Origin of the sequence: Streptomyces sp. NRRL F-5630 (assembly GCF_000719475.1) — a bacterium.
GTDB lineage: Bacteria > Actinomycetota > Actinomycetes > Streptomycetales > Streptomycetaceae > Streptomyces.
The window spans coordinates 1-57,330 of sequence record NZ_JOGO01000035.1 but is presented as its reverse complement, the minus strand read 5'-3'; the positions used below and the strand labels follow the sequence as shown (position 1 = coordinate 57,330).

At 73.0% G+C, this 57,330-nt stretch carries 53 protein-coding genes (1 of these 53 only partly in view); 37 read left to right on the top strand and 16 right to left on the bottom strand.

The genetic code is table 11. The features are described from left to right. From IF99_RS0117605 to IF99_RS0117540, 14 genes are all read left to right on the top strand, one after another. Positions 1-103 carry the end of a FecCD family ABC transporter permease gene (locus IF99_RS0117605; RefSeq protein ID WP_234340730.1) on the top strand. Its footprint begins 956 nt before the window's first position, so only the last 103 of its 1,059 coding nucleotides appear in the window; its start codon lies off the left edge, out of view; it ends in the stop codon at positions 101-103. Positions 104-203: 100 nt separating this feature from the next. Further along, the gene (locus IF99_RS0117600) at positions 204-1,043 is read left to right on the top strand and encodes an ABC transporter ATP-binding protein (protein ID WP_030997474.1); all 840 of its coding nucleotides are present in this window, start codon (positions 204-206) and stop codon (positions 1,041-1,043) included. Between the two features lie 96 nt (positions 1,044-1,139). Beyond that, on the top strand, positions 1,140-2,177 hold the full coding sequence (locus IF99_RS0117595) for an iron-siderophore ABC transporter substrate-binding protein (protein WP_030997473.1): 1,038 nt from the start codon (positions 1,140-1,142) through the stop codon (positions 2,175-2,177). A 429-nt stretch (positions 2,178-2,606) separates the two neighbouring features. Beyond that, on the top strand, positions 2,607-5,612 hold the full coding sequence (locus IF99_RS0117590) for a LysM peptidoglycan-binding domain-containing protein (RefSeq protein ID WP_030997472.1): 3,006 nt from the start codon (positions 2,607-2,609) through the stop codon (positions 5,610-5,612). A 67-nt stretch (positions 5,613-5,679) separates the two neighbouring features. After that, complete coding sequence (locus IF99_RS0117585) at positions 5,680-6,420, top strand: prepilin peptidase (protein ID WP_030997471.1); 741 nt, start codon at positions 5,680-5,682, stop codon at positions 6,418-6,420. 188 nt (positions 6,421-6,608) lie between these two features. Beyond that, positions 6,609-7,589 (top strand): helix-turn-helix domain-containing protein, encoded by a 981-nt coding sequence (locus IF99_RS32435; protein ID WP_078655136.1) that lies wholly within the window; start codon positions 6,609-6,611, stop codon positions 7,587-7,589. Continuing rightward, entirely contained in the window at positions 7,543-7,668 is a 126-nt protein-coding gene (locus IF99_RS34945; protein ID WP_234340729.1) for a DUF397 domain-containing protein, read from the top strand. The genes IF99_RS32435 and IF99_RS34945 overlap by 47 nt, the downstream gene beginning before the upstream one ends. 87 nt (positions 7,669-7,755) lie before the next feature. After that, complete coding sequence (locus IF99_RS0117570) at positions 7,756-7,956, top strand: DUF397 domain-containing protein (protein ID WP_030997469.1); 201 nt, start codon at positions 7,756-7,758, stop codon at positions 7,954-7,956. Positions 7,957-8,096: 140 nt separating this feature from the next. Beyond that, positions 8,097-8,753 (top strand): DUF4232 domain-containing protein, encoded by a 657-nt coding sequence (locus tag IF99_RS0117565; protein WP_030997468.1) that lies wholly within the window; start codon positions 8,097-8,099, stop codon positions 8,751-8,753. 381 nt (positions 8,754-9,134) lie between these two features. Further along, positions 9,135-9,632, top strand: a complete 498-nt coding sequence (locus IF99_RS0117560) for a MarR family winged helix-turn-helix transcriptional regulator (RefSeq protein WP_030997467.1) — start codon at positions 9,135-9,137, stop codon at positions 9,630-9,632. Then, positions 9,625-11,043 carry an MFS transporter gene (locus IF99_RS0117555; protein WP_030997466.1) on the top strand — a complete coding sequence of 473 codons (1,419 nt, stop codon included), beginning with the start codon at positions 9,625-9,627 and terminating at the stop codon, positions 11,041-11,043. The genes IF99_RS0117560 and IF99_RS0117555 overlap by 8 nt, the downstream gene beginning before the upstream one ends. A gap of 40 nt (positions 11,044-11,083) precedes the next feature. After that, positions 11,084-11,629: a cysteine hydrolase family protein gene (locus tag IF99_RS0117550; protein WP_030997465.1), complete on the top strand. Its 546-nt coding sequence runs from the start codon at positions 11,084-11,086 to the stop codon at positions 11,627-11,629. A gap of 123 nt (positions 11,630-11,752) precedes the next feature. Further along, a complete protein-coding gene (gene mqnC / locus IF99_RS0117545) occupies positions 11,753-12,952 on the top strand; it encodes a cyclic dehypoxanthinyl futalosine synthase (RefSeq protein WP_030997464.1) in 1,200 nt (399 codons plus the stop codon). A gap of 13 nt (positions 12,953-12,965) precedes the next feature. Beyond that, the gene (locus tag IF99_RS0117540; protein WP_030997463.1) at positions 12,966-13,409 is read left to right on the top strand and encodes an imidazolonepropionase-like domain-containing protein; all 444 of its coding nucleotides are present in this window, start codon (positions 12,966-12,968) and stop codon (positions 13,407-13,409) included. Between the two features lie 70 nt (positions 13,410-13,479). Here the strand turns inward: IF99_RS0117540 and IF99_RS0117535 are convergent, their stop codons facing one another. After that, the gene (locus IF99_RS0117535; protein WP_030997462.1) at positions 13,480-13,830 is read right to left on the bottom strand and encodes a VOC family protein; all 351 of its coding nucleotides are present in this window, start codon (positions 13,828-13,830) and stop codon (positions 13,480-13,482) included. 245 nt (positions 13,831-14,075) lie between these two features. Here IF99_RS0117535 and IF99_RS0117530 point away from each other — a divergent pair, with 245 nt between their 5' ends. Next, positions 14,076-14,780, top strand: coding sequence for a demethylmenaquinone methyltransferase (locus tag IF99_RS0117530; RefSeq protein WP_030997461.1), 705 nt, complete (start codon positions 14,076-14,078; stop codon positions 14,778-14,780). 59 nt (positions 14,781-14,839) lie between these two features. Here IF99_RS0117530 and IF99_RS0117525 read toward each other — a convergent pair whose 3' ends face one another. Continuing rightward, positions 14,840-15,205, bottom strand: coding sequence for a PASTA domain-containing protein (locus IF99_RS0117525; protein ID WP_030997460.1), 366 nt, complete (start codon positions 15,203-15,205; stop codon positions 14,840-14,842). A 232-nt stretch (positions 15,206-15,437) separates the two neighbouring features. After that, positions 15,438-15,974 (bottom strand): GNAT family N-acetyltransferase, encoded by a 537-nt coding sequence (locus IF99_RS0117520; protein WP_030997459.1) that lies wholly within the window; start codon positions 15,972-15,974, stop codon positions 15,438-15,440. Positions 15,975-16,073: 99 nt separating this feature from the next. On the opposite strand from IF99_RS0117520, the gene IF99_RS0117515 reads away from it, so the two are divergent. Then, entirely contained in the window at positions 16,074-17,357 is a 1,284-nt protein-coding gene (locus IF99_RS0117515; RefSeq protein ID WP_030997458.1) for a geranylgeranyl reductase family protein, read from the top strand. Between the two features lie 209 nt (positions 17,358-17,566). On the opposite strand, the gene IF99_RS0117510 is transcribed toward IF99_RS0117515, so the two are convergent. From IF99_RS0117510 to IF99_RS0117500, 3 genes are all read right to left on the bottom strand, one after another. Next, a complete protein-coding gene (locus IF99_RS0117510) occupies positions 17,567-18,610 on the bottom strand; it encodes a hypothetical protein (protein WP_030997457.1) in 1,044 nt (347 codons plus the stop codon). Positions 18,611-18,684: 74 nt separating this feature from the next. Continuing rightward, positions 18,685-19,329, bottom strand: coding sequence for a DUF6461 domain-containing protein (locus IF99_RS0117505; protein ID WP_030997456.1), 645 nt, complete (start codon positions 19,327-19,329; stop codon positions 18,685-18,687). A gap of 618 nt (positions 19,330-19,947) precedes the next feature. Beyond that, entirely contained in the window at positions 19,948-20,808 is an 861-nt protein-coding gene (locus IF99_RS0117500) for a C40 family peptidase (RefSeq protein WP_051703541.1), read from the bottom strand. 1,548 nt (positions 20,809-22,356) lie between these two features. Between IF99_RS0117500 and IF99_RS0117495 the strand changes: the two genes are divergently transcribed. From IF99_RS0117495 to recQ, 15 genes are all read left to right on the top strand, one after another. Continuing rightward, entirely contained in the window at positions 22,357-22,716 is a 360-nt protein-coding gene (locus IF99_RS0117495; RefSeq protein WP_007383963.1) for an NADH-quinone oxidoreductase subunit A, read from the top strand. Between the two features lie 36 nt (positions 22,717-22,752). Next, positions 22,753-23,307 carry a NuoB/complex I 20 kDa subunit family protein gene (locus tag IF99_RS0117490; RefSeq protein ID WP_007823336.1) on the top strand — a complete coding sequence of 185 codons (555 nt, stop codon included), beginning with the start codon at positions 22,753-22,755 and terminating at the stop codon, positions 23,305-23,307. A 212-nt stretch (positions 23,308-23,519) separates the two neighbouring features. After that, a complete protein-coding gene (locus IF99_RS0117485; RefSeq protein WP_234340731.1) occupies positions 23,520-24,152 on the top strand; it encodes an NADH-quinone oxidoreductase subunit C in 633 nt (210 codons plus the stop codon). Continuing rightward, positions 24,149-25,477 (top strand): NADH-quinone oxidoreductase subunit D, encoded by a 1,329-nt coding sequence (locus tag IF99_RS0117480; protein WP_030997453.1) that lies wholly within the window; start codon positions 24,149-24,151, stop codon positions 25,475-25,477. The genes IF99_RS0117485 and IF99_RS0117480 overlap by 4 nt, the downstream gene beginning before the upstream one ends. A 17-nt stretch (positions 25,478-25,494) precedes the next feature. Further along, on the top strand, positions 25,495-26,334 hold the full coding sequence (gene nuoE, locus IF99_RS0117475; RefSeq protein ID WP_078655137.1) for an NADH-quinone oxidoreductase subunit NuoE: 840 nt from the start codon (positions 25,495-25,497) through the stop codon (positions 26,332-26,334). Further along, positions 26,334-27,734, top strand: a complete 1,401-nt coding sequence (gene nuoF, locus IF99_RS0117470; RefSeq protein WP_030997451.1) for an NADH-quinone oxidoreductase subunit NuoF — start codon at positions 26,334-26,336, stop codon at positions 27,732-27,734. The genes nuoE and nuoF overlap by 1 nt, the downstream gene beginning before the upstream one ends. Continuing rightward, positions 27,731-30,247 carry an NADH-quinone oxidoreductase subunit G gene (locus tag IF99_RS0117465; protein ID WP_030997450.1) on the top strand — a complete coding sequence of 839 codons (2,517 nt, stop codon included), beginning with the start codon at positions 27,731-27,733 and terminating at the stop codon, positions 30,245-30,247. The genes nuoF and IF99_RS0117465 overlap by 4 nt, the downstream gene beginning before the upstream one ends. Before the next feature lie 88 nt (positions 30,248-30,335). Further along, positions 30,336-31,730, top strand: coding sequence for an NADH-quinone oxidoreductase subunit NuoH (gene nuoH / locus IF99_RS0117460; RefSeq protein ID WP_030997449.1), 1,395 nt, complete (start codon positions 30,336-30,338; stop codon positions 31,728-31,730). Then, positions 31,723-32,484 carry an NADH-quinone oxidoreductase subunit NuoI gene (gene nuoI / locus IF99_RS0117455; RefSeq protein WP_078655134.1) on the top strand — a complete coding sequence of 254 codons (762 nt, stop codon included), beginning with the start codon at positions 31,723-31,725 and terminating at the stop codon, positions 32,482-32,484. The genes nuoH and nuoI overlap by 8 nt, the downstream gene beginning before the upstream one ends. Beyond that, positions 32,481-33,404 carry an NADH-quinone oxidoreductase subunit J gene (locus IF99_RS0117450; RefSeq protein WP_051703540.1) on the top strand — a complete coding sequence of 308 codons (924 nt, stop codon included), beginning with the start codon at positions 32,481-32,483 and terminating at the stop codon, positions 33,402-33,404. The genes nuoI and IF99_RS0117450 overlap by 4 nt, the downstream gene beginning before the upstream one ends. Further along, a complete protein-coding gene (nuoK, locus tag IF99_RS0117445) occupies positions 33,401-33,700 on the top strand; it encodes an NADH-quinone oxidoreductase subunit NuoK (RefSeq protein WP_009068017.1) in 300 nt (99 codons plus the stop codon). Before IF99_RS0117450 ends, nuoK begins: the two co-directional genes overlap by 4 nt. 13 nt (positions 33,701-33,713) lie before the next feature. After that, positions 33,714-35,615, top strand: coding sequence for an NADH-quinone oxidoreductase subunit L (gene nuoL / locus IF99_RS0117440; RefSeq protein ID WP_030997446.1), 1,902 nt, complete (start codon positions 33,714-33,716; stop codon positions 35,613-35,615). Between the two features lies 1 nt (position 35,616). Further along, positions 35,617-37,188, top strand: a complete 1,572-nt coding sequence (locus IF99_RS0117435; RefSeq protein ID WP_030997445.1) for an NADH-quinone oxidoreductase subunit M — start codon at positions 35,617-35,619, stop codon at positions 37,186-37,188. Then, the gene (nuoN, locus tag IF99_RS0117430; protein ID WP_030997444.1) at positions 37,185-38,849 is read left to right on the top strand and encodes an NADH-quinone oxidoreductase subunit NuoN; all 1,665 of its coding nucleotides are present in this window, start codon (positions 37,185-37,187) and stop codon (positions 38,847-38,849) included. The genes IF99_RS0117435 and nuoN overlap by 4 nt, the downstream gene beginning before the upstream one ends. 301 nt (positions 38,850-39,150) lie before the next feature. Then, positions 39,151-41,139 (top strand): DNA helicase RecQ, encoded by a 1,989-nt coding sequence (gene recQ, locus IF99_RS0117425; protein WP_030997443.1) that lies wholly within the window; start codon positions 39,151-39,153, stop codon positions 41,137-41,139. 92 nt (positions 41,140-41,231) lie between these two features. Here the strand turns inward: recQ and IF99_RS0117420 are convergent, their stop codons facing one another. Next, positions 41,232-41,921, bottom strand: coding sequence for an alpha/beta fold hydrolase (locus IF99_RS0117420; RefSeq protein ID WP_030997442.1), 690 nt, complete (start codon positions 41,919-41,921; stop codon positions 41,232-41,234). A gap of 871 nt (positions 41,922-42,792) precedes the next feature. Here IF99_RS0117420 and IF99_RS0117410 point away from each other — a divergent pair. The 6 genes from IF99_RS0117410 to IF99_RS30855 all read left to right on the top strand — a co-directional run bounded on the left by IF99_RS0117410 (position 42,793) and on the right by IF99_RS30855 (position 49,794). After that, positions 42,793-43,605: an HAD family hydrolase gene (locus IF99_RS0117410; RefSeq protein WP_030997441.1), complete on the top strand. Its 813-nt coding sequence runs from the start codon at positions 42,793-42,795 to the stop codon at positions 43,603-43,605. A 319-nt stretch (positions 43,606-43,924) separates the two neighbouring features. Continuing rightward, the gene (locus IF99_RS0117405) at positions 43,925-44,935 is read left to right on the top strand and encodes a polyprenyl synthetase family protein (protein WP_030997440.1); all 1,011 of its coding nucleotides are present in this window, start codon (positions 43,925-43,927) and stop codon (positions 44,933-44,935) included. A gap of 148 nt (positions 44,936-45,083) precedes the next feature. Continuing rightward, positions 45,084-46,322: a LolA family protein gene (locus IF99_RS0117400; protein WP_030997439.1), complete on the top strand. Its 1,239-nt coding sequence runs from the start codon at positions 45,084-45,086 to the stop codon at positions 46,320-46,322. Between the two features lie 143 nt (positions 46,323-46,465). Then, positions 46,466-47,437: an ABC transporter ATP-binding protein gene (locus IF99_RS0117395; protein WP_051703543.1), complete on the top strand. Its 972-nt coding sequence runs from the start codon at positions 46,466-46,468 to the stop codon at positions 47,435-47,437. After that, positions 47,424-48,467: an ABC transporter permease gene (locus tag IF99_RS0117390; RefSeq protein WP_030997437.1), complete on the top strand. Its 1,044-nt coding sequence runs from the start codon at positions 47,424-47,426 to the stop codon at positions 48,465-48,467. Before IF99_RS0117395 ends, IF99_RS0117390 begins: the two co-directional genes overlap by 14 nt. A 91-nt stretch (positions 48,468-48,558) precedes the next feature. Then, positions 48,559-49,794, top strand: coding sequence for an acyltransferase family protein (locus tag IF99_RS30855; RefSeq protein WP_234340728.1), 1,236 nt, complete (start codon positions 48,559-48,561; stop codon positions 49,792-49,794). A 258-nt stretch (positions 49,795-50,052) separates the two neighbouring features. Here the strand turns inward: IF99_RS30855 and IF99_RS0117375 are convergent, their stop codons facing one another. From IF99_RS0117375 to IF99_RS0117335, 9 genes are all read right to left on the bottom strand, one after another. Then, positions 50,053-50,811, bottom strand: coding sequence for a hypothetical protein (locus IF99_RS0117375; RefSeq protein WP_030997435.1), 759 nt, complete (start codon positions 50,809-50,811; stop codon positions 50,053-50,055). 120 nt (positions 50,812-50,931) lie between these two features. Beyond that, complete coding sequence (locus IF99_RS0117370) at positions 50,932-51,123, bottom strand: DUF6381 family protein (RefSeq protein WP_030997434.1); 192 nt, start codon at positions 51,121-51,123, stop codon at positions 50,932-50,934. A 300-nt stretch (positions 51,124-51,423) separates the two neighbouring features. After that, positions 51,424-52,524, bottom strand: coding sequence for a Rieske 2Fe-2S domain-containing protein (locus IF99_RS0117365; protein ID WP_030997433.1), 1,101 nt, complete (start codon positions 52,522-52,524; stop codon positions 51,424-51,426). 166 nt (positions 52,525-52,690) lie between these two features. Further along, positions 52,691-53,332 (bottom strand): hypothetical protein, encoded by a 642-nt coding sequence (locus tag IF99_RS0117360; RefSeq protein WP_037827089.1) that lies wholly within the window; start codon positions 53,330-53,332, stop codon positions 52,691-52,693. Next, entirely contained in the window at positions 53,320-53,778 is a 459-nt protein-coding gene (locus IF99_RS0117355; RefSeq protein ID WP_030997431.1) for a GNAT family N-acetyltransferase, read from the bottom strand. Before IF99_RS0117355 ends, IF99_RS0117360 begins: the two co-directional genes overlap by 13 nt. A gap of 174 nt (positions 53,779-53,952) precedes the next feature. Next, positions 53,953-54,798 (bottom strand): SDR family oxidoreductase, encoded by an 846-nt coding sequence (locus tag IF99_RS0117350; protein WP_030997430.1) that lies wholly within the window; start codon positions 54,796-54,798, stop codon positions 53,953-53,955. Between the two features lie 485 nt (positions 54,799-55,283). After that, complete coding sequence (locus IF99_RS0117345; protein WP_030997428.1) at positions 55,284-55,964, bottom strand: HAD family hydrolase; 681 nt, start codon at positions 55,962-55,964, stop codon at positions 55,284-55,286. A 276-nt stretch (positions 55,965-56,240) separates the two neighbouring features. Beyond that, positions 56,241-56,810 (bottom strand): GNAT family N-acetyltransferase, encoded by a 570-nt coding sequence (locus tag IF99_RS0117340; protein WP_030997427.1) that lies wholly within the window; start codon positions 56,808-56,810, stop codon positions 56,241-56,243. Positions 56,811-56,905: 95 nt separating this feature from the next. Then, entirely contained in the window at positions 56,906-57,151 is a 246-nt protein-coding gene (locus IF99_RS0117335) for a DUF397 domain-containing protein (RefSeq protein ID WP_030997426.1), read from the bottom strand. Between the last annotated feature and the right edge of the window lie 179 nt (positions 57,152-57,330).

Sequence of the window (57,330 nt, the reverse complement as noted above, 5' to 3'; positions counted from 1 at the left end):
CCCCGGCATCCAGTTCCCCGTCGGCGTCGTGACGAGCCTCGTGGGCGCGCCGTACCTGCTGTGGCTGCTCGCGCGGGCGAACCGGGTGGGGAGGGGCGGGTGAGCGCGCACCGCCCCCGAGGCCGTACGGGCCGGAGCGCGCCCGTCCCCGTCCCCGTCCCCGTCACCGCACGACCGTCCCTGTCCCCGAAGGAGCCGCGCCCGTGAAGAGCGAAGCCGACGTGCCGGACGGCGAAGCCGCCCGGACCCGTCTCGAAACGCGCGACGTGCGCCTCGGCTACGACGGCCGCGAGATCGTGCCGGGGCTCAGCGTGTCCATACCGACCGGCAGTTTCACGGTCATCGTGGGACCGAACGCGTGCGGCAAGTCGACGCTGCTGCGCGCCATGGCGCGGCTCCTCACGCCGCTCTCCGGGGCGGTGCTGCTCGACGGGAAATCGGTGCAGGAGATGCCGACGCGGGAGGTCGCCTCGGTGCTCGGCATCCTGCCGCAGTCGCCCGTCGCGCCCGAGGGCATCAGCGTCGCCGACCTCGTCGGGCGCGGCCGCTACCCGCACCAGGGCTTCTTCCGGCGCTGGACCGACGAGGACGACACCGCCGTCGCCGAGGCGCTGCTCTCGACCGACGTGCTCGACCTCGCGGACCGGCCCGTCGACGAGCTGTCCGGCGGGCAGCGGCAACGCGTGTGGATCGCGATGGCGCTCGCGCAGCGCACCGAACTGCTGCTCCTCGACGAGCCGACGACATACCTGGACCTGAGCCACCAGCTCGACGTGCTCGACCTGCTCACCGACCTCAACCGCGAGCGCGGCGTGACGATGGTCGCCGTCCTGCACGAGCTGAACCTCGCCTGCCGGTACGCCGATCACCTCATCGCGATGGCGGACGGGCGGGTCGTCGCGGAGGGCGCCCCGGCGGACGTGGTGACGGAGGAACTGGTGACGGAGACGTTCGGGATGCGCTGCTCGGTGATCGCGGACCCGGCCTCGGGGACGCCGATGGTGGTGCCGCTCGGACGGCATCACGTGGGCGGGCGGCCCTGAGCCGGAGGCCCCGGCGCGGTCCGGTGTGACCAAGGCGACGACGGTGAGACCCCCCTCCGTACAGACATCCGGTAAGGGCAGGCTAACCTCATGGGTATGAACGATTCCGCTCCTTCCGCTGCCTCCCGGCGCCGCCGTCGCGCCCGCACGGCCGCGCTGCTCTCCGCCGGTGTCGCGACCCTCCTCGTCACCGCCACCGCGTGCGGCTCCGACGACGGCGACAAGGACTCCGGCGGCGGGGCGAAGGACTCGACGGCGTCGAGCGCCGCGTTCCCCGCGAAGGTCGCGACGAAGTACGGCACGATCACGATCGACAAGAAGCCCGAGCGCGTCGTGGCGCTGGGCTGGGGCGACGCCGAGGCCGCGCTCGCGCTCGGCACGCAGCCCGTCGGCGCGAGCGACTGGCTGCCGTTCGGCGGCGACGGCGTGGGCCCGTGGGCGAAGGGCATGTACGACAAGAAGCCCGAGCTGATCGGCACCATGGAGCCGGAGTACGAGAAGATCGCGGCCCTCAAGCCGGACCTGATCCTCGACACCAAGTCCAGTGGTGACAAGACGCGTTACGAGACGCTGAGCAAGATCGCCCCGACGGTGGACGTGCCCAAGGGCGGCGACGCCTACCTCACGTCGTGGAAGCAGCAGACGCTCATGGTCTCCCAGGCGCTCGGCGTGCCGGAGAAGGGCCGGAAGCTGATCTCCGACACGAACGCCAAGTTCGCCGCCGCCGCGAAGGCGCACCCGGAGTTCAAGGGCAAGACCATCACGGTCGGCGCGCTCTCCTCCGAGGGCTACGGCGCCTACGTCAACGGCGACGGCCGCGTGAACTTCGCGACGAACCTGGGCTTCAAGAACAACCCGAAGGTCGAGGCGAAGAAGACGGACTCGTTCTCCGTCCGCGTCTCGAAGGAGAACCTGGACCTCCTCGACGCCGACCTGACCGTCATGGCGGGCATCGGCGTCCCCGACTCGAAGATCACCGGCGACCCGCTCTACAAGGCCGTTCCCTCGGTCAAGGCGGGCCACTCGCTGATCCTCGACAAGACCTCCAGCAAGGCGTTCGCGACGGGCTCGGTCCTCTCGATCCAGTACGCGATCGACCACGTCGTCCCGGAGTTCGCGAAGGCCGTCAAGTAAGAGCCGCCTCGCACACGGGCAGTTGGGCCCGCCCCCTGGCATCGCGCCCGGGGGCGGGCCCTCGCGCGTACCACGCCCGGGGGGCTTCGCGCGCTCCCGCCGTGAACGGAGGGGTGCCCGGGGGAGGAGTGGCGGCGCAGTCGCGGCGGGGGTGGCGGCGCGCTCGCGGAGGGGTGGCGGCGCGTCCGCGAGTCTCGGCCCCGCGAGCGTCGTCGCGTCGGTGGCGGAGGCGGGCGGCTGAGGCGGGGCGGGCGTCAACGCCGGGCGTCAGCCCCGGGACGTACCGCACTACCCGCCGCAACCCGCCCAAAGCGCCCAGCACTTCGCGGTGTGACCCCTGCGAGGGGCACTTACCGGCCGTTAGGCTCTGCCCGTAAACCCGCTGTGCCCCGTACAGCAGTTCCGCACCGGTCGCCCGGGAAGGCTTTCATGGCACGTAGTTCCGCACGGTCCGCGAGCCCCATGCCCCTGCCGCCGCGCCCGCGGCGGACCCCCGGGGATGTGGTGAAGGCGCTGCTCGCCGTCGTCGCGCTGCTCGCGCTCGTCCTCGGGGTGCCGTTCGGGCTCATCCAGGTGGGGCGCCCGGTCCCGGACGGGCCGCCGGGCGAGTGGCTCGGTTCGGCCATCGACGCCGAGACGCTCATACGCCTCCTCCTGCTCGTCGTGTGGATCGCCTGGGCGCAGTTCACCGCCTGCGTGCTCGTCGAGGTGAAGGCCGCCGTCTCCGGCGTCGGCCTGCCCGCGCGGGTCCCCGGCGCGGGCCCCAGCCAGCTCCTCGCCCGCCAGCTCGTCGCCGCCGTCCTCCTCCTGGGCGCCACCGCCGCGAGCTTCACGCCCGGCCTCTCCGGTTTCGGGCAACAGGCCCCGGACACCCATCGCCCCACCGTCGCTGCCGCCCAGCAGACCCCCGGTGGCCTCGTCGGCGGCCAGCAGCAGGCCGCCGCGGACGCCCTCGCGCGCCAGGCCGAGCAGATCGCGCGGCAGGCCGACACCGGCCAGGCACACCAGCAGGGCACGAAGTTCTACCGCATCCAGCCCCCCGAGGGCCGCCACCACGACTCCCTGTGGGAGATCGCGCAGCGCCACCTCGACGACGGCCGCCGCTACAAGGAGATCTACGCCCTCAACAAGGACCGCGTGCAGCCCGACGGCTCCCGGCTCTCCGAGGCGAGCCTCATCAGGCCCGGCTGGATCATGGAGATGCCCGCCGACGCACACGGCGGCGAACTCGTCGAAACACCCGGCTCGAACCCTGAGTTGAGCAAGGGACAGCAGCGGGAACTCGACGCCTACGCGAAGGACGGGCAGGGCGCGCGGGACGGACGGTCCGGTCAGGGCGGCCACGGCGCCCGCGAGCAGCACCGGCCCGCCGGGCGCGACGGCGACACCGCGACGGGGCACTTCACCGTCCCCGCCCACCACGCGCACGCGGCGGCCGAGGAGACCGCCGCCCCCTCCGGCACCGCGTCCCCGGCACCCGCCTCGCACACCCCGGGCCTCCCCGAAGCCCTCCTCGGCGCCCCGCTCCTCGCCGCCGGCCTCCTCGCCGCCCTCGGGCGCCGCCGCAGGGCCGCGCTGTGGCAGGCCGCGACCGCCGTCGCCGGTCGCCGCAGGGGCATGGAACTGCCCACACCGAGCGGCGACGAGGCCGACGTGCAGGACGCCCTCTTCGCGGGCGCCGACCCCGGCGCCGTCCGCTTCCTCGACCAGGCGCTCCGCTCCCTCGCCCGTTCCCTCGCCGCCGAGGGACGCCCGCTGCCCCTCGTCTACGCGGCCTGGCTCGGCGCCGATGAACTCCACCTCCAGCTCGCCGAACCCGCGGGCCCGCCCCCCGCCCCCTGGACCCAGGGCGAGGACGAGACGTTCTGGCGCCTCGAAGGCCGCGAACTGCCCGCCCCCACCGGCACGACGGACGGTACGGGCGAGCCCTCCGACGAGGAGCCGCAGGCCGCCCCGTACCCGGGACTCGTCAGCCTCGGCGCGCGCGACGACGCGCGCCTCCTCCTCAACCTGGAGGCCGTCCCCGGGCTCGTCTCGCTCTCGGGCGCGCCCGCCGACCGGCAGGCCGTGCTCTCCTCGGTCGCCGCCGAACTCGCCACCAACGGCTGGTCGGACCGCATGACGGTGACCCTCGTCGGCTTCGGCGCCGACCTCGTCCCGCTCGCGCCCTCCCGGCTGCGCCCGCTCGACGACGTCGCGGCGCTCCTGGACGTCATGGAGGCGGAGACCGCGAGCCGCCGCGCGGGACTCGGCGCGGCGGGAGCGGACTCCGTCCTCACCGGCCGCACGGGCCCCGCCCGCACCGCCGGCTGGGCCGCCCACCTGGTCCTCCTCGCCGCCGAACCCGACGCCGGACAGGCCGCCCGTCTCACCGAACTCGCCCGCGACGCGGCGCGCTTGGGCATCGGCTACCTCGTCGGCGTGGGCGGTGACCCACTGCCCGGCGCCGCCTGGGAGATGGAGATCACCTCCGAGGGCCGCCTCCTGGCGCCGCTCCTCGGCCTCGAACTGGAGGCGCAGCTCCTCCCCGCCCCTCAACACGCCGCCGTGGCACGCCTCTTCGCGGCGGCCGACGCCTTCGGCGGTGGCGGCGGGGACGACGACCCGGCGGGCCCGGCCGTGGCACACCGGCCGCCCTTCCTCGTCGACATCAGCGAACAAGGCCGTCCCTCGGTGTACGCGCGCCTCGTCGGCCGCTACGAACTCATGGGCCTCGACGCGCCCGACGACGAGCGCGGCCCGCTCCTGCGCGAAGCCCTGGCCCTCCTCCTCCTGCACCGCGAGGGCGTCCACCCGCGCGTCCTCGCCTCCGCGCTCTGGCCGCGCGGCGTCGGCGACGACGTGCGCGAGGCGACCGTCGCGCGGCTGCGCGACTGGCTCGGCACGGGCGAGGACGGCGCGCCGCGCCTGCGCGAGGACGCCACGGGCCGCCTCGTGCTCGACGCCTCCGTCGTCTCCGACCTCGACGTCCTCCGCTCCCTCTACCACGAGGCCACGAGCGGGCGCGGCGCCGACGACCGCGCGGTACGCGGCCGGCTCCTCACCGACGCCCTCGGCCTCGTGCGCGGCCCGCTCCTCGCCGAGCGGCCCGCAGGCCGTTACGGCTGGCTCGCGCACGAGATCGTCGACGCCCAACTCCCGCTCCTTGTCGCGGACATCGGCCTGGCCCTCGCCGCCTTCCATCTCGAACGCGACCGTGCTCCGAAGGCGGCCGAGGCCCTGGAACGCGCCCTGGTGAGCGCGGGCACCGACGAACGCCTGTGGAACGAACTCCTGCGCGCCGTCCACGCGACGGGCGACGAAGCCCGCCTCCGCGCCCTCGCCGCCGAGTTGGCGCGACGTTCCGGCGCGCGCGGACTCCCGCCCCGCACGGCGGCCTTGCTCGACGAACTGCTGCCGGGCGCGGCTGCCTCCGGCGAGGCGGGAACCGCGTGAGCGGTGCGGTGCGGGGTGGCGGCGGGGCGCGCGGGACGCGCGCGGCGGCCTGCGGGGCGGGCCCGGTATGACCTCCGCCGCACTCGCCTCCTCGCCGCCGTTCCTCGCCCTCTGCGCGGCCGTGTGGGGCGCGCTCGCGGGCGCGTTCCTGCCGCGCGCCGCGCACCGCTTCGCCGTCCCGGCGGGCGAGCCGTGGAGCGCCGCGTGCGCGGAGGGCGATCCGGTACGGGGCTGGGTCGGCGTCCGCGCCTGCCCGGCCGGGCACGGTCCCTCGCCGTACCCGTACGCGCTCGCGACCGCGCTCGTGTGCGCGCTGCTCGCGGCGGCGACGGGCCCGCGCCCCGAACTGCTCGTGTGGCTCCTCCTCGCGCCCGCCGGTGTCCTGCTCTTCCGCACCGACCTGCGCGTCCAGCGCCTCCCCGACCCCCTCACCCTCACGACCGCCCCTCTCGCCGCCGTCCTCCTCGGGCTCGCCGCCCTCCACCCCGAGCACGCGGGAAGCTGGCCGCGCGCCCTGCTCGGCGCGGTGGCGCTGGCGGGCGGCTTCGCGGTGCTGTTCCTCATCAGCCCCTCGGGCCTCGGCTTCGGCGACGTGAAACTCGCCCTTCTCCTGGGCCTCGCCCTCACGTGGTACGGCTGGGGCGCCCTCTTCCTGGGCGTCTTCGCGGGCTTCCTCCTCGCCGCCCTGTACGGCCTCGTCCTCATCGCCCTGCGCAAAGCCACCCGCCGCACCGCCATCCCCTTCGGCCCGTCCCTCCTCGCGGGCGCGTACCTCGGGGTGCTGGCGGGGGCGTTCGGGGCGGGGTGACGAGCCCAAGTACCGCTCGCCGTTCCTCTGTTGAGTGAATCTCCTGCGCGTCCCTTGTGCGGTGATACATCCTGATACGAGAATTCCACCGACTACCAAGAGTGACCGGAGTGTCTCTGCCCGGGAGGCGTCGGAGCAAGGGGACGCGTGTGTCAGACGCGAGTGGCACACGAGGAGAAGGGACCCGTATGACCAAGGCGACCCACGCGGCGAGGGTGAAACGGCTGAGGAATGTCGAGGCGGGGGCTCCCGCGCGCCCGGCACCGGAGGTCTTCGGCAGAATCCTCGCCCACTACAGGGAGAGGGCCGGCAAGAAGCAGGAGGAACTGGCGGCGGCGTTGAACGTCTCCCGCTCCCACATCTCCCGCTTCGAATCCGGGAACCGTGTCCCGGACCGTCGCCACGTGGAGGATGCGGACGGCTTCCTCGCGGCGGACGGGGCGTTGGTGAAGCTCTGGGAGGAGACGGACTGGTACGCGGAGGTCGAGCATCCGGACTGGTTCGAGCGCAGAGCGCGAATGGACGCGGAGGCGGTGGCCATCTACGACTACCACGCTCTGGTCGTCCCTGGTTTGCTCCAGAGCGAGGACTACGTTCGAGCGGTGCATGTGCTGCACGGCGACCAAGGCGAGTTGGAGAAGCGGGTAGCGGCCCGCGTGAGCCGCCAACTTCGTTTCCGGAATCCCGATGGGCCCACTCTCGTGGCGGTGCTGGACGAAAGCTGTCTGCGAACGGCGGTTGGGAACGACGAGATCATGCGTGATCAGTGCGAGCGCCTTCTGGAGCTGGGGGCGCAGCCGAACATCTCGGTCCACATCGCGCCTGCGAGGCAGTACGGGATAGCTCGTCCGTTTCTGCCCATGTCCCTGCTCGCGATGCCGGATGGACACCGCTGGGTCTATTCGGAGACGCTCAAGGGCGCCTATTTCAGCGACGATCCGCAGGTGGTAGCCCGTCACAGCCGTACCTATGATGGGCTCAGGGCCGACGCCATGTCTGCCCGGGACTCCGCAGCCCTGATCAGGGAAGCGATGGAAGGGTACGACCGGGATGACCATGCACGAGGCAAAGACCACCTGCTGGGTGAAGAGCAGCTACAGCAACGGCAACGGCGGCGACTGCGTGGAAATCGGGTTCGGGTTCCCCGGCCACGTCGTCCCCGTGCGTGACAGCAAGGTCGTGGACGGGCCGGTCGTGACCGTGGACGCGGCGCAGTTCTCGGCCTTTCTGGAGAGCGTGACCCGCTGAGGCGACGGCGCTGGTTCGAGGGCCACTTCGGTGCGGTACTCCCGTGCGGAGGCGGCCTTCGGCGTGCGAGGGAGAGGTGTGGCCGGGATGACCCATGACGAAGCGAGCGCCTTCTGCCGGGTGAAGAGCGGCCACAGCAACGGCAACGGCGGAAACTGCGTCGAGGTCGGCTTGGGGTACCCCGGCCACGTCGTGCCCCTCCAGGACAGCAAGCCGGCGGACAGCCCCCTCGTCCTCGGCGGGGCGGCGTTCTGGGCGTTCCCGCGTGGTCTCGTGCCCTCGCGCTGAGCCCGCGCCACCGCACCCCGCCTCGGGTGCCTCTCGCGGCCCCCGGTCGCGCTCGGCTCGTGCGGTGTGAACTTTTTCGTCCCGCCCGTCATCACAGTGAGGGTCAGCATGTTCCCCCCACGAGAGGCAATGAGGCGACCATGACGAACGCACGCACACGAACCGGAATGCTCGCCGCCGTGGCCCTTGCCGGGGCCCTCGGCCTAGCCGGATGCGGGGTCGGCGGCGACGACGAGGCCGCGGCCCCCGCCGCCAAGACCTCGGCGGCCCCCACGGAGCGCTCCGGCGACCCCCAGCCGTCGGCCTCCGAGGACCGCGCCGGTGACTCGCCGGGCTCCGGGGACACCAGCCCGGCCACCGAGGCGGACTCCGGTGCCCCGAGGTCCGACTGCACCGCCCCCGGGCTGGAGGTCAGGCTCGTCGCCAAGGGCTCGGAGATGAACAGCCGGTACTACGACCTCCAGGTCACCAACACCGGCGGGCGGTGCGCCATACGCGGCTACGCGGGCCTGTCGCTCCTCGACGACGGCGGCAAGCAGATCGGCAAGCCCGCGACCCGCTCCAAGGACGGCGACGCGGTCGGCGGCATCGTCCTCGACAAGGGCGACAGCGCCCACGCCGTGGTCAAGACGCCGGGCAAGGGCGTCACCGGCGGCGACTGCGCGGCCGAGCCCGCGAAGATCAAGGTCTACGCCCCGGGCAACACCAAGGCCGTCACCTCCCCCGACACGGCCGGCATCCGCGTCTGCGGCGGCACCCTCACGATCGGCCCCCTCGGCGCGTCCTTCCCCGGGTGACGACATGCGCGGGCGGCGGTACCGGCCGGGGCGGACGCGGGCCGCGTCCCCCGGCCGCGAGCCGCCCGTACGGGGCCACCCGCCCCGGTGCCCGCGATGCCGCCCGCCGCGGCTGCCCGCCTCCCCGCGCGGACGGCCGACCCGCCTGCCCACGCCGCTGCCCACCCGGGCCCGGCACGCCTGAACGCCGCTCCTCCCCCTGACCGAAACCCCGCGCCCCAGGGGTACGGAGCCAGGCCCCTTCGCCCCCCGGCCAGGAGGCTCACCGCCTCCGGCAACGACCCGCCTCCAGCGGCCACCCGCCCACGGCAGTGACCGGCGTCCGCCCCTATCTACAGGTAAGGCTGTACAGCTCACCCTGTACGAGTTACGGTAGGTGCTATGCGCACCGATCCCGTCGCGAGCGGTACCCCCGGCTCGCCGCCCCGCCCCTCGCCCGCCGCCGTCCAGGCGTCCCGCGAGGTCAGGGCCGTCATCAGCCGTCTGCGCCGCCGCATCCTCGGGGCCTCCGAGGACGAGGACCTCACGCTCGGGCAGTCCACCGCGCTCGCCCGCCTCGCCCGCGAGACCGAGACGCCCACGACGGCGGCCGGGGTCACGACCAGCGTGCTCGCCGCCGCCGAAGGCGTCCGGCACCAGTCGATGGCCGCGACCGTCGCCGCGCTCGCCGCGCGCGGCCTCGTCGTGCGCACCCCGGACCCCGAGGACGGCCGCCGGTTGCTGATCACCCTCACGCCCGAGGGCCGGCGCCGTGTCCACGAGGGCCGCCAGGCCCGCACCGAATGGCTCGCGACCCGGCTCCAGGAGGAGTGCACGCAGGAGGAGCTTCAGGCGGTCATCGCCGCCATGTCCGTACTGGAGCGGCTGACGCATGACTGAGCCCGCCACGGGAGCCGGGACGAGCGACAAGGATTTCCAGGCCGAACAGCCCCGTTTCAACCGCCGGTTGCTGCCGCCGATGATGCTCGGCTCGGTCCTCAACCCGGTCAACTCGACGATCATCTCGGTCGCGCTCATCCCCATCGGCAACGCGCTCGGCGCCCCTCCGTCGAAGACCGCGTGGCTCGTCTCGGCGCTCTACCTCGCGACCTCGCTGGGCCAGCCCGTCGTCGGACGGCTCATCGACATCTTCGGGCCGCGCAGGCTCTTCCTCATCAGCACGGCCCTCGTCGGCGTCGCCGGGGTCCTCGGCACCCTGGCGCCCAACCTCGGCGCCCTCATCGCGGCCCGTGTCCTCCTCGGCTTCGGCACGTGCGGCGGCTATCCGGCCGCGATGGCGCTCGTACGGAGCGAGGCGAAGCGGACCGGGCGCGACAGCCCCGGCGGCGTGCTCACCGCGCTCGCCGTCGCCAACCAGACCATCGCCGTCATCGGCCCGCTCCTCGGCGGCCTCCTTATCGCGGTCGGCGGCTGGCGCGCGACGTTCGCGCTGAACATCCCGCTCGCCGTCGCGGCGCTGCTGCTCGGCTGGTGGCGACTGCCCAAGTCGGCCGGTACGGGGGAGCGTCCGCGGCGCGGCCGCATCGCCGCCCAACTGGACCTGCCCGGCATGGCGCTCTTCGCGGTCACCCTCACCTCGCTGCTGCTGTTCCTCATGAACCCGCACCTGCGGAACTGGTACCTGCTCGTGCTCACGCTGCTGGCCGGAAGCGCCTTCGCGCTCCGGGAGTTGCGCGCCGCCACGCCGTTCATCGACCTCCGCGTGCTCGGCGGCAACAGGCCGCTGCTCGCGACGTACGGGCGCGCCCTCGTCGCGTACGTCGTCGCGTACTCCTTCCTCTACGGCTTCAGCCAGTGGACCGAGGAGGGGTACGGGCTCTCGCCGTTCCGCACCGGGCTCGTGCAGATGCCCATGTTCCTGCTCGCCATCGGCGTCTCGATCTGGTCCGGGCGCCGCAAGGGCGTACGGGGCAAGCTCCTCGGCGGCGCGCTCGGGCAGATCGCCGCGTGCCTGATCCTGCTCACTCTCTCCGGCTCCAGCCCGCTGTGGGAGCTGCTCCTCGTGGCCCTCGTCTTCGGCGTCCCGCAGGGTCTCAACAACCTCGCCCTCCAGAACTCCGTCTACTTCCAGGCCGATCCGGAGCGCACCGCGTCCTCCGCCGGGCTCCTGCGCACCTTCGCCTACCTCGGCTCGATGGTCGCCTCCTCCGCGAGCGCCGCCTCCTTCGGGCAGCGCGCCGACACGGGCGGGATGCACGAACTGTCCTGGATCATGCTCGGCGCGGGCGCGGTGTTCCTGCTCATGACCCTCTTCGACCGGTCCCTCGGCCGGACCGGCACCTCGGACTGACTCCCCTTCCCCCCGCATCCCCGCAGCGAAAGGCCCTCTCGTGTCCCGCACCGCCCTGCTCCTCATGGACTTCCAGAACGCCCACGCCACCCGCGTGGACCCCACGGCGCTCACCCAGGCCGCCGCCGCCCTGAAGGCCGCGCGCGAGAAGGGAGTCCTCGTCCTGCACGTCGCCCTCCGCCTGCGCGCCGGGCACGTCGACGCGCACCCGAACAACGCGGTCTTCGGCGCTCTCCCGCACGACCGCTTCGTGCCGGGCGACCCGGACGCCGAGATCCACCCGGACGTCGCCCCCGCGCCCGACGAGGTCGTCCTGTACAAGAACCGCGTCAGCGCCTTCGCGGGCACCAACCTCGACCAGATCCTCCGCGCCCAGGACGTCGGCCACCTCGCCCTCGCGGGCATCGCGACCGGCGGCATCGTGCTCGCCACGGCGCTCCAGGCCTTCGACCTGGACTACCGGCTCACGACACTCTCGGACGCCTGCGCCGACCCGAGCCCGGCGCTCCACGAGGTCCTGCTGAAGGACCTCCTCGCCAAGCGGGGCGAGATCGCGACGGTGCCGGAGTGGACGGCGACCCTCTAGAAGAGCGGCGCCCCGGGGTACGGCCCCCCGCCGCCGAGGCGGTCGCACCCCGGGGGCGTAGGCTGAATCGGTCCGAACCTCCGAGCGCTGTGAAGCGACCCGCCCCCCGAAAGGTGACAGCCGGTGACCGAGCAGGCCGACCTTCAGTCCGTCCTCGACCGCGCCGCCGCAGGCGGTCGCATCACCGCCGAGGAGGCGCTCGACCTCTACCGCGACGCGCCGCTGCACGCCCTCGGCGCCGCCGCCGACGCGATCCGCCGCCGCCGCTACGCCGGTACGGAGCACATCGCGACGTACATCATCGAGCGCAACATCAACTACACGAACGTCTGCGTCACGGCCTGCAAGTTCTGCGCCTTCTACGCCGCCCCCAAGGACACGAAGAAGGGCTGGAGCCGCGACCTCGACGACATCCTGCGCCGCTGCGCGGAGACCGTCGAACTCGGCGGAACGCAGATCATGTTCCAGGGCGGGCACCACCCGGACTACGGCGTGGAGTACTACGAGGAGCACTTCTCCGCCATCAAGAAGGCGTTCCCGCAGCTCGTCATCCACTCCCTCGGCGCCTCCGAGATCGACCACATGGCCCGCATCTCCGGCGTCACCGCCGAGGAGGCGATCCGCCGCATCCACGCCGCCGGTCTCGACTCCTTCGCGGGCGCCGGCGCCGAACTCCTGCCCGCGCGCCCCCGCAAGGCCATCGCGCCGCTCAAGGAGTCCGGCGAGCGCTGGCTGGAGATCATGGAGACGGCCCACAACCTGGGCGTCGAGTCCACGGTCACGATGCTCATGGGCACGGGCGAGACGAACGCCGAGCGCATCGAGCACCTGCGCATGATCCGCGAGGTCCAGGACCGCACCGGCGGCTTCCGCGCCTTCATCCCGTACACGTACCAGCCCGAGAACAACCACCTCAAGGGCCGCACGCAGGCCACGATGTTCGAGTACCTGCGGATGATCGCGATCGCCCGCATCTACCTCGACAACGTCGCCCACATCCAGGGCTCCTGGCTCACGACGGGCAAGGAGATCGGGCAGCTCTCGCTCCACTACGGGGCCGACGACCTCGGCTCGGTGATGCTGGAGGAGAACGTCGTCTCCTCGGCGGGCGCGAAGCACCGCTCCAACCGCCAGGAACTCATCGACCTCATCCGCACGGCGGACCGCGTCCCGGCGCAGCGCGCGACGACGTACGAGCACCTCGTCGTCCACGACGACCCGGCGAACGACCCGGTCGACGACCGCGTGGCCTCGCACATCTCCTCGACGGCGATCGACGGCGGCACCGCGCACCCCGAGCTGAAGCTCATCCCGGCGAGCTGAGCGGTTCGCGCACGTGCTGACACTGCACACCGCGCCGCTCGTGGACGCGGGCGACGGCACCCTCCTGCCCGCGGGCGCCGTCGCCGTCTCGGGCGACCGGATCACCGCCGTGGGCCCGCTCGCGGCCCTGCGCGAGACATACCCCGAGGCGCGGGTACGGGAGTGGCCGGGCCGCCTCGCGCCCGCCCGCGTCCACACGGGACCGCCCCCCGCGGCGCCGAGCCCGCGCGAGACGGTCCACGCCCTCTTCGCCCGCGGCGCGACGGCGCTCCGGGCGGAAGGCCCGCTCGACGCGTCGTTCCGCGAGGCGGCGGCACGCGGCGGGCTCCGCCTCGTCGCGAGCCCGTCCCCGACCCCGCTCGCCCCGCGAGCGCGCGCCGACCTGTTCGCGGCGACGGACGACGGCGAGTGCGTGGCGACGGTGTGCGCGGGACGTCTGGTGTACCGGCGCCGCTGAGGACCGGGGCGGGCTGCCCCGCGCGGGTGCCGTGGCGTACTCGTCCGCGCAGGTCCTCCGCGCCCCCCCGCTATGCCGTCGCCGGCCGCTCGATCAGCGTCACCCTGTTGCCGTCCGGGTCGTGGACCGAGGCGAAGCGGACCTCGCCCTTGCCGGGTGTGGTCGCGCCCGCCGCGATGCCCTGTGCCGCCAGCGCGGCGAGTTCCGCGTCCAGGTCGGTGACCGCGAGGTTGACCAGGGCGCGGCCCGCGCGGTCGGGGTCGGTGAAGACCTGGAGCCAGCCGCCGTCCGTGAGGTGCCAGTCGGCGAGGCCCGGCATGGGGCGGGCGTCGGCGGGGCGGCCGAGCAGGCGCTCGTACCAGGCGACGGCCGCCTCGTGGTCGGTGACGGGGGCGACGGCGAGGACGTGGGTGACGCGCACGGGGGCTCCTGTACGTGAGGGACTCTCAGTCTGGGGCGCCTTCTCCCGCGAGCGGCCGCGCGACATCGCCCTTCTGCCGCGCGACGCCGTGCACGGCCCCGCCTCCCGGCTCTCCGGCGAAGCCGCCCCGCAAGCCGTCCCCGGCTCCCCGGCGAAGCCGCCCCGGCTCCCCGGCGAAGCCGCCCCGGCCCGGCCCGCTCCCGGCCCCGTACGCCGTCCTTATCCGCGCCTGCCACAATGAGCCGGTGACGACACGCGCATCCCTGGACAAGCAGCCGCAAGAAGTCGCTTCGATGTTCGACGGTGTGGCCAAGCGCTACGACCTCACCAACGACATCCTCTCCCTCGGCCAGGACCGCGCCTGGCGTGCGGCGGTGGCGAAGGCCGTGGACGCGCGCCCGGCGCAGAAGGTCCTCGACCTCGCGGCCGGGACGGCGACCTCCTCGCTGCCCTTCACCCGTACCGGCGCCTACGTCGTGCCCTGCGACTTCTCGCTCGGGATGCTCCGGGTCGGCAAGCAGCGGCACGGCTGGCTGCCGTTCACCGCCGGGGACGCGACCAGGCTGCCGTTCCGCGACGACGTCTTCGACGCGGTCACGATCTCCTTCGGGCTGCGCAACGTGAGCGACACCCCGGCGGCGCTGCGCGAGCTGTACCGGGTGACGAAGCCGGGCGGACGCGTCGTGATCTGCGAGTTCTCCTCGCCGACCTGGACCCCCTTCCGCACCGTCTACACCGAGTACCTCATGCGCGCCCTGCCCCCCCTGGCCCGCGCGGTCTCGTCCAACCCCGACGCGTACGTCTACCTCGCCGAGTCCATCCGCGACTGGCCCGACCAGCCCGCCCTGGCCTCCCTGCTCCAGGACGCGGGCTGGTCGAAGGTCGCGTGGCGCAACCTGACGGGCGGCATCGTGGCGCTGCACCGGGGGTTCAAGCCGCAGGAACGCTGAGCCCCGGCGGCGGGCGCGGGGGCGGCACCCGCCCCGGGCGGCCGCCGCGCGTGGCCGCCTCAGCCCGAGACGGCGACGCCCTCGGGCCCGTCCCCCTCCGGCTCCGGCTTCTCACGCGCCAGGCCGCTCGCGCCCGGCCCCGGGTCCAGCGGTTCGCGCACGCCCGTACCGCCACCGCCCTCGTCGCCCTCGTCCGGCCACGTGTCGAACCACAGCGTGACGACGGCGCCGTGCGGAACGCGCGCGCCGGGCTCCGGGTACTGCCGCACGACGTAGTCGAGGCCGCCCTCCAGCACCTCGGGATCGTCGGGGGACTCGGTCGCGAGCCCCTTCTCCTGCGCGGCCGTCACCGCGTCCATGGCCATGAGGCCGAGCAGGCGCGGCACGAGGACGAACTCGGTCGGCTCCGGCACGAGCGAGGACATGCTCTCAACTCCCCAGGTCTGGCGGTACCCGGCACGGTAGCGCTCCGCTCGGGGGCGGGGGGTGCGTGCCCGGTTGTGTGGGGCGTGTGCCCGCTGAGGGGGCGCGTTACGCGGGGTGCCCCTCCGGCGGCTCGCCTCACGGGGCTCCGCCCCGGACCCCGCTCCTCAAACGCCGGAGGGGCTGGATGGTGGTGGGCCCGGGTGCGGCTCCGCCCCGGGGCCCGCGCTTCCCTCACAGCGCCAGCTCGTACCTCCGGCCTCGCTCCGCCCCGTCCGGCAGGGCGAACGTCTCCGCGTGGCGCATCCCGAGCCGCTCCACGACCGCGAGCGAGCGCGTGTTGCGCTCCTTGACCATCGCGACGACCGAGGGGACCCCGGCCGCGCGCAGCCGGTCCAGGGTCGTTCGGGCCGCCGCCGTCGCGTAGCCCCGGCCCCAGGCGGTACGGGCCAGGCGCCAGCCGATCTCGATGGCGCCGACGGGGCCGAAGTGGGCGTGCGGCCACGGCTGCGCGCCCGTGAAGCCGACGACCTCGCCCGCCTCGTCGGTCACCGTCCACAGGCAGTAGCCGAGTTCGGCGTCGTGGCGGCGCTGCCGGGCGGTCAGCTCCTGGTAGACGGAGAGTTCCGCGGGGCGCCCGCCGTGGAACTCCATGACCTCGGGGTCGGCGAAGACGCGGTGCCAGTGGTACGCGTCCTCGTCGGTGGGGACGCGCAGGCTGAGGACGGGGGCGGGGTGGGCGAGCGCGGAGGCGGGGGGAGAAGTGGTCAATTCCGGTCAGCCCTTCGGTCGGGAGGAGACGACGCCTGAATAGACTGCCCGTGTCCGGTGCCGCTCGGCACGTGATTTCAAGTCGTCGGGAGAAGTGTCGTGGCCGAGGCCCTGTCCGAACACAGCGCGGATGTGATCGTGGTGGGCGCCGGACCCGCCGGGTCGGCGACCGCTTACCACCTGGCGAAGGCCGGACTCGACGTCCTGCTCCTGGAGAAGACGGCGTTCCCGCGCGAGAAGGTCTGCGGCGACGGACTCACCCCGCGCGCCACGAAGCAGCTGATCGCGATGGGGATCGACATCTCCGAGGAGGCGGGCTGGCTCCGCAACAAGGGCCTCCGCATCATCGCCGGTGGCAACCGCCTCCAGCTCGACTGGCCGGAACTCGCCTCCTTCCCGGACTACGGGCTCGTCCGCAAGCGCGACGACTTCGACGAGCAGCTCGCCCGCAACGCGCAGAAGGCGGGCGCGCGGCTCTACGAGCGCTGCAACGTCGGCGCGCCGGTCACCGACGAGTCCGGCCGCATCACGGGCGTCCACGCGAAGCTCGGCGAGGAGAAGACCCCGGTCACCTTCCACGCCCCGCTCGTCGTCGCGGCCGACGGAAACTCGACACGCCTCTCGCTCGCGATGGGCCTGCACCGGCGCGAGGACCGCCCGATGGGCGTCGCGGTCCGCACGTACTTCACCTCGCCGCGCCACGACGACGACTACCTGGAGTCGTGGCTGGAGCTGTGGGACAGGCGCGGGCCCGGCGAGGACCGGCTCCTGCCCGGCTACGGCTGGGTCTTCGGCATGGGCGACGGCACGTCGAACGTCGGGCTCGGCGTCCTCAACACGTCCTCGTCCTTCAAGGAGCTGGACTGGCGCGAAGTCCTCAAGGCGTGGTGCGCCTCGATGCCCGAGGAGTGGGGCTATACGCCGGACAACATGACGATCCCGATCCGCGGCGCCGCCCTCCCGATGGCCTTCAACCGCCAGCCGCACTACACGAAGGGCCTCCTGCTCGTCGGCGACGCGGGCGGCCTCGTCAACCCCTTCAACGGTGAGGGCATCGCCTACGCGATGGAATCCGGCGCGATCGCGGCCGACGTCATCGTCCAGGCCCACGGCCGCCGCACCCCGCAACTGCGCGAACTGACCCTCCAGCGCTACCCGAAGGTCCTCAAGGACACGTACGGCGGCTACTACAGCCTGGGCCGCGCCTTCGTGAAGCTCATCGGCAACCCGAAGATCATGAAGCTGGCGACCGAACGGGGCCTGACGCACCCGGTGCTGATGAAGTTCACGCTGAAGCTCCTGGCGAACCTGACGGACCCGACGCACGGGGACGCGATGGACCGCGTCATCAACGGCCTGACGAAGGTGGCGCCGCGGGCCTAGTCCGGCGGCGGAGACGGGGCGGCGGGGCGGTCTCCCGGCGCGCGGACAAGTCCGCTCCCCCGGCGGCCTGTTGGGGCGCGGCCCCGGCAGGCGCTCCGCGTTCTCGCGCGCCCCGCGTGTCGGCGGGGGCGCCGGTCAGCGGCCTGTCCACGAGGAGCGCCGGGGGCGGGGGGCACGCCGGGAGGCGGCCAACTGTGGCCGCGCGGTGCCTACTCCATGATCTGCAGGTGGGGGTGGTCGGGGGAGGCCGGGCAGACGTGGAGCTGGAGGGTGTAGCCGCCGCGGATGTCGACGAGGGTGGGTTCCGCGGGGTCGCCCGGGAGGTGCTGGGCAGGGTCGGCGGGGTCCTCGGCGGGGCGCCAGCTCACGCTGCCGTCGTCCCACTCGGAGCTCGCGATCGTGAGGAGCGGGATCTGCTCGGTGCCGCAGGCGGGGCAGTCGCGAGGCTCGGGGTCGGTGAGGCTCCAGAAGGTCCAGCCGCCGGTCTTCCAGCCGGGGGCGGTGGCGAGGTTGCGGAAGTAGAAGTCCTGCGGGTCCTCCGCCTCGCCGTCGTCCCACTCCGCCCCTGCGGCCTCCCACCGGCTCTCGTCCGCCAGTTGCTCCTGGAGTTCCTCGTCCAGTTCCATGGTGCTGGGGTACTCCGTGACCTGCTCCGGCGTCAGGATGCAGGGCCGGGGCAGGTAGCCGTCCTTCTCGATCGCGGCCGGTTCGGGCGGGGTGTCCAGGACATCGGTGACGGTGGTGGCGGAGCGCCAGTAGAGAGCGGTGCGGGGTTCCGAGACGCCGTGGCCGCAGGGGCACCACAGGACTTGGAGGAGATCGGTCCCGGCGGGGCGGGCGGGGAGCGGGACGTCCGGGGCGTGGAGCTGAGCCACCGGAAGCATGGGGACGGGCCCGTCGAACCACGGGCGGCCCCCGCCGTGCCGTCGCCAGACCTCGTCCTCCTCGGGCGTGCGCACGGGCGCCCGGCGATCGCGCAGCCGTCGCTCGGCGGAGGCCGCGCGCACCCGGCGCAGGGCGCGGATGTCTGCCGCGGAGAGCGGGGTGTCCTCGGCGAGCGAGGCGTCGTGCGGCCCCTCGCAGTAAGGCCACGGCTCGTCGGCGGGCCACAGGAGAGGCCCGCCGACGGAGCTGTCGTGGACGGTCGGCGAGCCCGGCCGCGGGTGCAGCCGGGTCGCCGTGCGCGCCAGCGGGGCCAGCCGGGGGGAGAGCGCGGTGACGTCGAATGGCCGCGGTGGGGTGTTGAGACGCATGACGGCTCCGAGGGTCGAACGAACTGGACTGATCGAAAACCGGCGGTGGTTGCCGGAGCACGGGAGGTTCCCGCTCAGTCCCACCGCACGACGACGTGGGGCGGCACGGGTCCCTCCCCCGCGTAGCTGTCGCCGAGGGGCTCGGTCGGCTCGTCGTCCGGGGACAGGGTCAGTGTGGGCCACGGTCCAGCCAGAGTGGCGTCGTCCAGGGTGACGCCGAGATGATCGAGGACGAGGACCACCACGGGGGCCATGCCCAGGTCTTCGTACCCGGGTGCGAGGAGGGCTTCCTGCACCCGGTCCCACCAGGGGCCGGGCCGGGGGGCACGGGTGTGCTCCATGCCGGGTTCGAAGTACTCCATGCATTCGCCGTCGCGCCAGTGCTGGAAGACCTCCATGCCGTCGGTGGCCGAGACGCCCCAGGTCTCCGTCCCCAGCGACAGCTTCGCGAGGACGTCGTCCTCGAAGCCGACCGCGCCCTCCTCCTCCACGCAGAAGGCCATGTCCCCGATCCGTCCGGCCCGCAGCAGGGAGATCTCACCGGCGGGCGGCTCGTCGCCGAGGAGATCGGAGGCGGCGTCCGCGTCCAACGGGCGGGCGCGGGCCGGGTCGGCTCCGTAGCGGGAGAAAACCTGCGCGGTGTCCAGCCCGCGCGTGAGGGTGACACACATCCAGGCCGCTGCCCAGGTGTGGTCGCGGGGATCGGCGCCTGCCGCCATGTTCCGCCTCCTTGCGGCTCCGTCGTGGCCGCCCGTCCCGCGTACGCCGGGACGGGCGGCAGAAGGATCGTCGCGTGTGCTCGGGACAGCGTGCCCCGTACCGCGATCCCTGTCGCGGCCGGGTCCCACTCCCCGTGCCGTCTACGCGGTGAACTCGATGCGGAAGGGGTCACCGTCCACGAGCCGCTGGTACTTGCGCAATGAACCGAGGACGCCGCCCCGGAGTAGTTCGCGCGGCCGGTGACGTGCAGCCGCAGGCAGGTCTCCGCGCCCGTGGCCGGCCGCTCGGGCCAGGTCGCCGGGGCGGACCAGACGCCGTTGTCGACCTTCGGGGTCAGCTCCGCGCACAGGCTCTGGTCCTGGCCGCCCTCCGCCGTGCTGGCCGGCGGGAACTCGTCACACGTGTCCGCGTTCTTCTTCCCTGGATACAGGTTGGTGAAGGGAGCGCAGGTCGCTGCCCGGTTGACCGCCGCCGTGGCCTGGTTGACCGGGTGCAGGACGTCAGTGCCTCTGCTCCGCGGGCACGGAGGACAACTGCGCCCCGGCGGTCCGGAGACGCGCGTCGGGCGGGACCCCGTGAGGGGGCCCGCCCGAACGTGTCGCGTGAGGGGAGGAGGCTCAGAGGAGCCGGATCGCGCCCGAGGCCGGGTAGCCGGAGAGGTCCTGGATGACGACGCCCTTGCCGGGGTTGGCGGCGTCGAGGTACTGGCCGTTCCCGATGTAGACGCCGACGTGGTACGCGGAGCCCGCGCCGCCCCAGTAGAGGAGGTCGCCCGGCTGGGCCGAGGAGACCGAGACCTGCGTCCCGGCCGTGGACTGCTCCTGCGAGGTGCGCGGGAGGTCGATGCCGACCGAGCGGAACGCGGCCTGGGTCAGGCCCGAGCAGTCCCAGGAGTGGGGGCCGGTGCCGCCCATGACGTACGCGTCGCCGACGTGCGACTTCAGGAAGGCGATGACGCTCGCGGCGGAGCCGCTCGCGGGGGCGCCCGCAGACTGCGTCGACGCGGTGGACGCGCCGGAGTTCGCGGAGGTGGAGGCGGACGTGGACGGCGCGAGGGTCGTACGGGCCGCGGAGCGCGAGGCGGCCTCCCGCTCGGCGGCGCGCTTGGCGGCGGCCTCCTCGGCGGCCTTCTTCTTCGCCGCGGCCTTCTCCTCGGCCTTCTTCTCCGCCTGCTTGCGGTCGGCCTTCGCCTCCTTGGCGGCCTTGGCGACGGCGGCGTCCTGCTCGGCGCGCAGTTCGTAGCTCGTGGCCATCTGCTGCGTCGAGTCGGCGGCGGCGGCCATGGCGGCGGACAGGTTGGCGGTCAGGGTCGGCATCTCGATGGTCTCGGTCACCGGTTCGGCGGCCGAGGCCGAACCCGTCGCACCGGCCACCGCGAGCGTGCCGAGCACGCCACTGGCGACTCCGGCACGCAGGGCGATGCGGGAGGCGCTCCGGCGGGGCTTCCGGTGGCTGGGTATCTGAGCGGTGTGGGGCATGGGAACTATCGCTATCAAGAGGCCGCCCACAGGTTCAACAAACGTGGGATGCGCCACTGTTGACCGCAAAACGGGCGAAAGGTGCGAGAGCTTTATCGGTCTGATCACCCATAGGGGGCGAAAGGGGCAGGCCCTGTCTGTGGTGATCATGGCCGTGATCCCGCTGTTTCCGCGATACGTCCCAATTGCCCCGCGCCTACCATCGCTTCCGCTTCGTGGCCAAGCCCCGCGCCCCAGGTCACGGGACGGGAGTGGCGCAGGTCACGGAACGGTGTAGGTGGGTCATGCGTCCGCGAGAGGGCGTCCGCCGAGACGACCGGCTCCCGCACGTCCCGGCTTCCGGGCCTCGCGCGTCGCGGCTCGCGGACCTCGCACATCCCGGCTCCCGGGCCTCGCGCCTCCGGGGTCCCGCCCCCGCCCGCGCCGCCTTCCCGTTGCCGCGTTCGTCCCTCTTTCCGGGTCCGCGCCCCACCTCTTGCCGCTCCCGCGCCCGTCCCTCTTCCCGCTCCCGCGCCCGTCCCTCTTCCCGCGGTCGCGCACGCTCTCTTCCCGCGCCCGTCTCCCTCGCGGCCCCACCTCCGTCCCTCCCGTCCCCGGGCCACGGTCGGCGCGGGCTCCGCTCCACGAGAAAGGGGGGGGGCGGGCTGAGCCCCGGGGCGACCGGCTCGCCCGGCGGCGACCACGCCGCGCGCCACCCGCTCGCGTCGGGCGGTCGCCCGGCGGAACGCGCCACCCGCTCGCATCAGGCGGTCGCCGGCGGAACGCGCCGCGCGCAGGGCCGGTTTCGCGACCGTTGCGTCGCCGGGCGGCGCCTGGCCGCAGCGGCGGGCGTGACGTCCTCGACGTACCGGCACGCGTTCCGCGCGGCGGCCGCGCGGGCCCGGTGGCGTGGGTCCGCGGGGGCGGTCCGGAGGGCGGTCGGGGTGGCGGCGGGCGGCCCGCCGAGGAGGTGGCGGGGAGCCGGGCTCCCCGAACGGCCCCACCCGCTCCCCGGAGCGGGTGAATTCCCCCTTCGTGAACGCGTGCACGCACGGGGGCCGTTCGGAGGAAGGGAAACGGGTGGGGAAAGAGGGACGGAGGCGTGGAAGCCGAATTCCCCCGCGCAAGAGCGGTGTTGTGGGGACTTTTCGGGCTCTTGGCGGCGACGGTTCCTATATCAAGAGATCGTGTCCGGCGCCAATTTGCTTGAGCCTACATCCTCTTGATAGGGCGAACCCCCTCACCTGCGGAAACCGCGCGCAGGTTTCACCGGAAGTGATCATTCCGCCGCGCGCTGTACGAAGGCCCGGGCATATGCGCGCTTGTGAGGTGACGTCAGGTGGCGTAGATCACAAACGCAGGCGTGTACCCCGTGTCGCAGATCACAGAGAGGCGGGCATAGGATGCGGGGCAGTCAGGCTTGTGAACTGCCTCACATATTCGCGATCTTCGTCATCGGGGCGCGGAGAAGAGCGGGTGGGGAGCGGGCCCGGCGGCCCCGGGCGGCACAGCGGCGGCCCGGGGGGACCCGTGTACGCAGTCAGTGCCGACTGAGAGGAGCGAGGAGCGGTGAACGCTTATGCGCCCATCCTCGTACTGGGAGCCCTCGGGGCAGGCTTTGCGATCTTCTCCGTGGTCATGGCCACGCTTATCGGTCCAAAGCGATACAACCGGGCGAAGCTCGAAGCCTATGAATGCGGAATCGAACCGACCCCCACGCCGGCCGGCGGCGGGCGATTCCCCATCAAGTACTACCTGACGGCGATGCTCTTCATCGTCTTCGACATCGAGATCGTCTTTCTCTACCCCTGGGCCGTGACCTTCGACGCCCTGGGCGTTTTCGGGCTCGTGGAGATGCTGCTCTTCGTGCTCACCGTCTTCGTCGCCTACGCGTACGTATGGCGGCGCGGCGGCCTGGAATGGGACTGAGACCCGCAGGGGACGACACGGTCTAAGGGGCCATCAATGGGACTCGAAGAGAAACTTCCGAGCGGTTTTCTGCTCACCACCGTCGAACAGGCCGCGGGCTGGGTGCGCAAGTCGTCCATGTTCCCCGCGACGTTCGGGCTCGCGTGCTGCGCCATCGAGATGATGACGACGGGCGCGGGCCGCTACGACCTCGCGCGCTTCGGCATGGAGGTCTTCCGGGGCTCGCCCCGGCAGGCGGACCTGATGATCGTCGCGGGCCGGGTGAGCCAGAAGATGGCGCCCGTCCTGCGGCAGGTCTACGACCAGATGCCGAACCCCAAGTGGGTCATCTCCATGGGCGTGTGCGCCTCCTCGGGCGGCATGTTCAACAACTACGCGATCGTGCAGGGCGTGGACCACGTCGTTCCGGTTGACATCTACCTGCCCGGCTGCCCGCCCCGCCCCGAGATGCTGATCGACGCGATCCTCAAGCTGCACCAGAAGGTGCAGGGCACCAAGCTCGGCGTGAACGCGGAAGAAGCGGCCCGCGAGGCCGAGGAGGCCGCGCTCAAGGCGCTGCCCCTCATCGAGATGAAGGGGCTGCTGCGATGAGCGACCGTACGCCCGAGGACGAGCCGCGCGGCGAGCGCCCGCCCGAGGACGCCGGTACGGGAGCGAGCCCCGCCCCCGCCGGCCCGGCCCCCGCGAGCGCCCCCGCCCCCGGGGACGTACCGGCCGGGGCCGGGCCCGACAGTCCGGGCGCCGAGGGGCAGTTGCCCGCCCCCCGCGTGCGGGCCGACGAGGTCATCGCGGTCCGCCGGGGGATGTTCGGCGGCTCGCCGGGCGGTGACACGAGCGGCTACGACGGGCTCGTACGGACCGTCCGGCTGCCGGGAGCGTCGAACCGCCCGTACGGCGGCTGGTTCGACGAGGTCGCCGACGAGTTGGAAGGAGCCCTGGAGGAACAGGGCCTGGTCCCCGAGAACGCGCTGTGGAAGACGGTCGTCGACCGCGGCGAGCTGACCTTCCACGTCGCGCGCGAGCACCTCGTGCAGGTCGCCCGGACGCTGCGCGACGACCCGGCGCTGCGCTTCGAGCTGTGCACGGGCGTGAGCGGGGTGCACTACCCGGGCGACAAGGGACGGGAGCTGCACGCCGTCTACCACCTGCGCTCGATCACCCACAACCGGCTCATCCGCCTTGAAGTGAGCGTGCCCGACGCGGACCGGCACCTGCCCTCGCTCGTCGCGCTCTACCCGACCAACGACTGGCACGAGCGCGAGACCTACGACTTCTTCGGGCTGATCTTCGACGGCCACCCGGCCCTCACGCGGATCATGATGCCCGACGACTGGCAGGGCTTCCCGCAGCGCAAGGACTACCCCCTGGGCGGCATCCCCGTGGAGTACAAGGGCGCCCAGATCCCGGCTCCCGACCAGCGGAGGTCGTACACATGAGCAGCACCACCACGCCGGGGTCCCGCAGGACCACCGAGGGCACGGTCTACACCGTCACCGGAGGCGACTGGGACGAGGTCGTCGAGGCCGCGGCCAAGGCCGACGACGAGCGCATCATCGTCAACATGGGCCCCCAGCACCCCTCCACGCACGGGGTGCTGCGGCTCATCCTGGAGATCGACGGCGAGACCGTCACCGAGGCCCGCTGCGGCATCGGCTACCTGCACACGGGCATCGAGAAGAACCTGGAGTTCCGCACCTGGACCCAGGGCACGACGTTCGTGACGCGGATGGACTACCTCACACCGTTCTTCAACGAGACCGCGTACTGCCTCGGCGTCGAGCGCCTGCTCGGCATCGAGAACGACGTGCCGGACCGCGCGAACATCGTCCGCGTCCTGCTCATGGAGCTCAACCGCATCTCCTCGCACCTCGTCGCCATCGCGACGGGCGGCATGGAGCTGGGTTCCACGACGATCATGATCTACGGCTTCCGCGACCGCGAACTCTGCCTCGACCTGTTCGAGCTGTTCACCGGGCTGCGCATGAACCACGCGTTCATCCGGCCCGGCGGGCTCGCGCAGGACCTCCCGCCCGGTTCGCTCGACGCGCTCGCCGAGTTCGTGAAGACGATGCGGCACAACCTCACCGAGTACGACAAGCTCGCCACGGGCAACCCGATCTTCCGCGCCCGCATGAAGGACGTCGGCCACCTCGACCTCACCGGCTGCATGGCGCTCGGCGCGACCGGGCCCATTCTGCGCTCGGCCGGGCTCCCGCACGACCTGCGCAAGGCGCAGCCGTACTGCGGCTACGAGACGTACGACTTCGACATCCCGACCGACGACGGCTGCGACTCCTACGGGCGCTTCCTCATCCGCATGGCCGAGATGCGCGAATCGCTGCGCGTCATCGAGCAGTGCGCGGAGCGGCTGCGCGAGCCCGGCCCCGTCATGGTCGCGGACAAGAAGATCGCCTGGCCCGCCCAGCTCGCCCAGGGACCCGACGGGATCGGCAACTCGCTCGACCACATCAGGAAGATCATGGGCACCTCGATGGAGGCCCTGATCCACCACTTCAAGCTCGTCACCGAGGGCTTCAGGGTCCCGCCCGGACAGGCTTACGCGGCCGTCGAGTCCGCGAAGGGCGAACTCGGCGCGCACGTCGTGTCGGACGGCGGCACCCGCCCCTTCCGGGTCCACTTCCGCGACCCGTCCTTCACCAACCTTCAGGCCATGGCAGCGATGTGCGAGGGCGGCCAGGTCGCCGACGTCATCGTGGCCGTCGCCTCCATCGACCCCGTGATGGGAGGAGTCGACCGGTGACCGACGTCAGTCTGGGGATGCCGCAGCTCCCCGCGCCCGACTACCCGCCCGAGGTCCGCGCGCGCCTGGAGGCGGACGCGGCCGAGATCATCTCCCGCTACCCGGGGGCCCGTTCGGCGCTGCTGCCGCTGCTCCACCTCGTGCAGTCCGAGGAGGGGCACGTCACGCGGACCGGCATGGCCTTCTGCGCGCGGCAACTGGGGCTCACCACCGCCGAGGTGAACGCCGTCGCGACCTTCTACACGATGTACCGGCGCAAGCCCTCCGGCGACTACCAGGTCGGGGTCTGCACCAACACGCTGTGCGCGGTGATGGGCGGCGACGCGATCTTCGAGACGCTCCAGGAGCACCTGGCCGTCGGCAACGACGAGACGACCGAGGACGGCAAGGTCACGCTGGAGCACATCGAGTGCAACGCGGCCTGCGACTTCGCGCCCGTCGTGATGGTGAACTGGGAGTTCTTCGACAACCAGACCCCCGAGTCCGCCGTCCGGCTCGTCGACGACCTGCGCGCCGGGCGCGAGGTCGAGCCGACCCGCGGCGCGCCGCTGTGCACCTTCAAGGAGACCGCGCGCATCCTCGCGGGCTTCCCCGACCAGCGCGAGGGAGCGGTCGCCGCGAGCGGCGGCGCCGGGCCCGCCTCGCTCGTCGGGCTGCGGTACGCGAAGGGCGAGAACCCGCACCCGCGCGTCGTCCACCCGCGCCCGGTGAGCACCCGGCAGCAGGAGGAGGCCGCCCCGCGGACCCCGGCGGAGCAGCCGCCGGCCGGCCACCCGAGTTCGCACGACGCGCCGCAGGAGACCTCGGCGTCCGATCCCGCCCACCCGGCGGGACCCACCGCGGAGGAGGGGGAGTGATGACCGTGGCAGCCGAAGACGCGGACAACGCGGACAACGCGGGCGAGGCGGGGAACGAGGGGGGTGTCGCCCCCGGCGACTTCCTCGTGCCCGTCCTCTCCGCCTCCTGGGACCAGCCCGAGTCGTGGACGCTCGACACGTACCGCCGCTGCGACGACGGGTACGAGGGGCTCAAGAAGGCGCTCGCCATGAGCCCGGACGACCTCATCGCCTATGTCAAGGACGCGGGCCTGCGGGGCAGGGGCGGCGCCGGGTTCCCGACCGGGATGAAGTGGCAGTTCATCCCGCAGGGCGACGGCAAGCCGCACTACCTCGTCGTCAACGCGGACGAGTCGGAGCCCGGGACGTGCAAGGACATCCCGCTCCTCTTCGCCAATCCGCACGCCCTGATCGAGGGCATCGTCATCGCGTGCTACGCCATCCGCTCCTCGCACGCCTTCATCTACCTCCGCGGTGAAGTCGTGCCCGTGCTGCGGCGGTTGCACGAGGCCGTGCGCGAGGCGTACGAGGCCGGCTACCTTGGCGAGAACATCCTCGGCAGCGGGATCGACCTCGACCTGACCGTGCACGCGGGCGCGGGCGCGTACATCTGCGGCGAGGAGACCGCGCTGCTCGACTCCCTGGAAGGCAGGCGCGGACAGCCCAGGCTCCGGCCGCCCTTCCCGGCCGTCGAGGGCCTGTACGCCTGCCCCACTGTCGTGAACAACGTCGAGTCCATCGCCTCGGTTCCCGCGATCCTCAACCGGGGCAAGGAGTGGTTCCGCTCGATGGGCAGCGAGAAGTCCCCCGGCTTCACGCTGTACTCGCTCAGCGGACACGTCGCGAGCCCCGGCCAGTACGAGGCGCCGCTCGGCATCACGCTGCGCCAACTGCTCGACCTCAGCGGCGGGATGCGCCCCGGGCACCGGCTCAAGTTCTGGACCCCGGGCGGCAGTTCGACGCCGATGTTCACCGAGGAACACCTCGACGTGCCCCTCGACTACGAGGGCGTCGGCGCCGCCGGGTCCATGCTCGGCACCAAGGCGCTCCAGTGCTTCGACGAGACGACGTGCGTCGTCCGCGCCGTGACGCGCTGGACCGAGTTCTACGCGCACGAGTCCTGCGGCAAGTGCACGCCCTGCCGCGAAGGCACGTACTGGCTCGTGCAGTTGCTCCGCGACATCGAGGCGGGCAAGGGGCGTGCCGACGACCTCGACAAGCTCCTCGACATCGCCGACAACATCAACGGCAAGTCGTTCTGCGCCCTCGGCGACGGCGCCGCCTCGCCGATCGCGTCCTCGCTCAAGTACTTCCGCGAGGAGTACGAGGCCCACCTCGACGGCAAGGGCTGCCCCTTCGATCCCGCCAAGTCCACGCTCTGGGCGGACAAGCGTGACACGCACCAGGAGGTGACCGCATGACCGTGACGACAGGCGCGCCCGCTTCGGGCGCCCCCGCCGCGCCCCCGCCCGAGGACCTGGTCACCCTGACCATCGACGGCGCCGAGATCTCCGTGCCCAAGGGCACCCTCGTGATCCGCGCCGCCGAGGAACTCGGCATCGAGATCCCCCGCTTCTGCGACCACCCGCTGCTCGACCCCGCCGGGGCCTGCCGCCAGTGCATCGTCGAGGTCGAGGGCCAGCGCAAGCCGATGGCCTCGTGCACCATCACGTGCACCGAGGGCATGGTCGTCAAGACGCAGCTCACCTCGCCCGTCGCCACCAAGGCGCAGCACGGCGTGATGGAACTGCTCCTGATCAACCACCCCCTCGACTGCCCCGTGTGCGACAAGGGCGGCGAGTGCCCGCTGCAGAACCAGGCGCTCTCGCACGGCAACGCGGAATCCCGCTTCGAGGGCAGGAAGCGCACGTACGAGAAGCCCGTGCCGATCTCCGCGCAGGTCCTCCTGGACCGCGAGCGGTGCGTGCTGTGCGCGCGGTGCACGCGCTTCTCGAACCAGATCGCCGGGGACCCGATGATCGAGCTGATCGAGCGCGGCGCGCTCCAGCAGGTCGGCACCGGCGAGGGCGATCCCTTCGAGTCGTACTTCTCGGGCAACACGATCCAGATCTGCCCGGTCGGCGCGCTCACCTCGGCCGCCTACCGCTTCCGCTCCCGGCCCTTCGACCTCACCTCCAGCCCGAGCGTGTGCGAGCACTGCGCGGGCGGCTGCGCGACCCGTACGGACCACCGCCGCGGCAAGGTCATGCGGCGGCTCGCGGCGAACGACCCGGAGGTCAACGAGGAATGGCTGTGCGACAAGGGCCGCTTCGGCTTCCGGTACGCGCAGCAGACCGACCGCCTCACCCACCCGCTCGTGCGCGACGCGGAGAGCGGTGAACTGCGCGTCGTCTCCTGGCCGGAGGCGCTGGAGGCCGCCGCCGCCGGGCTCGCGGGCGCGCGGGGGCGGGCCGGGGTCCTCACCGGGGGCCGGCTCACCGTCGAGGACGCGTACGCCTACAGCAAGTTCGCGCGCGTCGCGCTCGGCACGAACGACATCGACTTCCGCGCCCGCGCGCACAGCGCGGAGGAGGCCGACTTCCTCGCCGCGCACGTCGCGGGGCGCGGTGTCGATCTCGACGGTACGGGTGTGACGTACCGCCTCCTCGAAGAGGCGCCCACCGTGCTGCTCGCCGGGATCGAGGCCGAGGAGGAGGCCGCGGGGGTCTTCCTGCGGCTCCGCAAGGCGTGGCGCAAGCACGGCCAGCGCGTCTTCTCGCTCGCCACGCACGCCACGCGCGGCCTCACGAAGGCGGGCGGCACGCTCCTCCCCGCCGCGCCGGGCACCGAGACCGAGTGGCTCGACGCGCTCGCGGGCGGCGTCGGCCTGGAGGACCTCGGCCGCGAGGCGCTCGACGCGCTGCGCGCCGAAGGCTCCGTGATCGTCGTCGGCGAGCGCCTCGCGACCGTGCCCGGCGCGCTGACCGCCGCCGTACGGACCGCGGCGGCGACCGGCGCCGACCTCGTGTGGATTCCGCGCAGGGCCGGGGAGCGCGGCGCCCTGGAGGCCGGGGCGCTGCCCTCGCTCCTGCCGGGCGGGCGCCCCGCGACCGACCCGCGCGCCCGCGCCGAGGTCGCCCGCGCCTGGGGGCTCGCCGAACTGCCCACGCGGTACGGGCGCGACACCGCGCAGATCCTGCGCGCGGCCAGGGACGGCGAGATCGGCGCCCTGCTCGTCGCGGGCGTCGAACCGGGCGACCTGCCCGAGCCCGCGGTGGCCGTCGAAGCGCTCGACCGCGTGGACTTCCTCGTGAGCCTGGAGCAGCGCCCCGGCGACGTGACGCGGCGCGCCGACGTCGTGCTCCCCGTCGCCGCCGTCGCCGAGAAGGCGGGCACCTTCCTCAACTGGGAGGGCAGGGCGCGGATGTTCGAGGCCGCGCTCAAGCCCGACCAGATGACCAGGCGCCTCGCCCCGACCGACGCGCGCGTCCTGCAGATGATCGCGGACGCCATGGACGTCCACCTCGGCCTGCCGGACCTCGCCGCCGCGCGCCGCGAACTCGACGCGTTCGGCTCCGCCGAGATCCCGGCCAGGGCCCGCTTCGACGCCCGGCCCACCGGCACCCCCGTGCCCCAGCCGCGCCCCGCGGCGGGAGAGGCCGTGCTCGCCGGGCACCGGCTCCTCCTGGACCGGGGGCGGCTCCAGGAGGGCGACCAGGCGCTCGCCGCGACGCGGCACGCCGCCGTCGCCAGGCTCTCGGCCGCGACCGCGGCCGAGGCGGGCGTCGCCGAGGGCGAGGTCCTGGAGGTCTCGGGGCCCGCGGGCACGACCGCGCTGCCGCTCGTCGTGACCTCGGGGATGCCCGACCGGGTGGTGTGGCTGCCGCTCAACTCAGTGGGCGAGGGCGTGGCGGCCGACACGGGTGCCGCGGTCGGCTCCCTCGTACGGATCGGGCCCGCACGGCCCGTGCCGGAGCCGGAGGCCACCTCGTGACCGGCCGCTTCGTGAACTGTCAGCACACCGGAGGTACGCGCGTGAGTCAGGTGCCCGTGGTACCGCGAGCCGACGAGGGGGTGGCGGCATGAGTGCCGCGCTCGGGGCGGCGGGCTCCGTACCGCTCACCCCGCTCGCCGCCGAGGACCTCAGCCTCTTCGGGACCGACCCGTGGTGGCTCGTGGTCGTCAAGGCGGTCTTCTGCTTCGCCTTCCTGATGATCTCGGTGCTCTTCGCGATCGTCTGGGAGCGGAAAGTCGTCGGCTGGATGCAGTTGCGCATCGGCCCGAACCGCACGGGCCCCTGGGGGATGCTCCAGTCCCTCGCGGACGGCGTGAAGCTCATGCTGAAGGAGGACCTGCTCGTCAAGCGGGCCGACAAGGCGGTCTACGTCCTCGCCCCGGTCGTCGCCGCGATCCCCGCCTTCATGGCGATCGCGGTCATCCCCTTCGGCCCGGCGGGCAACGAGATCTCGGTCTTCGGCCACCGCACCGCGATGCAGCTCACCGACCTCCCGATCGCGATGCTCTACATCCTCGCGACGGCCTCGGTCGGCATCTACGGCATCGTCCTCGCGGGCTGGTCGTCCGGCTCCACGTACCCGCTGCTCGGCGGGCTGCGCTCCTGCGCGCAGATGATCTCGTACGAGATCGCGATGGGCGCCGCCTTCGCCTCGGTGTTCCTCTACTCCGGGTCGATGTCGACGTCCGCGATCGTGGACGCGCAGAACGACCGCTGGTACGTCGTGCTGCTGCCCGTCTCGTTCCTCCTCTACATCGTGACGATGGTCGGCGAGACGAACCGCGCGCCCTTCGACATGCCGGAGTCCGAGGGCGACCTCGTCGGCGGCTTCAACACCGAGTACTCGTCCATCAAGTTCGCGATGTTCATGCTCGCCGAGTACGTGAACATGGTGACGGTCTCCTCGGTCGCCGCGACGCTCTTCCTCGGCGGCTGGCGGGCCCCCTGGCCGGTCAGCACCTTCTGGGAGGGCGCCAACCACGGCTGGTGGCCGCTCCTGTGGCTCGTCGTGAAGGTGCAACTCCTGTTGTTCTTCTTCATCTGGCTGCGCGGCTCCCTGCCCCGTGTCAGGTACGACCAGCTGATGAAGCTCGGCTGGAAGGTGCTCATCCCCGTCTCGGTCGTGTGGCTCATGCTCGTCGCCACCGTGCGGGTCCTGCGCAACGAGAACTACGACTACGCGCAGATCCTCCTGTGGGTCGTGGCCGCCGTCGTCGTGATCCTGCTCGTGACCTTCCTCGTGGACATGTACCGGGACCGGGGCGCGCCACCCCCCGAACCCGAACCGGCCGAACCCGACGGGGCCGCCTTCGACCCGATGGCCGGCGGCTACCCCGTACCCCCGCTGCCGGGGCAGACCCTGCCCCCGGTACCGCGCCGCAGGCCGCGCGGGGAGCGGGAGCTGGTCGGCAGTGGCGGACAGCGGACGGACGGCGAAGGAAAGGAGGAGTCCGATGGCTGAGCGAAAGAAGCGGCTCCCACGCGGCGGGGACGGCGAACTCGCCCCCCGCGCGGGCGCGGAGCCCGCACGGAGCGAGGCACCGGCAGGCGGCGAGCACCCCGTCGCCCCGGGCTTCCAGAACCCGGTGGCCGGCTTCGGCGTGACCTTCAAGGCCATGTTCAAGAAGCGGCTCACCGAGCAGTACCCGGAGCAGCCCAAGGTCACGGCCCCCCGTTTCCACGGCAGGCACCAGCTCAACCGGCACCCGGATGGCCTGGAGAAGTGCGTCGGCTGCGAGCTGTGCGCCTGGGCCTGTCCCGCCGACGCGATCTACGTCGAGGGCGCCGACAACACCGAGCAGGAGCGGTACTCGCCGGGCGAGCGCTACGGCCGCGTCTACCAGATCAACTACGCGCGCTGCATTTTGTGCGGCCTGTGCATCGAGGCGTGCCCGACACGGGCGCTCACGATGACGAGCGAGTTCGAACTCGCCGACTCCACGCGCGAGAACCTGATCTACACGAAGGACCAGTTGCTCGCCGGGCTCACCGAGGGCATGGTCGACTCGCCGCACGCGATCTTCCCCGGCATGGACGAGGGCGACTACTACCGGGGGCTCGTCACCGAGGCCGCGCCCGGGACCGTGCGCCAGGTCGCCACCTCCAAGGGCGAGAAGACCGACGAGGAGCCGGTCACCGTCGAGCACACGGCGGCGGCCGTCTCCTCGGGCGCCCCGCACGAGGCGACCCCGATGGACCGGGGGGCGGCCGAATGAGCGCGATCGACCACCTGGTGGCGAGCGGGCAGTGGGACACGCTCGCCGCGTACCACACCTCCACGGGCGAGGCCGTCCAGTTCTGGGTCCTCGGCGTCGTCGCCGTGATCAGCGCCCTGTGCACGGTGCTCATGCCGAAGGCCGTGCACAGCGCGCTGTGCCTCGCGGGCACGATGATCGTCCTCGCGGTCTTCTACCTCGCCAACGGCGCGTACTTCCTCGGCATCGTGCAGATCGTCGTCTACACCGGCGCCGTCATGATGCTCTTCCTCTTCGTCGTGATGCTCGTCGGCGTCACGGCCGCCGACTCCCTCAAGGAGACGATCAAGGGACAGCGCTGGCTCGCCGTGCTGTGCTTCCTCGGCTTCGGCGCGCTCCTCGTCGGCGGCATCGGCAACGCCTCGGTCAGCCAGTTCCAGGGCACTGGCCGGGCCAACGCCGGCGGGAACGTGCAGGGACTCGCGCGGGACATCTTCACGACGTACGTCTTCGCCTTCGAGATCACCGGCGCGCTGCTCATCACCGCGACGGTCGGGGCGATGGTGCTCACGCACCGCGAGCGCACCGAACGCGCCCTCAACCAGCGCGAGATGGCCGAGAAGCGGGTCCGCGAGGGCAAGCACCTCCCGCCGCTGCCGGCCCCCGGCGTCTACGCCAGGCACAACGCGGTGGACATCCCCGGGCTGCTGCCCGACGGCACCCCCTCCGAGCTGACGGTCAACCCGACGCTGCGCCAGCGCGGGCAGATCAGGGACGTGTCGAGCGAGGCGCTGGCCGACCTGAAGGCGCTGGAACAGCGCTCGACGGAGCGGCTGGGACGCGGGGGAGCGGAGGGGGGGCCCGGTACGGGCGACCCGGCGCCTACCGGCGGCCCGGACCGCGCCCGTACCGGTACGCGTGAGGAGGAGAGGTCGAAGTGAACCCGGTCTACTACCTGTATCTCGCGGCGATCCTCTTCACCATCGGCGCCACCGGCGTCCTGATCCGCCGCAACGCGATCGTCGTGTTCATGTGCGTCGAGCTGATGCTCAACGCGTGCAACCTGGCGTTCGTCGTCTTCTCCCGTATGCACGGCAATCTCGACGGGCAGATCATCGCGTTCTTCACGATGGTCGTCGCCGCCGCCGAGGTCGTGGTGGGGCTCGCGATCATCGTGTCGGTCTTCCGGGCCCGGCACTCCGCCTCGGTCGACGACGCCGACCTGATGAAGCTCTGAGGGGTCGTTGACAGTGAACAACCTGATCGCGCTGCTCATCGCGGCGCCCTTGCTCGGAGCGGTCGTGCTGCTGTGCGGCGGCCGTCTCCTCGACCGGGCCGGGCACCTGCTCGGCACCGCCCTGGCCCTCGCCTCCTTCGTCATCGGCGTCGTCCTCTTCGTCGACATGCTCGGCAAGAGCGCCGACGAACGGGGCCTGCACCAGCACCTGTTCTCCTGGGTGCCGGTGGAGCGGTTCCAGGCGGACGTGGCCTTCGGCCTCGACCAGCTCTCGCTGACCTTCGTGCTCCTGATCACCGGCGTGGGCACGCTCATCCACGTCTACTCGATCGGCTACATGGCGCACGACCCGCGCCGCCGCCGCTTCTTCGGCTACCTCAACCTGTTCCTCGCGGCGATGCTCCTGCTCGTCCTCGCGGACAACTACCTCCTGCTGTACGCGGGCTGGGAGGGGGTCGGGCTCGCCTCGTACCTGCTCATCGGCTTCTGGCAGGACCGGCCCAGCGCGGCCACGGCGGCGAAGAAGGCGTTCCTCGTCAACCGCGTCGGCGACGTCGGCCTCTCGGTCGCCATCATGCTGATGTTCACGACCTTCGGCGGCTTCTCCTTCGACCAGGTCTTCTCGAAGGCCGGGGACTCCGGGGTGAGCCAGGCGACGCTCAACGGCATCGCGCTCATGCTGCTCCTCGCGGCCTGCGGCAAGTCGGCCCAGGTGCCGCTCCAGTCCTGGCTGGGCGACGCGATGGAGGGCCCGACCCCGGTCTCCGCGCTCATCCACGCGGCGACGATGGTGACCGCGGGCGTGTACCTCATCGTGCGCTCCGCGAACATCTTCGACGCGGCGCCGGACGCGCAACTCGTCGTCGTGATCGTCGGCGCCGTCACGCTCCTGTTCGGGGCGATCGTCGGTTGCGCGAAGGACGACATCAAGAAGGCCCTCGCGGGCTCGACGATGTCGCAGATCGGGTACATGATCCTCGCCGCCGGGCTCGGCCCGATCGGCTACGTCTTCGCGATCATGCACCTCGTGACGCACGGCTTCTTCAAGGCCGGGCTCTTCCTCGGCGCCGGTTCGGTCATGCACGGCATGAACGACGAGGTCGACATGCGCCACTACGGCGGCCTCTGGCGGAAGATGCCGGTCACCTTCGTGACGTTCGGCCTCGGCTACCTCGCGATCATCGGCTTCCCCGGACTGTCGGGCTTCTTCTCGAAGGACCGGATCATCGAGGCGGCGTTCGCGAAGGGCGGCACCGAGGGCTGGATCCTCGGCGCCGTGACCCTGCTCGGCGCCGCGATCACCGCGTACTACATGACGCGCGTGATGCTCATGACCTTCTTCGGCGAGAAGCGCTGGAAGCCGGACGCGGAGGGCAACGAGCCCCATCCGCACGAGTCCCCGAAGTCCATGACGATCCCGATGATCGTCCTCGCCTTCGGCTCGGTCTTCGCGGGCGGCCTCTTCGGTGTCGGGGACCGCTTCCTGCACTGGCTGGAGCCGGTGACGCACCACAGCCACGGAGACTCGCCCGTCTCGGCGGCGACCGTCACGGTGGCCACGATCGTCCTGCTCCTCGTCGGCGTCGGCATCGCCTGGCTCCAGTACGGCAGGCGCCCGGTCCCGGCCGCCGCGCCGCGCGGCTCGCTCCTCACCCGCGCGGCCCGCCGCGACCTGCTCCAGGACGACTTCAACCACGTCGTCCTCGTCTCGGGCGGCGCGCACCTCACCCGCTCGCTCGTCTACGTCGACCACTCCCTCGTGGACGGGGTCGTCAACGGCACGGCCGCCGCCTTCGGCGGGCTCTCGGGCAGGCTGCGCCGGGTGCAGAACGGCAAGGTCCGCAGTTACGCGTTCTCGATGTTCGGAGGTACGGCGGTGCTGATCGCCGCGACCCTACTCATGAGGGCGGTGTGACATGTCCTTCCCCCTGCTGACCGTGACGGCCGCCGTCCCCGCGGTGGGCGCCGTGCTCACCGCCGCGGTACCGGCCGCCCGGCGCACGGCGGCGAAATGGCTGGCGCTGTCCTTCTCGCTCGCCACGCTCGCCCTCGCGATCGCCGTGCTCGTCCGCTTCGACCCCGATGGCGGCCGGTACCAGCTCGGCGAGTCCCACAGCTGGATCGCCGACTTCGGGGTCCGCTACGAACTCGGCGTCGACGGCATCGGCGCGGTCCTGATCGCGCTCACCGCGCTGCTCATCCCGTTCGTCATGCTCGCCGGCTGGCACGAGCCGGACGGCCTGGAGACCGACAGCCGCCGCTGGCGCCCCACCCAGGGCTTCTTCGCGCTGATCCTCCTCGTCGAGGCGATGGTGGTGCTCTCCTTCGAGGCCACCGACGTCTTCCTCTTCTACCTGTTCTTCGAAGCGATGCTCATCCCGATGTACTTCCTCATCGGGGGCTTCGGGGACCGGGCGAGCGGTCGCGACGCCCAGGAGGAGGCGACCCAACGCTCGTACGCGGCGGTGAAGTTCCTCCTGTACAACCTCGCGGGCGGGCTCGTCATGCTCGCCGCGGTGATCGGCCTCTACACCGTCACGCACACGTTCTCGCTCACCGAGATCCTGGCCGCGCGCGCGGACGGCTCGCTCTCGATGGCGACCTCGACGGAGCGGTGGCTCTTCCTCGGCTTCTTCTTCGCCTTCGCGATCAAGGCCCCGCTGTGGCCCGTCCACACGTGGCTGCCGAACGCGATGGGCGAGGCGTCGACGCCGGTCGCCGTGCTCATCACGGCCGTGGTCGACAAGGTCGGCACCTTCGCGATGCTCCGCTTCTGCCTCCAGCTCTTCCCCGAGGCCAGCAAGTGGGCGACGCCCGTGATCCTCGTCCTGGCCGTCATCAGCGTCCTGTACGGGGCGCTGCTCGCGGTCGGCCAGCGCGACATCAAACGCCTCATCGCGTACGCCTCGTTGTCGCACTTCGGCTTCATCATCCTGGGCATCTTCGCGATGACCTCGCAGGGCCAGTCCGGCGCGACGCTCTACATGGTCAACCACGGCATCTCGACCGCCGCGTTGATGCTCGTCGCCGGGTTCCTCATCTCGCGGCGCGGCTCGCGGCTCATCTCCGACTACGGGGGAGTGCAGAAGGTCGCGCCGGTCCTGGCGGGGACGTTCCTCATCGGCGGGCTCGCGACGCTCTCGCTGCCCGGACTCGCGCCGTTCGTCAGCGAGTTCCTCGTCCTCGTCGGCACCTTCGAACGCCACAAGGCGCTCGGCATCGTCGCCACCCTCGGCATCGTCCTCGCCGCGCTGTACGTCCTCGTGCTCTACCAGCGCACGATGACGGGCCCGGTGAAGCCCGAGGTCTCCGCGATGGGCGACCTGCGCGCGCGGGAACTCGTCGTCGCCGTACCGCTGATCGTGTTGCTCGTCGTCCTCGGCGTCTACCCGAAGCCGGTCACCGACGTGATCGACCCGGCGGTCAAGCAGACGATGTCCGACGTACACGAGAAGGACCCGCAACCCCACGTGGAGGCAGGGAAATGACAGCCACGGCCGTCCACAGCCTGTGGACATCCGGAGCGTGGACGAGCGCGGCGGGACCGATCGAGAAGATCAGCACCCCGCACATCGAGTACGCGCAGATCTCGCCCGTGCTCATCGTGCTCGGCGCGGCGGTCCTCGGCATCCTCGCCGAGGCGTTCGTCCCGCGCCGCGCCCGCCGCACGACCCAACTCCTCATCTCCGTCGTCGCGTTGGTGGCCGCCTTCGCCGCCGTCGTCGTCCTCGCGACGCAGGGGTACGGGACGACCAAGGCGCACATCGCGGCGATGGGCGCGCTCGCCGTCGACGGGCCGGCGCTCTTCCTCCAGGGCACGATCCTGCTCGTCGGGCTCGTCGCCGTCTTCACCTTCGCCGAGCACCGGCTCGACCCGGAGACGCACGGCAAGCCCGTCGACTCCTTCGCAGCCCAGCCCGCCGCCGTGCCCGGATCGGAGTCCGAACAGGCCGCCGTGAAGGCCGGGTTCACGACGACGGAGGTCTTCCCGCTCTCCCTCTTCGCGCTCGCCGGGATGCTCGTCTTCCCGGCCGCGAACGACCTCGTGACGCTCTTCGTGGCCCTGGAGGTCCTGTCGCTGCCGCTCTACCTGCTGTGCGCCCTCGCGCGCCGCAAGCGGCTGCTCTCGCAGGAGGCGGCGGTCAAGTACTTCCTCCTCGGCGCCTTCTCCTCCGCGTTCCTCCTCTTCGGCATCGCGCTCGTGTACGGGTACGCGGGCTCGATGTCGTACGGGGTCATCGCGCGCGTCGTCGAGGGCGACCTCACTTCCATCAACCCGGCGCTCGCCGACACGATGGGCAACGACGCGCTGCTCCTCATCGGCGGCGCGCTTCTCGTGATGGGCCTGCTCTTCAAGGTCGGCGCCGTCCCCTTCCACATGTGGACCCCGGACGTCTACCAGGGCGCCCCGACCCCGGTCACCGGGTTCATGGCGGCGGCCACGAAGGTCGCGGCCTTCGGGGCCCTGCTGCGGCTCCTGTACGTGGTCCTGCCGGGGCTGCGCTGGGACTGGCGCCCGGTGATGTGGGGCGTGGCGATCGTGACCATGCTGGGCGGCGCGATCATCGCGATCACGCAGACCGACATCAAGCGGCTGCTCGCGTACTCCTCCATCGCGCACGCCGGGTTCATCCTCGCGGGCGTCATCGCGACGAACCCCGACGGCGTCTCCTCCGTCCTCTTCTACCTGGGCGGCTACTCCTTCGTGACGATCGGCGCCTTCGCGGTGGTCACGCTGGTACGGGACGCGGGGGGCGAGGCCACGCACCTGTCGAAGTGGGCGGGGCTCGGCCGCCGGTCCCCGCTCGTGGCGGCCGTCTTCGGGGTCTTCCTGCTGGCCTTCGCGGGCATCCCGCTGACCAGCGGTTTCGCGGGCAAGTTCGCGGTGTTCAAGGCGGCGGCCGAGGGCGGTGCGATCCCGCTGGTGATCGTCGGTGTGCTCTCCTCGGCGATCGCGGCCTTCTTCTACATCCGCGTCATCGTGCTGATGTTCTTCAGCGAGCCGAAGCCGGACGGCCCCGCGGTCGCGGTGCCCTCGGTGCTGACGACGACGGCGATCGCGCTGGGGGTCGCGGTGACGGTGGTGCTCGGTGTGGCGCCGCAGTACTTCCTCGACCTGGCGGGGTCGGCGGGGGTGTTCGTGCGCTGACGCCGCGCCGCCGTGCGGGGCCCGGGGCTCAGCCCCGGGCCCCGTTGGCGTGGGGCTCAGCGGTGGGCCCCGTGGTCGTGGGGCTCGGTCCGGGCTCCTCTTCGCGGGGCTCCGCCTCGCACCCCGCTCTCTCCCCGCCTTCGTCCGGGGTCCCGGAGGGGCTGACGAAGCCCGGGCCCGGAGGGGCTGAGGCATACCGTCCTACTGCGGACGGTCGCCTGTGGACAACCCTCCGCGACCTGTCCGCCCTTATGCCTATGGTGGCCGGGACAGGAACGAGCGGACGAGCGGGACGTGAGAGATGGACGAGGCGAGCGGTGTGACCGAGAGCGGTACCGCCTTCGACGACCCCGACCTCTGGGGCGGCTGGGACAACGCCCCGGAGAGCTTCGAGGAGGACGCGACGCCGGCCCCCGGTGCCGCCTCCGGGGCCGCGCGGGAGGCGCAGGGGGAGCCCGCCGAGATCCTCAAGCGCGTCTTCGGGTACGACTCCTTCCGCGGCGAGCAGCAGGCGATCATCGAGCAGGTCGTCTCCGGCGGCGACGCGGTCGTCCTCATGCCGACCGGCGGCGGCAAGTCGCTCTGCTACCAGATCCCCGCCCTCGCCCGCCCCGGCACCGGCGTCGTGGTCTCCCCGCTCATCGCGCTCATGCAGGACCAGGTGGACGCCCTGCGCGCGCTCGGCGTCCGCGCGGGCTTCATCAACTCCACGCTCGACCTCGACGAGCGCCGCACCGTGGAGGCGGAGTTTCTCGCGGGCGAGCTGGACCTCCTCTACCTGGCCCCGGAGCGCCTGCGCCTCGCCGCGACCGTGGACCTCCTCGCGCGCGGCACGGTCTCCCTCTTCGCCATCGACGAGGCGCACTGCGTCGCCCAGTGGGGCCACGACTTCCGCCCCGACTACCTGAACCTGTCGCTGCTCGGCGAGCGCTGGCCGGACGTGCCGCGCATCGCGCTGACGGCGACGGCGACGCGGGCGACGCACAAGGAGATCACCGAGCGGCTCGGCATGGAGCGGGCCAAGCACTTCGAGGCGAGCTTCGACCGCCCCAACATCCAGTACCGGATCGTGGCGAAGGACAACCCGAACCGCCAGCTTCTCCGCTTCCTCACCGAGGAGCACCCGGGGGACGCGGGCATCGTCTACTGCCTCTCGCGCAACAGCGTCGAGCGCGTCGCGGCCTTCCTGAACGACAACGGCGTCAAGGCCGTCCCGTACCACGCGGGGCTCGACGGGCGGACGCGCGCGCTGCACCAGTCCCGCTTCCTGCGCGAGGACGGGCTCGTCGTCGTCGCGACGATCGCCTTCGGCATGGGCATCGACAAGCCCGACGTCCGCTTCGTGGCCCACCTGGACCTGCCGAAGTCGGTCGAGGGCTACTACCAGGAGACGGGCCGCGCGGGCCGCGACGGGCTGCCCTCGACGGCGTGGCTCGCCTACGGCATCCAGGACGTCGTGCAGCAGCGCAAGATGCTCCAGGGCGGCGAGGGCGACGAGGCGTTCCGCCGCCGCGCGGGCGCGCACCTCGACGCGATGCTCGCGCTCTGCGAGACGGTGGACTGCCGGCGCGCCCAGCTCCTCGCCTACTTCGGCCAGGAGCAGACCGGCGAGAAGTGCGGGAACTGCGACAACTGCCTGCACGGCAGCCCCGACGCCTTCGACGGCACCGTGCCCGCGCAGAAGGCCCTCTCGACCGTGATCCGCCTGCGCCGCGAGCGCGGGCAGAGCTTCGGCACGGGCCAGATCATCGACATCCTGCTCGGCAGGCGCACCGCGAAGGTCATCCGCTTCGACCACGACCAGCTCTCCGTCTTCGGCGTCGGCGAGGACCTGAGCGAGACCGAATGGCGGGGCGTCATCCGCCAGTTGCTCGCCCAGCGGCTCCTGGAGGTGGGCGGCGAGTACAACACCCTCTCCGTCACGGAGGAGGCGGGCGCGGTGCTGCGCGGCGAGCGGCAGGTGATGCTGCGCAAGGAGCCGAAGAAGGCGCCGCGGGCCTCCGGGGGCTCGGGCTCCTCGGGCCGCGGCGGCGCGAAGAAGCCACCCGTGGACCTCCCCGAGGCCGACATCCCCCTCTTCGAGGCGCTGCGCGCCTGGCGCGCCGAACAGGCCCGCGAACAGGCCGTCCCGGCCTACATCGTCTTCACGGACGCGACCCTGCGCGCCATCGTCGCGGCCCGCCCCGACTCGGTCGAGGAGCTGACCGGGGTGAGCGGCGTGGGCGAGAAGAAGCGAGCGACGTACGGCGAGGGGGTCGTCGCGGCGCTGAAGGCGGCCAGGGAGGGGTAAGGGCGCGGGGCGGCGGGGAGGCCGCCCTACGGAGGGCCGGGCCTGCGGCCCCCGCTCCCGGGCCCTGCCCGGGCCTCCCCCCTCCGCCCCCCTCAGCCCGCCGTGTCCGCCGCCTCGGCCAGTACGCGGGCCAGGGCGGCGGGCTGGGTGAACATCGGCCAGTGGCCCGCGTCGATGTCGGCGTAGTCGAGGTGCTTGGCCAAGGGGAGTTCGGGGACGTCACCGGCCGCGATCCACTCGCGGGCCTGGGCCGGGGAGAACTCGGGGCAGACCACGAGCACGGGGATGTCGTAGCGGCGGACGTCCGTGAGGCGGACCGTGCCGCGCGCGACGCCCTCCGGGACGGGGACCGCGGCGGCGGCGAGCGCGCGGCGGCCCTCCACGCCGAGGTCGTCGGACTCGGGCCCGGCGAAGGGTTCCCAGCCCGGGAAGGGCATCGCTCCGTCCCGCACCGCGAAGAAGTCCGCGTACGGCTCGCCGTCGGCGACCGGCATCCCACCGATCAGCGCGAGCTTCGCGACCCGCTCGGGCCGCCGGTCGGCGGCGAGCCAGGCGAGGCCGCAGGCGGCGGAGTGCCCCACGACGAGGACCTTCCCCTCCGCCGCGTCCATGGCGGCGAGGACGGAGTCGAGCTGGTCGTCGAGCGTGGCCGCGCCGTTGCCGTCCCCCTGCCCCGGCAGTGTCACGGGTACCGGCCGGTGCCCGAGCGCCGCCAGCTCCGGCACCACCCGCTCCCACGCCGAACCATCGAGCCACAGCCCACCGACAAGCACCACGTCCACGCCCGTTCCCCTTCCGGATGACCGGCCCGAGTGACCGGGAGCCCCACCGTAGAAGGAGACTCGGACAATCGACCGCCGCGTGTACGGCGACGGCCCGAAAACGTCCCGCTGCCGCCGCCCCGGCGAGCAGCCGCCTGCCGGGCCCCCGCCGCCCCGGCCCCGGTGCGGGCCGCTCTCTTCCAGGCCCCGCTCGCCGGAAGCAGGCGCAACCCCGCCGTGTACGCGGGGGAACGGCTCACCGGGTGCCGTGCGGCTTCCGGGCCGGGGGCGGTGACGAGGTGTGCGCGGGCGTCGCGGCCCTCGCCGGGCGCTTCGCGAGGGCCGTCGAAGCGGCGTAGCCCGCCGGGGCCCGCGAGTTCGGCGAGCGCCGGTCCTCGGCCGCTCGGCGCGTGGTGGCCGTGCGCGCTGCCGGGGAAGGGTGACGGCCGGTGCGGCAGGGGGTGTTGAGGGTGTCACCCGGAAGGGCGAAGAAGTCGGCGTGAGAATGCGGGGGACCGGACGGCCGTACGGGGGCGGTCACGTCGCGTGGCGACGGTGTGCCGCGCCGCCGCCGGGGCGTTCCGGCTTCCTCGGCGCGAGGCCGGGCACGGGGCGCCGCGCCCTCCGCCCCGTCGCGGGACTCCGCTCCGCGCGCCCCGGCCCGTACGGCACAGGGCTTCCGGCGGCGGCCCCGTACGCACTCTGCCGCGCTTCGTCCGTGGCACGGTGTACGCGTCCCCGCCGCCCGACCCCGCCCCCGCACGCCGCGCACCGGGTCGGTCCGGGTCCGGCTCCTGCGGGACACCGCGCCGCTCGGCGGGAGGTGCTCATGCCCCCGTCACATTCGGCACGCTTCTCCCGTCACCCCCGTCCCGTCCCTATCCTGTGCCGCATGGCCGCAGCGTCCCCCTACTCCCTCGTCGCCACCGATCTGGACGGCACCCTCCTGCGGGACCAGCGGGACACGGTCACCGCGCGCACGAGAGCCGCGCTCGCGCGGGCCGGTCGCGCGGGCGCCCGGCACATCGTCGTGACGGGCCGTCCCGCCCCCCAGACCCACGCCCTCCTGCACGCGATCGGCTACCGGGGGCTCGCCGTGTGCGCCCAGGGCGCGCAGATCTACGACGCGGACTCGGGGCGCCTCGTGCACTCCGTGCGCATGGAGCGCGAGCTGGCCGAGACGGCGCTCGGCAAGATCGAGGCGGAGCTGGGGCAGGTGTACGCGGGCGTCAACCAGGACGGCAGCGACGGTCTCATGCTCATGGAGCCCGGCTTCGTCACCCCGCCGCCCACATTGCCCTCCCTGCGGGTGCGGCGCCGCGCCGAGTTGTGGTCGCGGCCGATCTGCAAGGTGCTCCTGATGGCGGAGGGGCTCACCGAGGACGCGCTCGCGGAGGTCGCGCGGGCGGTCGTCGGGGACCTCGTGAACGTCGTGATGGCCGGTCCCGGGGCCGTCGAGCTCCAGCCGCCGGGGCTCTCGAAGGCGTACGGGCTCGAACGGGCCGCGGAGCTGCTCGGGCGCACGGGTGCCGACACGATCGCCTTCGGCGACATGCCGAACGACATCCCCATGTTCGGCTGGGCGCGGCACGGCGTCGCGATGGCGAACGCGCACGCGGAGCTGCTCGCGGTCGCCGACGAGGTGACGCTTCTCAACACCGAGGACGGGGTCGCGGTGGTCCTTGAGCGGCTGTACGGGGCGTGAGGTGGGCGGGGGTCCCGGGCTCACCCGGGCGGGGGGTGGGGGACCCGTACGGGGGTACGGACGGGAGGGGGCCGCGGGCGGATAGGCTCGACAGCCGTCCCGCGCGGGAAGCCCGGGCGATCCGCGGGGGTCCGCGTGGGTACGGAACGCTTTCGGCTCATATGAGTTGATCACGAACATACCGGCGTCGGTCGCATACCGCCTGTGCTGGTCGGGCAGGCGCTCTCCGTGATCGAAAGGGGACCGGATACGCTGCCTTGAGAGGCAGCAGCGACACATCGACACACCGTGTGATCGTCAGCAGACAGGAGAACCCTTCGTGACCGTCGTCGGGCCCTTTGGGCTGAGCGTGCGGGACCAGGCTCTCGAAGCCGATGTCCAGGCCGGGTTGACGGCTGTCGAGGAAGGCTTGCTGGACGCGACCAAGAGCGGGGTGCCCTTCATCACCGAGGCGGCCCAGCACCTCGTCCTCGCCGGGGGCAAGCGGTTCCGGCCGCTCCTGGTGATGCTCGCGGCGCAGTTCGGCGACCCGGAGGCCCCGGGCATCGTCCCCTCGGCGGTCGTCGTGGAGCTGACCCATCTCGCGACCCTGTACCACGACGACGTGATGGACGAGGCGGCCGTGCGGCGCGGCGTGGAGAGCGCCAACGCCCGCTGGGACAACTCCGTCGCCGTCCTCACGGGCGACTTCCTCTTCTCGCGGGCCTCGCAGATCCTCGCGGGTCTCGGCCCCGAGGCGGTACGCATCCAGGCCGAGGCGTTCGAGCGGCTCGTCACGGGCCAGATCCTGGAGACCGCGGGGCCGCAGGACGGCCGCGACCCGGTCGACCACTACCTCGACGTGCTCAGCGGCAAGACCGGCTCCCTCGTCGCCGTCGCGACGCGGTACGGCGCGATGATGTCCGGCGCGGGCAGCGAGGTCGTGGAGGTCCTGGCGCAGTACGGGGAGCGGCTCGGCGTCGCCTTCCAGCTCGCCGACGACGTGCTCGACATCGCCTCGGACAGCTACGAGTCCGGCAAGACGCCCGGCACCGACCTGCGCGAGGGCATCGCGACGCTGCCCGTGCTGCGGCTGCGGGAGCGCGTCGCGCGGCTCGGTCTGGCGGAGGACGTCGCACTCGACACGCTCCTGCGCGGCGACCTCACCGAGGACGCGAAGCTCGCCGAGGCGGTGGCCCTCATGCGCGCCCACCCCGCGCTCGCCCAGGCCAGCGAGGACGCGGCCCGCTACGCCCACGACGCCCGCGCCACCCTCCAGGCCCTCCCCGACACCCCGGCCCGCACCTCCCTGGCCGACCTCTGCGACGCGGTCGTCCACCGCGTGGGATGACCCGCTCCACCCCACGTCGTAGGGGACGACCCCGAGCCCGTCATCCCAGAGGGGTACGCCGCTTCGGTCCCCAGGACTGACGCCCTGCCGCCCTCGCTCTGGTGTGATGGATACCGACCGCTCCTGCGGGCACCCCCTCGGGGGGAGAATGGCGACGGAGGTGGCAGGGATGACGGCACACGCGGAAGACAGGCGGCCGGAGGACGAGCGCCCGGCGGACACCCGGTACGGGGCGGCGCGCCGCAAGGCGGCCCGGTACGCGGTCCCGGCGGCGGTGGTGGGCGTGACCGCGCTCACGGTGGGCCTCGTGCCCGCCCTCGCGGACAGCGGCGACCCCGACCTGCCCGAGCTGACGGCGCACCAGCTCGTGGCGAAGCTCGCGGGCGCCCACGAGGAGCACTTCTCCGGCACGGTGCGCGTCAGTACGGACCTGGGCCTGCCCGGCCTCGACAGCGCGGCCCTCGGCGGCCTCGGCGGGGCCGCGAAGGGCAGCGGCGGCGACGACCCCGACCCGCGGGCCAAGCTGACCGAGCTGGCGAGCGGCACGCACACGCTGCGCCTGGCTGCCGACGGCCCCGAGCGCCAGCGCCTCTCGATCCTGGAGGACGCGGCCGAGTACAGCGTCATCCGCGACGGCGCGCGCGCCTGGGCCTACGACAGCGCGAGCGACAAGGCCGTCCGCCTCGACGTCCCGCGGGGGCGGCAGCACGGGGAGCGGTCCCCGTACACGGCCCTCACGCCGCAGGAGCTCGCCGACCAGGCCCTCAAGGCGGCGGCCCGGGCACACACCTCGGTCCGCGCGGACGGCACCGCGCACGTCGCGGGCCGGGACGCCTACCAGCTCGTCATCGCGCCGAAGCAGTCCGGCTCGACGGTCGAGGCGGTACGCATCCTGGTCGACGCGAAGACCGGGACCCCGCTGCGGGCCACGCTCACCGCGCGCGAGGGCGGAAAGCCGGTGATCGAGGCCGGGTTCACGAAGGTCAGCTTCACCGCCCCCGAGGCGAAGACCTTCTCCTTCACCCCGCCCAAGGGCACCGAGATCACCGAGCCGAAGAAGCAGCCGCGCGCCGAGCGGCAGGCCGCGCCCGGCCCGGACGCCCTCAAGGACGCGCTCGCCGGGTCCCGTACGTACGGCGAGGGCTGGACCACCGTCGCGCGCCTGGACCTCCCCGCCGGGGCGGGCGGCCTCGCCGCGCCGAAGGCGGGCGGCGGCCAGGCGGGGCAGCTCCTGGACAGCTTCGCCAAGGAGGTCAAGGGCTCCTTCGGCACCGGCCGCCTCTTCTCCACGCGCCTCGTCAACGTCCTCCTCACGGAGGACGGCCACGTCTACGCGGGCGCGGTGACGAAGGACACCCTCGTGAAGGCGGCAGAGTCGGAGAAGTGAGCGCACGACCGACGGAAGCGGCGGAGACCGGAGCGGCGGACGGGGCCGGGGCGGCGAGCGCGGCCGACACGGCGAGCGCGGCCGGGACGTCGGACGCGGCCGATACGGCGGACGGGGCCGGGGCGGTCGCCGCCGCTCCGGCGGTGGGCCCCGCCCGCGCGCCGCTCGGCCCCGGCGCCCCCCTCGTCATCGAGACGGAGGGGCTGACCAAGCGGTACCCGGGCGACCGCCTCGCCGTGGACGGTCTCGACCTGCGGGTGCCCGAGGGCAGCGTCTTCGGCTTCCTCGGGCCCAACGGCTCGGGGAAGACGACGACGATCCGGATGCTCCTCGGGCTCGTCTCGCCGAGCGCGGGCCGCGCGCGCGTGCTCGGCGGCGCGATGCCGGGCGCCGAGCGGCACGTGCTGCCGCACGTCGGCGCGCTCATCGAGGGCCCCGCCCTCTACGGCTTCCTCTCGGGCCGCGACAACCTGCGCCGCCTCGACGCCGCCGACCCCACCGCCTCCCGCGCCGACCGCGAGCGTCGCGTCACCGAGGCCCTGGACCGCGTCGGGCTCGCCCCCGCCGCGCACCGCAAGGCCCGTACGTACTCGCTCGGCATGAAGCAGCGCCTCGGCCTCGCCGCCGCGCTGCTGCGCCCCCGCCGCCTCCTCGTTCTCGACGAGCCGACCAACGGCCTCGACCCGCAGGGGATGCGCGAGATCCGGGCCCTCGTCCGCTCGCTCGCCGCCGAGGGCACGACGGTCTTCCTCTCCTCGCACCTGCTGGACGAGATCGAGCAGGTCTGCGACCACGTCGCCGTCATGGCGGCGGGCCGCCTGCGCGCCCAGGGCACGGTCGCGGACCTCCTCGCGGCGCGCGCGGCCCGCGTCACGGTGACGACGCCGGACACGGCGGAGGCGGTACGGGTCCTGACGGCGCACGGCCTCGCGGACGTACGCGCCGACGGGCCCGGGCGGCTGAGCGGCGAGCCGCCCGCCGGGCTCGACCCGGCCGCGCTCAACGCGGCGCTGGTCGGCGCGGGAGTGCGGGTGCGGGCTTTCGGAACGGACGCGATGACCCTGGAGGAGAGGTTCGTGGAACTGACGGGCGAGGGCTTCGATGGCGGACGCTGAACGGCCGACGGCCACCGGGGACCGGGGAAGCGAGCGGACCACCGGGGGCCGGGGGAGCGCGGAGACCACCGGGGGCCGGGACGGCGCGGGAGCGGGGAGCCCGGCCGCCGGGCCGGGCGGCGCGCCCCGTGCCGCGTCCGGTACGGCGCCCCGCTCCGTCGCCGGGGCGCCCGCCGCCGCCTCCCGCGCCTGGTCCCTCCCCGGCGCCGGGCTGCTCGCCGACGAGGTGCGGACGACCTTCCGGCGGGGGCGCACGCTCGCCCTGCTCGGGGTGCTCGCCGCGATCCCCGTGCTCATCGGGATCGCCGTGCGCATCGAGACGGGCGGCGGGGGCGGACTGGACGCCCACGGCGGGGGCGGACCGGCGTTCGCCTCGCAGATCACCAACAACGGCCTCTTCCTGGTCTTCACCGCGCTCGCCGCGACCCTGCCCGTCTTCCTGCCGATGGCGGTCGGGGTCGTCGCGGGCGACGCGATCGCGGGCGAGGCGGGCGCGGGGACCCTGCGGTACCTGCTCGTCGCGCCCGCCGGACGGACGCGGCTCCTCCTCACGAAGTACGGTGCCGTCGCCGTGTTCTGCGCGGCGGCGACCGCCGTCGTGACGCTCGCCGCGCTCCTCACCGGGCTCGCGCTCTTCCCGGCCGGTGACCTCACGACGATCTCCGGCACGCGCATCGGTTTCGGTGAGGGGGTGGGACGCGCGCTGCTCATCGCGCTCGTCGTGGCGGCCTCGCTGCTCGGCCTCGCGGCACTCGGCCTGTTCGTCTCGACGCTGACGAACAGCGGCATCGCGGCGATGGCCACGACGGTCGGGCTCGTCATCACGGTCCAGATCCTCGACGTGATCCCGCAACTCTCCGCGCTCCAGCCGTACTTCTTCTCGCACCACTGGCTCGCCTTCGCCGACCTCGTCCGCGACCCGCTGCTGTGGGACGACGTCGTGAAGAATCTGGGCCTCCAGGCCGTCTACGTGGCCGTCTTCGGCTCGCTGGCGTGGGCGCGGCTCGGGACGAAGGACATCACGACCTGAGGGAACCCCCGCGCGGACACCGGAAGTTCACTCGTACCCCCGCCACTCCTCACCGGGCGCTCCCCGGCCGTCGGCAAGGTGTCCCCTTCCGGTGGCCGCACCCCGCCGCCACCCCGGGCCGCAGGAGACCGCCACGATGAAGAGCGCCGCACCGGGCCGCGCCGCACCCGCCCCCACGGCGGACCCCGCCGCCGGGTCGGCTCCCGCGCCCGTACCCGACTCCCCCGCGCCCGTGCCTGTCCCTGCCGGGGCTCCCGCGCCCGGACCGCCTCCCGCGCGTGCCAAGGCCCGCGACCCGTGGTTCGACAACACGCGCTTCGTCGCGGCGACGCTCATCGTGGTGCTGCACACGATCGGCAGCATCATGAGCCGGCACGAGGCGCTGCACGCCTTCAACGTCGCCGCGTGGGCCTTCCGCGTGCCCGCCTTCGTCATGCTCGCCGGGGTGTTCAGCAGCGCGAGCCCGCTCGACCCCCGCCGCCTGCGCGACCTGCTGCGCACCATCGCGCTGCCCGCGCTCACGTTCAGCCTGCTGTTCTCGCTGGAGTCGTACGCGCTCGGCGGGCCCTTCACGCTCCACCTCGCCCAGCTCCCGTGGACGCTGTGGTTCCTCATGTCGCTGTTCTGCTGGCGGCTGCTGCTGCCGCTGGTGGCGCAGTTGCGGCACCCGCTGCTCGTGACGACGGCGGTGGCGGCCGGGCTCGGGTACGTGGAGGAGTTCGGGCTCCTGTTCTCGGCGAGCCGGACACTGGTCTACCTGCCGCTCTTCTGGCTCGGCTGGCGCCTCGGCCAAGGGGCGGGCCGGGAGTGGCTGGAGAGCCGCTGGAGTCTGCCGGTCGCGGTCGCCGGTGTCGTCGGCGCGGCCCTCGCGGCCTGGCGCTGGCACCGCGACGTCCCCGGTACGTGGCTGTCGATGCGGCACCCGTACGAGGCGGACACCCCGCTGGGCCTGGAGGGCGCCTGGCTCGTGCGACTGGCGGTCCTGGCGGTGGCGGCGTTCCTCATCCTGTGCCTGCTGCGCCTGATCCCGAAGCGCCGCCTGCCGCTGATCTCGGCGCTCGGGGCGGGCGGCTTCACGGTCTACCTCCTGCACCCCCTGATCATCATGCCGCTGCGCGAGAAGGGCCTGATCGCCCGCGCGGACACGACGCCGGAGCTGATCGCCCTCCTCCTGGCGGGCGTCCTGCTCACGGCCCTCCTCGCCTCACCCCCGGTCCGCCGCCTGGTCTGCCCCCTGACCAGCCCCTCGGCGCGGTGGCTCCTGGCACCGCAGGGAGCGGGCAACACGGCCTCCAGGAGCGGGGGAACGGGCGCGGGACGCCCCTGAGGGGCCGTGACACAGATCCCCCGGCGGCCGCCGGTCCCACCGGCTCACCAGGTGGGGCGGACCGGTCCCTGAGGCGTGATCCGGGCCGGGTCGGCGGTGAGTGCGCCGAAGCGTGCTTCACCCAGCGCCCGCCGCCATGGAGCGACAGCGGCCCGGCCGGCCTCGGTCAGCCCACCGCGCGTCCGTGGCCGGTGGCCGGGTCCCGGACGCGCGCCGTCCGGGCCGGAACCGCGCCCGCCACCGGCCTCCGGGGACCGCTCACCAGCTTCCGGAGGCGAAGGCCGCCAGGGCGTGCGGGGAGTCGAGGGCGCTCGTCGTGTTGGCGAAGGCGAGGACCAGGGCGGCCAGGGTGAGGACGGCCGTCGCCACCGGGACGAGACGCGGGGCGCGACGACGCCACAGGAGCACGGTCGCGGTGGCCGCCGCGAGGACGACGAGCGATGCCGCGACCGCGAGGACCGCGTGGTAGGTCGCGAAGTCACCGATCATGGCGGCGAGGACGGGGGAGTGCGCGCCACCCGGATCGGCGGCGAGACGGTCACCGACCTGGGCGAGCGTGGCGTCCCCCGCGCCGAGCATCGGCAGGAGCGAGGAGAAGGGCGCCGCCGCGCCCTGCACGTTCGCCATCAGCGCCACGAGCGCGAAGAGGCCGAGTGCCCCCGTACCCGTCGCGGACAGCGCGAGCGGCGCCCGGCGCCCCTCCCGGGCCCTGAGCCGCCGCCACAGCACCACACCGAGCGCCACGGCCACCGCGAGCAGCAGCGCCGAGACGCCCGCCTTGACCACGTGGAACCGGAACCAGAAGTCCACCGTGCCGCGCAGCCCGGCGGGCAGGTCACCGTCCCCCGCGTCCCAGTACGCGGCGAAACCGCGCCGGAAGACGGGGGACACGTTGCCGGTGTTGACGGCGTCCCGCGCGAGCGCGTTCGGCGCGACGAAGAACGCGAGCAGCAGCGCCGCGCAGAGGGCGGCGAGGACGCCGGGACGGCGCAGCGGGGCGAGAGCGCGGAGGTGCATGAACGGGCCTTCGGACGGTACGGGTGGCGGACCACCCCAGCCAAGCGCCCCGGCCTGTCCCGCGCGATGCGGCTGCCCGCCGGACCGGGGTGGGGAAAACCCCAGCAGGGGCCCGCGCCCCTACTCGATCGGGTAGATGTCCCCGCTGCGCATGTCCCGCTCCTGCTCGCTCAGCGACTCCAGGTGCCGGGCCTTCTGCGCCAGCCGCTCCCGCTCCTTCGGATCGCTCTCGTGCTCCGCGCTGTCGCTCAGCTCGCGCGCCTTCTCCCGCATCGCGTCGAGCCGCTCGCGGGTCTCGTCGGGCTCGCCCATGACAAGGCTCCTTCCCTGAGGCCGGGGGTCCTGTGGCGCTCGGGTACCCCCCTTCCAGGGGAGCACGCGGGGGCGGGTGCGGCATCCGGAGCGCCTGCGCACGGCAGGACGGGCGGGGAGCGGAGCGCGAGAGCGTGGCGGGACCGGGCCCGTCGCCGGGGACGGACCGGTACCGTGCGCCTCGCCTCCGCCCGTCCTCGTGGCGCTCGCCGCCCGCCTGTGGAGCGACGGCGCCGTCCTGTGCGTGTGCGGGGGCCTCATCCCGCCGGGGACGCTGCTCCACCTCCGCGTACGGGACGCCTACCGCATCACGCGACCCGCCCCCTCCCGCGCTTCCGCGTCCCGCGCCGCGACGACCGCCGAGGCAGGCTCGGGCGGGTAGAAGCGCTTGGCCCAGCGGCGGAAGGGGCCGATCGGGCCGTCCCCCTGGCCGAGCTTCGGCGGCTGCACGTACTTCTTCGAGTCCCAGATCGGGAAGTCCGCCGCCGTGAACTCGATGTTCGACTTGAAGAGCAGGCCCTCGAAGACGCGTGCCGCCGCGCGGCTCACCGCCTTCGCCACGGGGGCCGGAAGCTTGGCGGGTTCGGAGAAGGCGATCCGGTTGCGCTGGCGGAACTGCATCCGGTGCGGGCCGATCGCGGTCGGCAGGATCATCGTGCACATGCGCATCCCCATGCGGGGCGTGTACATGTCGGCGTGCAGGCAGGCGAGCCCGTACCCGCGCACGTCCACGTCCACCGTGAAGTCACCGATCAGTGGGGCGGACTCGGTGGCGCGCATCCTGAGGCGGAAGGTGTCCCCCTCGTACGTCAGGGGCTCCAGGACCTCCGCCTTCTTCCAGCCGTGCAGCGTCGCGAAGTGCCCGTAGTCCACCGAGTTCTCGATGACCTCCTGGGCGTGCCCGGAGAACTCCCAGGCCGCGTACCGGGCGGGGCGGTGGCCCAGTTCGTGCCAGGCGGGGACCGTCCAGTACGGCTCCCGGCCCGCGTGGTGGCGCCAGACGAAGACCGCGCCGTTGGCCTCCAGGACGGGGCGGCGGCTGAGCGGCGAGCGGGGCGGCGGGGTGTCGTAGCCCGTGCGCACGCAGCTCCCGTCCGGGCCGAAGGCGAAGGCGTGGAAGGGGCACACGAGGTCGTCGCCGTCGAGCTTCGCCAGCCCGAGATGCGCGCCGAGGTGGGGGCAGTACGGGCGGATCGCGCGCAACTCGCCCGAGCGCAGGCGGTAGAGGACGACGTCCTCGCCCGCGAGGGGCCGGGTGAGGACCTTGCCCGCCGGAAGCTCCTCCGAGAAGGCGAGCGCCGCCCAGCCGTCCGGATACGGCAGCGGTGGCGCCTCGCTCGTCGCGGAGGCGGGGGTGGGGCCTTCGGTGAGGGGGCTTCCGTACGTGCGTGACAGTCCCACGGGGTCCCTTCGGGTGAACGCGGAGCGGAATCGAATGGCTATGGAGCGTGCTAACAGGACAATGCCCGGCCGCCCGCCGTTTGCTCCCGCCCGCCCGGTTTTCACCCGAAGGGGGCTCAACTGTCGGCGTGTTGACCTTGCGCTCCCGTTCCACCGCCGCCCCGCCTCAGCCCAGCCGTTCCCCCCAGGCGTTCCCCGGGTGCGCCCGTTCGAGCCACCCCCGCAGCCGCTCCCGCCGCTCCGCGCCGAGCAGCGGCAGCACTCCCGCGAGATCCGCCTCGTCCTTCGGCCGCGCCGCCTTCGCCTTGAAGAGCAGCACCACCTCCGGCACGAGGTAGGGGATGCCGTCCGGCGTGTGGGCGATGATCTCCGCGTACGGGAGGCGGATCGCCGGGTCCCTGCGGCAGATCCACGTACCGCCGTCGTGCGGCTCCCGGAAGACGTCGAGGAGCCAGCGGTCCGTCGCGGGGTCGCGCAGCCATGTCTGGTGCGAGCCGGGGACCGGGCCCGAGCCGGGATACACCCGTCCGTCCCCGACGCCGTCCCACACGTACTCCGGGAAACGCGCCGTGAGTTCCGCGAACCCCGCTTCCGGCACCGCGAGTTCGAGATCCCCGTGCGGCCGCGAGGGCTCCCCGCCCCGGAAGAGGTCGAGCGCCCACCCGGCCGCGACGCACCACGGCACGGACAGGCCCCGCAGGCGCTCCGCCGCCCGCGCGGGGTGCCAGGCCCCGGCCCAGCCCGCCTCGAACGCCGCCTCGTCCATCTCCACGCCGCCCGGCGGAAGTTGCTCGCTCACGGTCGCCACACGTACCGCATGTCCGGCTCCTTCTCCTCGTTGCGGGCCCCGTCCGTCAGTTCGCCCACGACGAAACCGTGGCGCTCGTAGAAACGCCGTGCGGGCGCGTTGACCTGGAAGGTCCACAGATCGAGCCCGGCCGGCCGGCGCTCCTTGGCGAGCGCCACGAAGCGGTCGCCGAGCCCCTGCCCGCGCACCTCGGGAGCGAGATAAAGCTGCTCCAACTCACCCTCGGACAGCGCCAGAACGCCCACGATCTCCCCGCCGCCCGCCTCCGCGACCCACGTCTCCAGCTCCGGCACCACGACGTACGCGAACCACGCCCGCACCTCATCGTCCGCGTGCGCCCGCCGCACCCCCGGCAACGCGGCGGCGAACGACCGCAACCACACCTCCGCCGCCCCTCGCGCGTCCGGCGCACCGGCCCTGCGCAGCATGATCACGTGCTCGTCCACGGCAGGAACCTTTCAGCGGCCCCGTCCGCCCGCAAGGGGTTTTCCCCGAGGCCCCACGGGGAGGGCTGAACGGTCGTGGAGGGGCCGCCGCGGCTCCCCGCCCGGCGGCGGGGCCGGCCATGCGGCCGGAGGCGCGGAAGGACGGCCGACGGGCCGCCCGGGACCGCGGGGACGTCAGTCCTGGACCGGCGTGCCCGGGCTGATGTCGTACGCCTTCCGCACGAGGGCGGGACGGTTGCCGTCGTTGAGCCGCCGCTCCCACAGGGCGTCCACCTGTTCGCGGGCCTGCGGCTCCATCTCCTCGGGCAGCAGGTTGCGGTAGCGCCGGTCCTCGCCGAGCAGGACCCGCACCGTGCGCTCGAAGACCGGCTCGGGGTCGTACTGCTCGTGCGGGAAGGCCAGTTCGGCGTAGTCGTAGAGGCGGTCGGCGGGGTCGTCGCGCCACTCCTTCCACGTCTCGAACATGGTGTCGTTGAAGCCGGTGAGGAAGGGCCCCGGGTTGATCGTGGCGACCGTGACGCCGAACTCGGCCAGCTCCTGGTCCAGCGCGTCGGCGAACGCCTCCACCGCGTGCTTCGAACCGGCGTAGGCACCGGTGAACGGATCGACGGTGAGTCCGGCGACCGAGGACATGAAGACGATGCGCCCGCTGCGGCGCGCGGCCATCCGGCGGGCGATGCCCTGCGTGAGCAGGACGGGCCCGAAGACGTTGACCTCGAACTGGCGGCGCAGCCGTTCCTCCGGGATGTCGGCGGTGGCGCCGCCTTCGGAGACGCCCGCGTTGTTGAGGAGCACCTCCACGTCCCAGGTCCACGCGTTCTCGCGGTCGCCGGGGTCGGTGACGTCGAGCTTCTCGACCCGCAGGTCGACGCCCCGCTCCCGCGCCTCGGCACGCACCGCGCTGACCTGGGAGATGATCTCCACGCCCGCGATCACCCGGTGCCCTCCGGCCGCGAGCCGCAGAGCGACCTCCTTGCCGAAGCCACTGCCCGCACCGGTGATGAGAATGGGTCCCGCCATGGTGGTGACGCCTTTCCTGTGCTGGTGTCCGGCCTGTTCCGGACGCCGGTCCTCGAATGCCCCGCCTCCGCCGTCGTATCCGCGACCGGCCCGTCCACGGGGCCGCGGCTGCTACGAGGCGGCGCCCGCGGCCTTTGCCACGGAGGGCGCCGCGCATAAGAAAGACGGTAGGTCCTCACACGTCAGGACGCCTTTCGGGGCGAACGGGCTCGTCGGCCTCGTCACCGGGGGCGAGCAGGCTGGTCGGGCCCCGGGACCGCCTCGTGTGCCGGTCCGCGCGCCGCCGCCCACGGCCGGGGTCCCGAGCGACGCCACCCCGGCGGAGCACGGGAGGGACGGCGTCGGGACCGCGCCGATGCCGTGGGCGACCGGTCGCGGGACGGGCGGGTGCGGCGGCTCGGCGAGGTCCTGACCGACGCCCGCCGCGTCCGTGGAGCCCGTACGCCGGTCGGGTCCGTCCCGCGCGGCGCGGACGGGTGCGCGCGTCAGACGAAGGGGAGGAGGTCGGTGAGGGAGGTGATCGACGGCACGTCGCCCCGTGTTCCCTCGCGGTCCAGGAAGAGCCCCGCGTACCCCAGCGCCGTCGCCGCCGTGACCAGGGCCGGGGTGTCGTCCATGAAGAGGCAGTGCGCGGGGTCCAGGCCGAGGCTGTCGCTCGCGTGGCGGTACATGCACGGATCGGGCTTCTCGCAGCCGAGCACGGCCGAGATCGCGTAGACCTCGAAGTAGCCCCGGATGCCGAGACCTTCATGGAGGCCGGGCAGGTTCGGCCAGGCGTCCGACACCACCGCGAGGCGGACCCCGCGCCGTCTCAGCTCCGTGAGCGTGGGCAGCGCGTCCGGATACAGCTCCAGCACCGCCGACGGGGGCACCTCCCGGCGCAGCTCCGCCAGCAGCTCCCCCGTCGTCCCGACCCCGAGCCGGTCGAGCAACACGCGGTGGTACGTGTCGATCTCAGGCGTCCCGGCTGCCTCGCCGAGGAACCGCTCACCCGCCGCGATCGCCTCGGCGAACCGCTCGGCCGGGACCGGTGCCGCGTGCCGCAGGACCGTCTCCTCGAAGTCGGCGCGCGGGTTCCACCGCCCCCCGACGGGCCGCATGAGCACCCCTCCCGAGTCGAACAGGACGGCGCGGATGCCGGGTGCCCGGGTCGCTGAGTCGGTCATCGCGCGCAGGCTATGCGGTCGGTCGCGGGAGTGCCAGGCGCGATTCCGGCGCCCCCGTGCGCCCCGCAGGCGCGGGGGAACCCGCCGAGCGCGTGGGCGCATTCGGCCGACCGCGGGGCCGCGCGGGAGGCGGTGGCGGCTTCCACCGCCCGAACGGGGCGCGCGCGACCGGGTGCCGGGAGCGGTGCTCCCGGGGCGCTGCGGCCGCCGTTCCGCGAGGCACGGGCGACGCGCGGGCTGATGACCCCGTGCCCCCGGCGCCGCGCCTCGCGCCGCCTACACCTGCCGCCGCTCCCACTGCTCTTTCGTGATCTCGTACCGCACACCGCCGTGCTCGGAACCCTCGACCGCCCGCATGTCGTCCGGCGCGGGGATGCTCTCCACGAGCGTCATCCCGAGCTTTTCCATGACGTTGCGCGAAGAGCGGTTCACGGTCATCGTCTCGGCCCAGACCTTGCGGATGCCGAGTTGGGCGAACCCCTTCGCCAGGAGCGCTCGCGAGACCTCCGTGGCGTACCCCCGGCCCCAGGCCGCCCGGCGCAGGCGGTAGCCGAGTTCGGCTTCCTCGCGCGGCCCGTCGCGGAGCGGGCGCAGGCAGAACCAGCCGATGAACGCGCCGCCGTCCTTCTCGTGCGCGGCGAAGAGGCCGAGTGCGTGGTCCCAGCGCTCGTAGCCGGCGAGGATGCCGGGGATGACGAGGTCGCGGATCTCCTCCGGCGGGGTCGGAGCGCCACCGCTCAGGTAGCGCATCACCGCCGGGTCGCTGTCCAGCTCGATCAGCAGGTCCGCGTCGGCGGCGGCGAAGGGACGGAGGGCCAGCCGCTCGGATTCGAGGTAGGGGGTCACGCGGGGATCATGGCCGAGGCGGGTCCGAGGGGCCACGGCATTTCCGGACCGCCTCCGTCTCCCGGACGCACCGGGCCCTCCGGGGCAGCGGGTCCTCAGCCCACCCCGAACCCTTCGCCTCGCACACTCGCCACGAAGGCGATGAAGGCGGCGGGGGTGAGGTGGAGATGGGGCCCGGCGGGGTTCTTGGAGTCGCGTACGGGGACGGTGCCTGGGGTATCGGTGGCGACCTCCACACACTGGCCGCCGTTGTTGCTGTACGAGGAGGTGCGCCAGTCTGTCGCCGCTTCCACGCAATTGCCCCCGTTGGTGCTGTAGGTGGACTTGCGCCACTCCGCCATCCCGGCCTCCCGCTCGTCGAGTTGAGTCCTGCCGGGAGGTATGCCCCGCCCCACACAGCGCGAAGCCCCGTCCCGCGCGAGGCGGTTTCTGGGGATCGTCGCAACACGTGGTCGGTTGTGTTAGACGGCGAGTAGTTTATGCAGGCGCTCGGCTGGGGTTTCCCAGCTGAGCGTTTTGC

Bases quoted from the DNA above. Each gene is read 5' to 3' on its own strand.
- IF99_RS0117500 (WP_051703541.1), bottom strand. From the start codon at position 20,808: ATGCCCCACACCGCTCAGATACCCAGCCACCGGAAGCCCCGCCGGAGC.
- IF99_RS0117370 (WP_030997434.1), bottom strand. From the start codon at position 51,123: ATGGGCGAGCCCGACGAGACCCGCGAGCGGCTCGACGCGATGCGGGAG.
- nuoN (WP_030997444.1), top strand. From the start codon at position 37,185: ATGACAGCCACGGCCGTCCACAGCCTGTGGACATCCGGAGCGTGGACG.
- IF99_RS0117565 (WP_030997468.1), top strand. From the start codon at position 8,097: ATGACGAACGCACGCACACGAACCGGAATGCTCGCCGCCGTGGCCCTT.
- IF99_RS0117350 (WP_030997430.1), bottom strand. From the start codon at position 54,798: ATGGCGGGACCCATTCTCATCACCGGTGCGGGCAGTGGCTTCGGCAAG.
- nuoI (WP_078655134.1), top strand. From the start codon at position 31,723: ATGGCTGAGCGAAAGAAGCGGCTCCCACGCGGCGGGGACGGCGAACTC.
- nuoE (WP_078655137.1), top strand. From the start codon at position 25,495: ATGCCGCAGCTCCCCGCGCCCGACTACCCGCCCGAGGTCCGCGCGCGC.
- IF99_RS0117485 (WP_234340731.1), top strand. From the start codon at position 23,520: ATGTTCGGCGGCTCGCCGGGCGGTGACACGAGCGGCTACGACGGGCTC.
- IF99_RS0117510 (WP_030997457.1), bottom strand. From the start codon at position 18,610: ATGCGTCTCAACACCCCACCGCGGCCATTCGACGTCACCGCGCTCTCC.
- recQ (WP_030997443.1), top strand. From the start codon at position 39,151: ATGGACGAGGCGAGCGGTGTGACCGAGAGCGGTACCGCCTTCGACGAC.
- IF99_RS32435 (WP_078655136.1), top strand. From the start codon at position 6,609: ATGACCAAGGCGACCCACGCGGCGAGGGTGAAACGGCTGAGGAATGTC.
- IF99_RS0117505 (WP_030997456.1), bottom strand. From the start codon at position 19,329: ATGGCGGCAGGCGCCGATCCCCGCGACCACACCTGGGCAGCGGCCTGG.
- IF99_RS0117345 (WP_030997428.1), bottom strand. From the start codon at position 55,964: ATGACCGACTCAGCGACCCGGGCACCCGGCATCCGCGCCGTCCTGTTC.
- IF99_RS0117525 (WP_030997460.1), bottom strand. From the start codon at position 15,205: ATGTCCTCGCTCGTGCCGGAGCCGACCGAGTTCGTCCTCGTGCCGCGC.
- IF99_RS0117435 (WP_030997445.1), top strand. From the start codon at position 35,617: ATGTCCTTCCCCCTGCTGACCGTGACGGCCGCCGTCCCCGCGGTGGGC.
- IF99_RS0117465 (WP_030997450.1), top strand. From the start codon at position 27,731: ATGACCGTGACGACAGGCGCGCCCGCTTCGGGCGCCCCCGCCGCGCCC.
- IF99_RS0117390 (WP_030997437.1), top strand. From the start codon at position 47,424: ATGGCGGACGCTGAACGGCCGACGGCCACCGGGGACCGGGGAAGCGAG.
- IF99_RS0117375 (WP_030997435.1), bottom strand. From the start codon at position 50,811: ATGCACCTCCGCGCTCTCGCCCCGCTGCGCCGTCCCGGCGTCCTCGCC.
- IF99_RS0117490 (WP_007823336.1), top strand. From the start codon at position 22,753: ATGGGACTCGAAGAGAAACTTCCGAGCGGTTTTCTGCTCACCACCGTC.
- IF99_RS0117555 (WP_030997466.1), top strand. From the start codon at position 9,625: ATGACTGAGCCCGCCACGGGAGCCGGGACGAGCGACAAGGATTTCCAG.
- IF99_RS0117450 (WP_051703540.1), top strand. From the start codon at position 32,481: ATGAGCGCGATCGACCACCTGGTGGCGAGCGGGCAGTGGGACACGCTC.
- IF99_RS0117590 (WP_030997472.1), top strand. From the start codon at position 2,607: ATGGCACGTAGTTCCGCACGGTCCGCGAGCCCCATGCCCCTGCCGCCG.
- IF99_RS0117595 (WP_030997473.1), top strand. From the start codon at position 1,140: ATGAACGATTCCGCTCCTTCCGCTGCCTCCCGGCGCCGCCGTCGCGCC.
- nuoF (WP_030997451.1), top strand. From the start codon at position 26,334: ATGACCGTGGCAGCCGAAGACGCGGACAACGCGGACAACGCGGGCGAG.
- IF99_RS0117560 (WP_030997467.1), top strand. From the start codon at position 9,135: ATGCGCACCGATCCCGTCGCGAGCGGTACCCCCGGCTCGCCGCCCCGC.
- IF99_RS0117335 (WP_030997426.1), bottom strand. From the start codon at position 57,151: ATGGCGGAGTGGCGCAAGTCCACCTACAGCACCAACGGGGGCAATTGC.
- IF99_RS0117400 (WP_030997439.1), top strand. From the start codon at position 45,084: ATGGCGACGGAGGTGGCAGGGATGACGGCACACGCGGAAGACAGGCGG.
- IF99_RS0117410 (WP_030997441.1), top strand. From the start codon at position 42,793: ATGGCCGCAGCGTCCCCCTACTCCCTCGTCGCCACCGATCTGGACGGC.
- IF99_RS0117570 (WP_030997469.1), top strand. From the start codon at position 7,756: ATGACCCATGACGAAGCGAGCGCCTTCTGCCGGGTGAAGAGCGGCCAC.
- IF99_RS0117585 (WP_030997471.1), top strand. From the start codon at position 5,680: ATGACCTCCGCCGCACTCGCCTCCTCGCCGCCGTTCCTCGCCCTCTGC.
- nuoH (WP_030997449.1), top strand. From the start codon at position 30,336: ATGAGTGCCGCGCTCGGGGCGGCGGGCTCCGTACCGCTCACCCCGCTC.
- IF99_RS0117480 (WP_030997453.1), top strand. From the start codon at position 24,149: ATGAGCAGCACCACCACGCCGGGGTCCCGCAGGACCACCGAGGGCACG.